The sequence below is a fragment of the Shewanella sp. QJM3NY_23 genome (assembly GCF_056173105.1).
On record NZ_CM149657.1, the window covers coordinates 3,229,602 to 3,287,272 of the forward strand.

Genomic DNA, 57,671 nt, shown 5'->3' on the forward strand with positions numbered 1-57,671 from the left:
TGGGTGAGAAACCCACCCCACGAACAAATTGTGGGGTGGGTAAAGTAACCTTATTTAAGCCAAGTTATTCTTTAGACTCAAACTCTTTTTCGGCTTCTTCCCAAGACTTCTCCAAATCTTTATAGGCATCAGAGAACCCCTGTTTCATTTCATCCCATGCATCGGCTGAGCTGGATTTCATGCTGCCATACCACTGGGCAACTTTATTCTGTTGCTTACGAAGTGCTTTGAGCTTTTCGCGGGCATCTTGGCGCGCGGTTGCACTCATTTCATCCCAATTTTTATCTGTCTTCGCCTCTAACGCATCGATGCGCTTATCTAACTTATCAAGGCTCGCTTTGACTTCTTCCACCGCTTTATCTCGCTTATCGGCACTGTATGCACCAATCGTTTTGAGCATCTCTTGGGTTTCTTTCTTAATATCTTCAATCGAAGTTTTTTCACTCGCCTTGTCATTATCGGTCTGTGCATAACTCATTGGCACATAACTCAACGGTAAAATCCCCATTACGGCGGCTAATACGGTAATCCCCCCGAAAAATAACAGCTGTTAAAAGTAGAGTTTTCTCGTAAGTTAAACGCAGGAGGTTCTATATGAAAAAGTCGCGGTACACGGATAGTCAAATTATGACGATTTTGAAGCAAGCTGAAGCTGGTACGCCCGCACCTGAGCTTTGCCGAGAGCACGGTATGAGCAGTGCAACGTTTTATAAATGGCGTGCTAAATATGGGGGAATGGATGCATCACTCATGGCTCGGATGAAAGAGCTAGAAGATGAAAATAGGCGACTTAAAAAAATGTACGCAGAAGAGCGTCTTAAAGCTGAAATCATTCAGGAAGCTATGGCAAAAAAGTGGTAAAGCCCTGTGAGCGAAGAGAACTCGCTCAGTTTGCGGTGGCTAACCACAACATCAGTATTAGTAAGGCCTGCTCGGCTTTCTTTATCAGTGAGACATGCTTTCGTTATCAAGCAAAATTATCGGCGGAAAATACACAGATTTCAAATTGGCTAATTAAGCTGACCGAAGATGAAAGTGATTGGGGCTTCGGTCTGTGCTTCGATTATTTACGTAATGTAAAAGGCAAGCCATGGAATCATAAGCGAGTGTACCGAATTTACTGTGAGCTAGCGCTGAACCTGCGTATTCGTCCAAGACGTCGACTCAAACGAAATGCACCGGAACCACTAAAAGAGCCGATAAAACCTAACCAAGTATGGTCTGTCGACTTTATGCATGACCAGTTATCAGATGGTCGAAATTACCGATTATTTAATGTCATAGATGATTATCGGCGTGAAGCTTTAGTGATTGAACCAGGATTTTCACTTCCTGCTGTAAGGGTTATTAGAGCGCTAGAGCAGGTATTTGAGTATCGAGCTAAGCCAACAGTTATTCGCTGTGACAACGGCCCTGAGTTTATCAGTACTGAGTTTACAACGTGGGCTAAATGCCAGAATATTCGAATTGAATATATTCAACCAGGTAATCCACAACAAAACGCTTATATCGAACGACATAACAAAACAATTCGGTACAGTTGGCTCAGCAAGTACCTGTTCGAATCAATTAAAGAGGTGCAGGACTATGCAACTAAGTGGTTATGGTTTTACAATCATGAAAGACCACATAAAGCTAATAACGGCAGGCCACCACTGATGGCTGGGTAGTGTTCATAATTCTGTGTCATTTCAGTAAACTGTACAAAAACAGGAATGACACATGACTCAACCTTTTAACTTTGAACAAGCCCTTAAAGATCTTCAAGCCGGTAAAAGCCTCACAGGCAAAGACAGTATTCTTGGCCCATTGATTAAACAACTTACCGAAGCTGCCTTGCAAGCCGAACTTGAGCAGCATTTGGCCCAGGATGAACAGCCTAATCGCAAGAATGGTAAGATGGCTAAAACGATTAAGCATCCCTCTGGCAGCTTTGAGTTAGACACACCTCGCGATAGAAATGGCTCTTTTGAGCCTCAGTTGATTAAAAAGAATCAAACCACGCTCACCGATGAAATCGATCGCAAAGTGCTGTCGATGTTCAGCATGGGGATGAGCTACCGTGACATCAATCAGCACGTCGAAGAAATGTACGGCATTAATGTCTCTAACGCGACCATTAACGCTATCACAGACAAACTCATTCCTGAACTTAAGGCTTGGCAACAGCGCCCACTAGACAGCCATTATCCGATTGTCTGGCTCGATGCGATACATTACAAAGTCAAAGAGGACGGGCGTTATATCAGCAAGGCGGTGTACACCCTACTAGCCCTTAATATGCAAGGTAAAAAAGAAATACTCGGCCTGCATTTATCTGAAAATGAAGGGGCTAATTACTGGTTATCTGTGCTGACCGATCTTAATAATCGCGGTGTAAAAGATATCCTTATCGCCTGTGTTGATGGTCTGACAGGGTTTCCTGAAGCCATCGCCAGTATCTTCCCCAACACAGAGACGCAGCTGTGCGTTATTCATCAAATACGCAACTCAATGAAGTATGTCGCCTCGAAAAATCAGAAAGCGTTCATGGCCGATTTAAAGTGTGTTTATCGCGCTGTGAGCAAGGAAGCGGCGGAGTTAGCGTTAGATGAGCTGGAGGTTAAATGGGGGGATGCTTACCCATTAGTTATCAAATCATGGCGCCGAAAGTGGCAAAATTTATCGCACTACTTTAAGTATCCAGAGCACATCAGAAAAGTGATTTACACCACCAATGCGGTGGAAGCAGTTCATCGTCAATTTAGGAAATTAACCAAAACTAAAGGCGCTTTTCCTAATGAAAATAGCTTGTTGAAGCTACTTTATACTGGCATATTGAACGCATCGAATAAATGGACAATGCCCATTCACAATTGGAGCCTTTGTTTATCTCAATTAGCGATTTATTTTGAAGGACGTTTAGACAGCGTGCTAGAGATTTAAACTTAGCCTGACACAGAATTTTGAACGGCCTCGATGGCTGCCTAACTTCTATTTTTAATTGCAGTTAAAAATGGGAGGATTACCAGTCGAAGTGCAGATAAAACGAACACCTGCGCTTATTTGAATCTCTGCGCCGCTGACTTCAGTGCTCCATCGAGTGAATCCCACGCACTATTGATACCCGCCTTAATATCCTCCCAAGCATCATCACTAGACTCTTCGAGTTCGATTAATTTATTAGCGACATCCCTTTGCATTGTCCGTAGCTCTTCAATTTTTTCATAATACTCAACTTGAGCCTCGGCTTCAGCCTTGTCTGCTTTGGCTTTGAGCTTATCTATCTCTGCGCTCCATTCGTTCAATTGAGCCCGTAATTTCTTTTCATATGCTTGTTTCATACTCATAGCGTTCTCCTTCACGATAAAAATAATTATAAATAACGATAAGAAGCAGAATAAATTGCTTCATATTACGTTTATAAACTCGATGATACTTTTGATTTGAAATTAACAGAGATATCAGAAATTGCTAACTTTTACAGATAAAAGGATATTCGAAAATAACCTTGCAGATGGGATAGAGAAGGGAGCATTTAAATACATTGCGTCTCCTTTAAAACTCATTGAATGAGTAATTAACACTAGCCTATAAAACTCAATAAATCAAATTACTAAACAAAAGTTAACGTAGAGTTCAATAATAATAAAATCAAAGCAATGAAAAAATAAAAACCTTTTAAAACAAACAAATTAAAATATCAACCCCAAAGATAACAAATAGAAAAAACAATAAAACCTATAAGTTATAGTGGGAGTTCAATACAAAAAACAAGCCTGCTCAATGTATTTATCAGGCTTGTTTCAACTGTCTTACTCTTGCGGTACTATATATAAAACATGGTTTTAAAATGGAGCTGGGCGCGGTGTATTAGCATTAGATGGCGGCAATATCGGCAGGACAATTTGTGGCTGCTCGCCAGTTAATGTCTTTAAAAACGCGACCATCTGGTTAATTTCATCTTCACTTAACTTTTGTCCCAACTGGATATCAGCCATGGTGTCGACCGCTTCTTCAAGCGTCCACACACTGCCATCGTGGAAGTAGGGATAGGTCAGTTCGATATTACGCAACGTTGGCACCTTAAAGACATACTTGTCGGCTTCATTACCTGTTACCGCTTTGCGACCCTGTGCTGGATTGTCGGTATGAAATGGCTTCACCAACCCCATCTTCATGTACATGGTGCCGCCAACGGCCGGGCCGTTATGACAGCTAACACAGCCTTTATCTTTAAACAGCTGATAGCCAGCTTTCGCCTCGGCATCTATGGCATCGGCATTGCCAGTCAAATACAGATCAAACGGGCTGTTGGGTGTCACCAAGGTTTTTTCAAACGCGGCTATGGCATCGGTAATGCGATCGATATTCACCTCATCTGAGGCATAAACATGATTAAAACGCGCCACATAAGCCGGCATAGAGGCGATGGTATCTATCGCCAGTTCGTGGCTGTAAGCCATCTCTTTAGGGTTAGCAATAGGGCCTGCCGCTTGAGCTTTTAGGTCGGCCGCGCGGCCATCCCAAAACTGCGCCAGCATATAGTCAGCATTAAGCACTGTCGGCGAATTAATTGGCCCCTCTTGCCAATGGTGACCTATCGAGGTCGGCAGAGCATCGACGCCACCCGTCGAGAGGTTATGGCATGAGTTGCAAGAGATAAAACCCGACATAGAGAGTCTAGGCTCAAAAAACAACATCTTGCCGAGTTCAACTTTGTCCGGGTTAGTGATCACCGCAGGTTTTATCGGCTCAATAGGTTCACTGGCCGAAGCGGCTGACATGGATAATATAGAAGCAAGTATTATGGCAACAGGGGTTAACTTAATCATGAAAATACACCTACCTTTTGTATGGCTAAATGGCCGTCATAATAGGGTAAGCATTACCGCAAGTTAAACGGTAATTTCCGATTAAGTCTATCGTGTATCTGGATGCTAAACATGAGACGCAAGTCACTGTTTATTTTGACAAAAAAGTTATGTTGACTGGCTGTTTTGGTTTTTGTAATACATAAAAAACACCAGTATTAAACAGTTTGGCAAACTCTTGTCTATTAGGCTAGCATCTTAGCTACCCTCGTATCTTATTCCTTCGTTATACCTGATAAAACATGCAGCCTAGCAAACCTGTCTTACTCTCTTTTTTGACTCACTTAATCTGTACCCTCAACGCTCAATAATGTGCATAATGGTCGAGATAATGCCGTAATCCGATTCCTCGAGCCCTAACCCTGTACTTTTAGGCCAATACTTTTAACCTAGTGTTTTATAAAGAGTGGAGTAGACTGATGATTTTAATAACCGGTGCCAGTAGTGGCTTGGGCGCTGCATTAGCAACGCAATATGCCGAAGAGGGACACACTGTCACCATTAGTGGTCGCTCGACAGAGCGCCTACACGCCGTAAGCGAACAACATACCAATATCCACCCTATCGCAGCCGACTTGGCCAATGAAGCCAGTGTCGCCATGCTATTTGATAAGCTCTCTGCCTGCACGCCAAACACTGTGATCCACTGCGCAGGCAGCGGCTATTTTGGTGCCATCGAAACTCAACAAGCTACAGAGATAAATACATTACTGGAGAACAATGTCACCTCCACCATACTGTTAGTACGTGAGCTAGTTAAACGCTATAAAGATCAGAAAATCAACGTGGTAATAGTGATGTCAACCGCTGCCCTTGCCGCTAAAGCTGGCGAATCCACTTATTGCGCTGCTAAGTGGGCAGTGCGTGGCTTTATTGAATCGATACGTTTAGAGCTTAAAAACAGTCCGATGAAACTTATCGCGGTGTATCCTGGTGGCATGGACACCGACTTTTGGCCGAGCAGCGGTAAAACACTAGATACGTCTAGTTTTATGTCGGCCAAGGAAGCGGCGGGGATGTTAAAACAGGCGCTTACCGCCAGCGAACATGGCTATATCTCAGATATCACCATTCAACGGGGGTAATCAGTCCCCCAATCGCGCTCGGCAAGGCGCCTGAGACACCCCTTTTAGGTGCCGCAATAACTGACAAAGGAACCAAAGCTTGCGGGAGCAGGCTTGGCATAATCCTCGGCGCCCTCTTGCGGGGTATAGGGCGTGGCTAATACCTTAACTAGACGCTCAAAAGGTTGATAATCGCCGTGACGCTGCGCCGCTTCTATGGCCTGTTCAACTTGATGATTGCGGGCAATATAAAGGGGATTAACACTATTCGTCAGTATCACGCTCTGCTCAATCGTTAACGGATCTTGCGTAATACGCGCCAGCCACAGCCCGCGCCAAACGTTAAACTTATCGGCATTGTTAAATAGCTTTTGGCTGTCATTGCGTTGATGAGCTAAATCGCTTGCCAGTTGGCGGAACAGATTAGTGAAATCGACGTTCTCCCCCGCCATCGCATCGAGTAGCTGCTCGCCCAGCGCCTGATCGCCAACCTCCTCGGTAGATAAACCTAGCTTGGCACGCATGCCATTAACCCAATGGTGCTTAAACACATCCCAAAACTCGGTCACCGCCTGCGTTGCCAATTCGATTGCCACAGATTGTGACTCATCGATAAGCGGTAACAAGGTTTCGGCTAGGCGTGCTAAATTCCACTGGCCTATCGCCGCTTGGTTGCTATAAGCATAACGCCCCTCTCTATCGATAGAGCTAAAGACACTGTCTGCATCGTAATAGTCGATAAATGCGCACGGACCATAATCGATTGTCTCGCCGCTAATCGTCATATTGTCGGTATTCATCACCCCATGGACAAACCCCACTAGCAACCATTTGGCAATAAGGCTGGCCTGGTTATTACGCACCGCACGTAAAAAGTTTAAATAAGGGTGCTCACTCTGAGCGAGCTCAGGATAATGGCGGGCAATCGCATAATCGGCCAGCTGCTTAACCTTGTCTTGCTCACCGCGAGCGGCAAAAAACTGAAAACTGCCGACACGCAGATGGCTCGATGCGATGCGGGTCAGCACTGCACCTGGCTGTAACATATCGCGTCTCACCGACTCGCCGGTGGCGACAACGGCTAAGGCGCGGGTGGTGGGAATATTAAGTGCATGCATAGCTTCGCTAAGGATATATTCGCGCAGCACTGCGCCCATCACAGCTTTGCCATCGCCACCGCGAGAAAACGGGGTCGGCCCTGAACCTTTTAGCTGCAGATCGAGGCGCAGTCCCTCTGTATCTAGCACTTCGCCCAGTAACAGGGCGCGGCCATCGCCCAATTGCGGAGTAAAGCCGCCAAACTGATGCCCTGCATAGACTTGCGCCAAAGGCAGTGCCCCAAACGGACTCACACTGCCAGATAACACTTGGGCTAACTGCGCAGCATCCTCATTGGTTAACCCGATGCGTTTGGCCAAGGCCGTATTCAATTTCACCAACTCAGGTGCTGGCGCAACATCGCCCTCGCAGGCGACATAAAAGCCACTAAGCTGTTTAGCGAAACTGTTATCGAAGTTTAATCCTAAGTCTATGGCGATCTTTTTCATGGTCTATATATCCATATGCTAGAACCAATCTGAATCAATATTCAATTTAAGACTGTGTTCAATTCAAGGCTGTATTTAGCTTAAGGCACTGTAATATCAGAATAACAAGCCACACCAGCATAGGTTTATGCCACCTGTTAGTCAAATATGATAATCTGTAGCCCACCGACAGCCCTGATCCATTATGCTTAACCTTTACCGAGTCACTCCCAGCCGTGATTTAAATGGGGCAAATTCGGTCTAAATTTCATCCTATTTTAGCGCGAACCGTTTGATAAAGAGAACAGCATTTCACTATTAAAGCGTAAGAACCCTAGCGCCGAACCATTTGAAAAATAATTATTTCAATAGATTGCTATCATTGACAGCCAATAAGTGCCAAATAGATGACTTATAGTGGCTCTAAATCTTCCCATCTGCTGCGGTTTACCCTATTAAAACCAAGGGGGCGAATGTTAAACCGCTTTGCTTGATGCAGAAAAAATCCCCATCAGATGATGAGGCTTATGCCACCTTAAAAAGGACTTACACTAGCGGGCTATCTTCACCACTGCGCATTCATCATCCCCAGCAGTGGATTATTTTACATCAACTTTGATTTCAACGCTGTGCCTATAGCGAGCCCGCGACAAAGCCACCAATATGCGCCCAATTGGCCACCCTACCATGCGTAAGCCATAAACTTAAAGGCAAGCAAGATACGGAACCAGATTAAGAACATGCCAAATAACCCGGTAATGGCACCGCTGGCACCGATTACCAACCCTATTCATTCGATAAATTAGAATAAAATAAGCGTTATTTAGCGATTTTTATTCGACAATCTTGTTGTTAACCTTCACTCCTGAAGATTGACACAAGCCGTGTTAACCCAGTCATGCTGATTTGATCACAATCGCCAACATCAGCAACTATCATCAATAGTGATGTTCACTGGCCGCCCCATTTGGAGAAGATGATGAAAGTAGTAAGTCAATATAACGCCTTACCGGCCATGGACGGTGACGGTGTCAACATTCGTCGCGTCGCCGACTTTACTCGCACCAAGTTTGACCCGTTCTTGATGCTAGATGAAATAAAGTCCGATGATAAACAAGATTTTATCGGCGGCTTCCCACCTCACCCCCACCGTGGGATTGAAACCTTTACCTATATTCGTAAAGGCGGCTTCGAGCACAGAGACCAACTAGGCAATGTTAAGGCGATACGTGCCAGTGACGTACAGTGGATGAGTACCGGCAGTGGAGTGGTGCATTCTGAAATGCCTCTGGCCGATGCAAACGACGGCCTGCATGGTTTTCAGATTTGGCTCAATATGCCTGCCAAAGACAAGATGCGTCCGGCAATTTATCGTGACAGTAGCGATACCCACAATCCAGAAGTCACCAATTCCCACGGCGCAACGCTGCGGGCACTGGCTGGTGATTGGCAATTTGCTGACATGGACACTCACATCAGCGCGCCGGTGCAAGGTTTGGCTGGCCAAGGGATGGTGGCCGATTTAATGCTGGCACCCAACGCGCAGGCGCAGCTCGACTTGAGTCATCGCCAATATGCTGGGCTTTACCTGTATCAAGGTAGTATCAGTAGCACGCAGCAAGATACGCAAGAGCATTTTCAGCAGGGGCAGTATTTAATAGTTGATAGCCAACGCTTATTGTCGCTACAAGCAGGCGATGAAGGGGCGGGAATCTTAGTGTTTGCCGGCGATCCTATTCGCGAAAAAATCGTCCATATGGGACCATTTGTCATGAACAGCCAAGCCGAAATTGAGCAGGCCATTGCCGATTATCAACAAGGACGCTTCGGCGAAATTGCTAGTAACTAAGCGCAATTGCCATAAATCTGCAGGTGCGGTGGACAGCCCATCGCACCGGTTTACTTAAAGGTGATACCTTTCCCTGTGGGGATCATTAATCGCTGATATCACATACAAAATAGATGACTCCATCCCCCCTCAAGTCTGCAAAATGCAAGCCCTAAAGCAGCAAGCCCTCTAATCAACGCAACTGATTATCAGCTAGCCCGGCATCGCCCTGTATATGTATATACAGATCTGTAATTTACAGCCCTGTGATTTACAACCTAAGATCAGCCCTGCGATTTACAACCTAAGATCAACCAAGCAATGAGTTTAACCGCAGCCAAGATGCATAAATTTGCACTCTATCAAGCTTTATCTGGCGACATGTGTGGTAATTTTTAATTAAATAGCCAACCACGGGCACTCTCGATGAACCCATTTCAAGCGTTAAAACTGCACCTTGCACCGATGCCAGCTAAGCTCATGCTGTTGCTTGCCATACTCTTTAGCCCTGCCACACTGGCCAGCAGCACTATGGCTTCAGCTGGCTCAACTTTAGATCTCACCGCCACCTTGGGTGGCTATGTCGCGCTAGCCATTTTTATTTTGGCCTATTTATTAGTGATGAGCGAAGAGGCGCTGCAACTGCGTAAGTCCAAGCCGGTACTGGTCGCAGCTGGGCTGATTTGGGGGATCATCGGCTTTATCTATGTGGGCCATGGCATGTCAGCACTGTCGGAAGCGGCTTTCAAACACAACCTACTCGAGTATGCCGGACTATTGCTGTTTTTACTGGTAGCCATGACCTACATCAACGCCATGGAGGAGCGTAAGCTGTTTGATGCACTGCGCGCATGGATGATCAACCGTGGTTTTAGCCTGCGCAGCGTATTTTGGTTAACCGGCTTTATGGCATTTTTTATCTCGCCTATCGCCGATAACCTCACCACGGCACTTTTAATGTGCGCGGTCGTGATGAAAGTGGGTGGCGACAACCGTGCCTTTATTACCCTCGCCTGTATCAATATCGTGATCGCCGCCAATGCTGGCGGCGCCTTTAGCCCCTTTGGCGATATCACCACCTTGATGGTATGGCAAAAAGGGGTGGTGCAGTTTGAGCAATTTATTGCGCTATTTTTACCCTCGCTGGTCAACTATCTGTTGCCCGCGGCGATAATGAGCTTTTTTATCGCTAACACAACCGAGCAAGCTGCAGTTGAGAAAGTCACCATGAAACGTGGCGCTCGGCGTATTGTCGGCCTGTTTCTGCTGACCATTGCCACAGCGGTGTGCTGTCATTCGTTTTTGGGGCTTCCCCCCGTACTGGGAATGATGACCGGCCTGGGCTTGTTACAGTTTTTTGGCTTTTATCTGCGTAAAACATTTGAGCAAGCCGTGGTAAAGGCGCGCGAACGGGCCGAGCGAGAAAACAATCTCAAACGCTTAGAGCAACTAGGTAACGTGGTGCCCTTCGATGTATTTACCCGTATTGCAAGGGCCGAATGGGACACGCTGCTGTTCTTTTATGGCGTAGTGTTGTGCGTTGGCGGCCTCGGTTTTATGGGGTATTTGGCCTTAGTGTCAGAGCTTATGTATCAGCACTGGGACATCACCTATGCCAACATTACCGTCGGCTTGTTGTCGGCCATTATCGATAATATTCCGGTGATGTTTGCAGTATTGACCATGAACCCAGAGATGAGTTTAGGCCAATGGTTGCTTGTCACCTTAACCGCTGGTGTCGGTGGCAGTTTGTTATCGATTGGCAGTGCCGCAGGAGTTGCCTTAATGGGACAGGCTCGCGGTATCTACACCTTTACCGCTCACTTAAAATGGACCCCCGTTATCGCCTTAGGTTATGCGGCCAGCATCTTAACCCACCTATGGTTAAACGCAGGCTTGTTTTAATCATCACTAATGAAGCTAAAAATTGCCCATAAAAAAGCGGTGCTGGATAGATTCCAACACCGCTTTTATGACTAAGCTGATGTAACGACTTAGCTAACCCGTTAGCTTAGGCTAACCATAAGAAGCCTATAAACGTTAGCGCAGCAGCGATAAGCGCGTAAGGTAACTGGGTGACCGCATGGCTCACCAAGTTACAGCCTGAGCCTTGAGCTGCCAGTACCGTTGAGTCGGAATAGAAACACGCTTGGCTACCAAAAGAGGAAGCCGATAACAGCGCCCCAATCACCAAGGGAATATTAGCATCTACCGCTTGTGCTAATGGCATAACGATAGGAATAGATACCGCAAAAATTCCCCAGCTTGAGCCCGTCGCAAATGCCAATATCGACATGGTTAAAAACACCACGGCAGGCAAGAGTTGTGGCGTCATAAAGGCGCTGAGATTACCAATCACATATTGTGGCAGCATCATCTTGTCACACACATCTTTAAACACAAATGCAGCGATAACAGTACCAATGGCTGGCAGCATCGACTTAAAACCGTCGATCATCTGGTCCATCATCTCAGACAATGGCATCAAACGTTGCAGGCCGTAATAGGGCAAAGTCACCGCTAAAGTGGCAATTAACCCTTTAAGCACATCAATATCGAAGTACACGGTAAAGGCAACCAGCAGTATGATAGGCACAAAAAAGTTGTGCAGCTTACCTAAGTTGTCGGCGTGTTTAAACTCCTCTTCAATGGCTTTAACCCCATAATCATCGGAGGTTTGCACCTCTTCAAAATCTGTCTGTTTTAGCGCAGGTTCACCCTGAGCCGCCGCCAGTTGCGCCTTTTTCATCGGCCCAAATGCGGGCACTATACCCAAAATCACCAATAGCACCATGGCAACCGCAAGCCAGGCATACAACATGTATGGAATAGCCGACATGTAAATCGCAATGCCTTGGCCTTCACTGGCCACACCATTGTCGACTAATAAGCCACCAAAAAAGACTGCCCAGGTCGATAGCGGCACTAACACACAAATCGGCGCAGCGGTTGAGTCAACCACATAGGCCAGCATCTCACGTGATACCTTAAACTTATCGGTAACCCGCTTCATGGTCGAGCCAACCGTTAAGGCATTGAGGTAATCATCAATAAAAATCACCACGCCTAAGATAAAGGTCATAAACAGTGATGACTTCGGTTCCTTAGCAAACTTAAGCGCATGGCGGCCAAATGCCATCGAGCCGCCGGTTTTCACCAGCAAACTGATTAAGGCACCAAATCCACCGCACACCAGAATCAACCAACCTATGGTCTCATCTGCCATCACAGAAAGGGAGATCGTCGAAATATTATTGAGTACATCGCTCGGCTGGTACATCGCCAGCCCCACTAAAGACCCGATAATTAATGAGAGAATTGGACGGCGTAACCAAATAGCTAACACCAAAACCACCACAGGTGGGATAAGACTTAAGGCTGTCGCTTCAGACATGCGTTAAGGTCCTTCTTAAATTGAGCCAATACGGCAAACTAATTTCACTAGGCGAAATTGGTTATTATTCCAACAACGCTTAATTGCTGCTTTATTATGGACATACCACTAACCATGAGATGATGGTCAATGCCATTTTTGCACCTTAGTTAAAACATCGGCGGCAAAATAATCCTCTATGGCCGGTGAGTCAATAACAAATACTTATTTGATTAAAAAAATAATCGTCCATGCTGACAGGAATAATTTAAACTACTGAAAGTAAAAGATATAACTAAAAGTTATTCGCACTTAGATTATTGGTCTTTTGCTGTTGCATATTTAGCTAAGATGCATAATTAAATATTGCCTATGGTGAATTCAACCAGAGCATGTCGCCATAATGTTGGCTTTAGGTTAATCACAATTTCTTCTCTTCGTTGGTGACAAGTTTTATTGGCATGCTACTCTCCTCTGGGTGTCAATCTAAGGAGTATGACAATGACCCATTCAAAACCAATAACAAACCCTATCGACATTGCTACCGTAACCATCACCCCTAACGCCAACGCGCGTCCGATCATTCTCGATTGCGATCCCGGCCATGATGATGCCATATCTTTAGTTTTAGCCTTCAGTAGCGAGCAGCTCAATCCCTTGGCTGTGACCACCAGTGCTGGCAATCAAACACCAGATAAAACCCTTAACAATGCACTACGCATGCTGACACTGCTTAATCGTTCAGACATCCCCGTTGCAGGCGGCGCCATTAAGCCATTAGCACGAGAGCTAATTATTGCCGACAACGTGCACGGTGAAAGTGGTCTCGATGGCCCACAACTGCCCGAGCCTAGCTTTGCCGCCCTTGAGCAAAACGCCCTTGAGTTGATGGCCGAAAAAGTCCGCCAAAGCAAAGATCCTGTGACCTTCATTCCATCGGGACCACTAACCAATATTGCCCTGTTTTTGGCTAACTACCCTGAGCTGCACAGCAAGATTGAACGTATCGTATTGATGGGCGGTGCTGCGGGTGTCGGTAACTGGACCCCAGCTGCCGAGTTTAATATTTTTGTTGACCCAGAAGCCGCCGATATGGTGTTTAAGTCAGGCATCCCCATCACCATGTGTGGGCTAGATGTAACCCATAAAGCCCAGATCATGGATGAAGATGTTGAGCGTATTCGTCAAATACCTAATCCAGTGGCGCAATGTGTTGCCGAGTTACTCGACTTCTTTATGATCTATCACAGAGATCCTAAGTGGGGCTTTATCGGTGCACCGCTACATGATCCCTGCACCATCGCTTGGTTGCTAAAACCTGAACTGTTTAGCGCCCAAGAATGTTGGGTAGGTGTGGAAACCAAAGGTGAGTACACTCAGGGCATGACGGTCGTCGACCGCTACCAGTTAACTGGTAAGCCCGCCAATGCCACCGTACTATTTGATATGGACCGACAAGGCTTTGTCGACCTTATCGTGGAATGTTTAACCGCGTACAATCAATAGGTCACTCATATTAAAGGGGCCTACGCCCCTTTTTATTAGAAAAACCACTCATTATTAGGACAATAATCATGACCAGACTCCTTATCTTAGGCAGCGCCAATGTTGACCATGTGATGAATTTCGATTTCCTGCCCGAGTCTGGACAAACCTTAATGAGCCGTGATTATCGCCTCGAATATGGTGGCAAAGGCGCTAATCAAGCCGTGGCCAGCGCCCGCCTTGCTCAGCCTGGCACTCGGGTCGATTTTATCTGCCATGTGGGAGAGGATGTGGCGGGGCAGCAACTCTGTAATGCTTGGCTCAGCGATGGTATCCATCCCGATGGGGTGCACCAAATAGCAAAAGCCTCAACAGGTAATGCAATGATTTTTATCGATAAAAATGGTGAAAACATGATTGGTGTCTCACCAGGGGCTAATGCCACACTCACCCCTGACGCCCTATTACGCCATAAGCCGCTTATCGAGGCCGCCGATTGGTTATTGGTGCAGTTAGAAACCCCAGTACTCAGCGTATTAAATGCTCTAAAGCTAGCCAAATATCAAGGCTGCTGCACCATACTAAACCCAGCCCCTGCAAGAACGATAAGCAAAGAGTTGTTTCAATTAGTGGATATTATTACCCCAAATGAAACCGAGGCAGAGGCAATAACCGGCATAGAAGTCACCGATGGTGCCAGCGCCAAACTGGCCGCGCAATTGATGCACCAATTAGGGCTGAAAACAGTGATCATCACCTTAGGTAAACAAGGAGCCTACATTAGCAGTGATGAATTTTGTGGCTTACTGCCTGGCTGTGAGGTCGATGCTATCGACACAGTGGCAGCTGGTGACACCTTTAATGGCGCCTTAATGGTGGCATTAAGTGAAGGGTATACCATAGATGCGGCGGTGAAATTTGCCCACCGAGCCGCAGCCATCGCAGTCACGCGACCCGGCGCGCAGCGATCGATCCCTTATCGCCATGAATTAGAAATCGATCCCTTAGCACCATGAACTTAGAAATAACGATGAGTTAGCCTTGTTGGCACTCCTGTAGCAACTGCTGAAAATGCGCACCTAAATCTTGGGTGGCAAATTCACCGCCCGAGCGTGCCAACTGCTCTACCGTTTGCAATGCCTGCTCTAGTCCTTGCTGGTCAACCAATGCCGATGCATAAGCGGCTAAGTCGGCCCCTTGCTGCAACAGATCAAATAGCTGCGAAAAACTCACCTCTTGCTCCATAGCAGCTTGTAACTGTGTCATTAACTCAGCTATTTTCGCCTGCTCCACCAGCGCTCCTTCGACGCTCACTAACTGACCCAGTGGATCCTTTGACAGCTGGCTCGCCACGCACTGTGCTACCGAACCAGCCGCCGCACCTTGAGCAACAGTTTCAATACCTTGAGCGCGGATCTGCTCTACTACGGTTTTTAATTGCTGATCTTGCGCTAACCATGCTTGCTCAATTTGCGCCTTATCATCGCCCACAAACCCGCAGGCCGATAGTGACAACGCCGATACAGCAAGCACTAGATTCAATACGTTATTCATAAATCACTACCCCCTCGATAAGTGCCAATTGGTGAAACTGCTACACACTATACGAGCCTTTATTTAAGCGAGAATTAATTTAGTCATAATTAAGCTAAAAGCCCTACCAATGGGCCGTAAGTCAGTTGTACTGCTGTGGCCGCTATTCATATGTCACCGCAGGCAAATTCAGCGGTAAGTGCTAGATTATTGGCAGACACATCTCGCTGATTGCTCACACGGTGGCGCACTGGCGATCTCGCAGCGACCAGTGTTACTGCCGCTCGCCTTACACCACTTTAGGCAATCAAACTGATCGGGGTGGCCAGTATCGTTACTGTGAGCATGAACCACCCCTTTACCTGGGTTTGACTCCACCAATACCACATCTGTTAGGCAGGCTTCGCCAAACATACGCCCATTGGCATTGCCACCCTCATCAATGCCGATATGACAACCCGCCACACCAGGCGCCACCCCATCGGAGTCGAGCCACCAAGTGGTTTCGCCTGCTTGCCAGTCGGCTGGGGTGAAGGCAAACACCCCCTTGGCACCCGCCATCTGCTGGGCACCACTGGACGGCGGCGCCAGTCCTTCAGCATTGGCCTGCGTTAACATTAAGCCCCCCAGCAGGGTAAACAGCAAAAAAACTAAACCTATAAATCCATTAATTTTTATCATATTCACTCCTTAAATAATGGGTCAATATCAAGCCTGCCTGACACGCTCAACAGTCTAAGTGTAGCGCCGCGGCGAACCAGCGCCACAGACGCCACTCAAGTGATAAAAATAATGACTAAAAATCGCTAGAAATGGGCTTTACTTTATCTAAAAAATAGGCGTAATATTGCGCAGCTTAGCCAAGACGCAAATATGCGCAGGCTGAGCGCCACTCTTAGGTAGCAAGAGCTGTTGCTGCTTGATGAGAGCGCGTTAAGCGATAGTGTTATTCAGTACTGACAACCGCTAATCGGATTCAGTTTTGAATCGCTCATTAGGATAAAGAGGAGACAAGATGAGTAAAAAAAATCATCGACGCACGATACCCCATGATAGTGGCCGTGGCGTCATCAAAGACAACGCCTTAAAAGCTATCGTCACCAGTGAGTTATTTAGAATGCGCACTGAGAAGCCTAAAAAAGGCAAAGGATCATACAACCGCAAACAACAAAAAGGGCAAATGCTAAGGGGCGTTGCCCTTTTTGACTTTTTAAGCCTGTTTATTCCTATGAGTTCATCAGCATCAGCAAATACCTAGGATAAAATAAGGGCTGCACTGCCACCCGCCTTATCTGCTATACCGAGCACCAACTCGCCATTACACCCCGTCTAAATGATTAAGTTGCTAGCGTAAACACCGTCAGATTTGTTATTACCATTTAATAACAAACGGTTATAACAAACTTTTACCACAAACGGGGCTAAGTCACCTTGTTATCATCATTATTTTGCCAGTGGCGATATTCCTTAATAGCAATATCGGCGCAACTCAGTCAAAATCGGCCTTTATCAGCGATTGCTTAATCATCGTCATAGGGCGTTGTTCACCATGTCATCTCAAGCCGTTTTACCTAAACTTGTACCAATATCATTTTTAGCGGTAGTGCTTATCTGGTCAACTACGCCTCTTGGTATTGTATGGAGCAGCGAGTCGGTTCATCCGACCATGGCAGTCTTACTGCGCATGCTAATCGCTTTGGTGCTTGGCTTGCTGATTATTATGATGACTAAGATCCGTCTCCCTTGGAATCGCATCGCCTTTAAGCTCTATGGTTTTTCTGCTATCGGTATCGTTGGCGGCATGTTACTCAGTTATTTTGCCGCTCGTTATCTGCCTTCGGGCACCATGTCGTTAATATTTGGCTTGTCGCCATTGATCTCTGGGCTGTTGGCACAGAAGCTGCTGAACGAACCCAAGTTTGGCCCCATGCGTATACTGGCATTACTGCTGGCATTTACGGGCTTAGGAGTGGTGTGCTCGGCTAAATTGGCACTAGGCAGTGACAGCTGGATTGGCCTAAGTCTTATCTTATGTGCCGTGTTGTTATTTAGCCTTAGCGGCGTATTAATTAAAACCGTCCACATTGCCATTCATCCCATTGCGAGTACCGTGGGAGCCTTGCTTTTTTCCACGCCATTATTTGCGCTGGCTTGGTTACTCTTTGATGCCAGCTTACCTATCGATACTTGGTCGGTGCGTTCCATCGCGGCCATAGCTTATTTGGGGGTTTTTGGTTCACTTATCGGCTTTGTGGCTTACTTTTATATTTTGCAGCACCTAAACGCCAGCACTGTGGCATTAGTAACACTTATCACCCCGGTCTTTGCCATGGCCTTGGGGGCACAACTCAATGGAGAGGCGATAACCGAAGCACTGGTGATAGGTGCGGGCTTGGTGCTCGGCGGACTGGGCTTATACCAATTTGGCGATAGACTAAGGCGTCGACTCGGTCGCATAGGCCAGTAACCCTATGAATGCAACATAGGCCAGGCTCGTATAATCATTCCTCTTCGGCGAGCGAGATGTGCATTCGGCTGATATCGCGATTCCATAGCTGAATGATCTTGCGGGTTTTATCTTTATTCCAAAAGCACTTACCAAATAAGATGATCCCAGCCCCTTCGAGATCGCGGCGATGTTCAATAGCAAAACGCTGTTGTAATTCCTCTTTAAAACCATCCATTGGGATCCCTACATCTTTACAGTCGGCAGGGTTAAGCCAGAGCATCGCCTTATCGGTATGAGAAATCGTGCCCCAATACATACGCGGCGCCCCATTGTCTGTGGGGCTAGCCTGACTAAAATTAACAAACAGATTTTTAGCGCGCCAACGATACTTGTCATCGGTATACACCCACAAATCTGAGCTGGCCAGCTCGCTGCCACGCAATAAACTGTGTAACAGTTTCTCTAACCCTTCGCGGGCGATGCGTTTATCGGGCGTGGATGCGCTAGCCTCATTGGGCGTTGGCGTACTCTTTTGAACTGGTGATGTGATGGGCGAATGAGCCGTTTGGGGCATTGGTGCTGCTGGCTCAGAAACCCGGTTCTCTGCCGTCGCTGGCGTTGCTTGCGTTGCTGCGGTTTTTGCCTTAGTGCTATGACTTGATGCGCGTTTCGAGAAGTCGATTCGCAGCGCATCGCTGTCGACAATAAGCTGGTTAACCTCGCTGGCATCTTGCTCTTCACGTTGGCGGCTGGCGCTGGGCTTAAATTCGCGGCAATCTAGTTGATGATAACGCGAGCCAAAGCAGGCCGCTTTACCATCTTTAGAGGCTTTACGAAAATACGCCTTACCAGCACAGGCAGGGCAATATAGGTGCTGACGCAAGCGTTCAACCTCCGCCTCATCGAGGCGTTGAAACTGAAATACCGAATAGACGGTTTGCGATAACTTATCCATACGACAAATAGCGTCAAGCATTCTCTGTATCCTTTATCTCGCCATGCGCCAGCATTATGCCCCAGTCAATAGGCTCAAACTATCCTATAACCTGTAAGATGACAAACGAGTTTACTGCCTGATCTTTAAGGTGATCATGACAGGTGCATGATCTGTGCTATGACTGTCGCGGGCATACTCAGGGTTAAGCAAGTGCCTATCATAGGTGTGGTAGTGCTCAACTTCTGCCAGGCATTGATCGTTATGGGGGTCAAACTCATTAGACAGTAAGATGTAATCTATCACCGCCCCTTGGGTTAAATGGTAGTGAGTGGCAGGCCGCGCAACGGCTGTCACGCTGTAATGGGATTGCTCAAATAACTGATAGGCATCGTGCAAGCGGTAATCGTCAAAGCCCTGCTCGCCATAACTGGCAATTAAGCGGGTATCCGTGCTGACCAGGCTCGATAGCACGCCGCTATGCAAGGTATCGTTAAAATCACCCATCAAGATCACCGGGTAAGCCGTGACGGCGCGCCGCTCGGCAATCGCATAACGCAGCAGGCTCGCCTCGCTCCCGCGCACGATAGCGGCGCTCCATTTGGCTGCAGCCTCGATGGCAAAACTGGCTTGCATCGCACTCGGGGCAACACCAAGCAGCTCTTGAGCTTGTTCCACACTGAACTGGCCGCGTTTAGATTTAAAATGCACCACATAACAATCGCATGGCCCCAGATCAGGCAGCACCACAGTCGCCCGCACCGGTGTGCGACTGAATGCAAATTCGGCGCTGAGCCCCAATAATGAAGCAAATTCAGGGGCGGCACTACAGGCATGAATGGCGCTTATCGGGTATTTAGAGGCCAAGGCCACCACAGGGCTGCGATAGATAAACTCATCTTCAACCTCTGGGGTATCGACCACAGCAAAATAGGGATACCCGGCAGCGTTTAACAACGCCTTTAACGCATCAGTTGAAAACACCTCTTGAAAACCAATCACATCGGGACGGTATTGATTAACATAAGCCGTTATCCAGTCACACTTTTGCTGCCATTGCTGCTCGGTATAGATGTTATTGAAATCGTAATAGGCATCTGGCGGCGCAATAAAATTGAACAGATTAAAACTGGCTATTTTTAGCTGCGATTGAGCTGCAGATTCAGTAGACAAAAATACCTCTTAACCTAAATAACGATTCATAAGCTGGCAGCATAACATGACAAAAAGTGAACCACACTTTCAGCGCTTATCGACAAGCTGCCAATCAGCCCATCGATGACACTCAGCCATGCGTTACATATGATGCCTATCATCAATATAATTTTGCCAATATTTGTGATTTTACACCATGTTCATTGAATGGTGACTGGCGTAGAATCGCCACATCGTTCATTGCTCGCACATAGGATAACCTGCATGCAGCCAATCAGTTTTTTTGCCAACAAACGCTATACCACTAAGGTGTTTGACCCCACTAAAAAGATCGCCGATGAGAAAATTGATGAGTTAAAACAGTTGCTCAGACTCAGCCCATCGTCGACCAACTCGCAACCTTGGCACTTTGTGTTAGCCGCCAGCGAGCAAGGCAAGGCGACCATTGCCCAAGCCACCAGTGATTTTGGTTTTAACACAGAGAAAATCCTCAATGCGTCTCATGTATTAGTGCTGTGCACCAAAACAAGTATGGATGAAGCGCACTTGCAAAGGCTACTGGAGCAAGAAGCGAGCGATGGCCGCTTTGCTAACGACGAGGCCAAGCAAGGGCAACATGCTGGGCGCTCCTTTTTTGCCAATATGCACAGAGTCGAACTCAAAGATGCCCAGCATTGGATGGAAAAGCAGGTGTATCTATCGCTAGGCACCCTGCTGCTTGGCGCCAGTTTACTCGATATCGACGCCTGCCCGATCGAAGGGTTTAATGTGACTAAACTTAACCAACTGCTGGACTTACCAGCCCAAGGTTATTGCGCTTCGGTAGTGGTCGCACTTGGCCATCACAGCGAAGAGGACTTTAACGCTAAGCTGCCTAAGTCACGCTTACCGTTAAGTGAACTGTTCACCGAGATTTAAGCCTGAGCCATGGCGCGCCTGCACATAATGGGCGCGCCATTAAAGGCTTGCGTTCCATCTTTGCTATTGCCATAGTAAAAATTATCATTGGTTATGGATGATCCCTATGTTGCTAGCGAAACACCCCCAAGACCCAGCCTCACTCGATGCTAATTCTGAAGCCAAGCACGCTGTGGCAACGACCGCTTCGATTAAAGGTGATAATCCGCTTATCTGGCCGTTGCTCTCACTACTGCAAAGCACGCCACACAGCTGGAAAGTGCATCATCTCGCGGCCAAATTGCAACAACAGGGCCTGATGCAAGATCTCGACAGCGACCCACAAAAAGCCCTGTTTAAACAAAACTTCCTACTCATGAATGCCCTGTTTCAACTGCAACAGATGTTACTGCCTGACAGCTGGCTGCAGGTGAAATCGATGCAAATCCAAATATTTAGGCGAGTGCCAAGCGATCTCAACCAGCAATTATGTGAAGACGACTCACTGCGTGATTACTACATGGATTGGCACAACTATGACACCAGTGCCAATGTGATCCAGCAGATACTCGAATCATTTTGGCATCGCTATGAGCAATATATTGGCGCCAACCCCAACGCAATGCACAAGCGCCAAGCCTTAAGCGTATTCGAGCTCGATGACAACGCCACCAGTAAGATGATACGCAAACAATGGCGTCGCTTAGCCCTGCAATGGCATCCGGATCGTCAAGGTGGCGATGTCGCCAAATTTCGACAAGTTTGTGAGGCTTGGCAAACTTTACGTGAAAAGTGGTAAAACGCCGCTTCAATATACAAGCTAAGTCACATTGTGGGCACTGTTTCTTAAGCGCCGTTAAGTCATACTTAAGCTTTAACTATTATGCTAAAAATATTACATTTTTTATGTTAATTACTATTAAGCAGCACGCTGTCATTTGAGGACACTATGATCAAACATATCGCATTAGCACTGACTCTAGCCATTGCTCCATTAAGCAGTTTTGCCGCACAGTTTATCGAAGGTAAGCATTTCACTGTCGTATCAGACAAGGCACCAAGCACCGAGCCAAAGTTAACCGAGTTTTACTCTTTTTACTGCCATAACTGTTTCAATATGGAAACCCAGTACCTAGGCGACATCAAGGCGAACCTTAAACCTGGCGTCAGCTTCGACAGTAAGCATGTAGACTTTATGAATAGCGATATTGGCACCGAAGTGATGCGCTCTCTGGCGGTTATCCAAGAGCTTAACGTTGAAGACAAGATGATCCACGCTATGTTTGCCGCCATTCAAGGTGAAGAAGGTGCCAACGGTCACAGCCATGACCATGATCACAGCGCTCACGACAAGCCAGAAATCAATACCCGTGATGATATCAAAAAGGTGTTTAGCGCCAACGGCATCGACGTCAGCAACTATGATAGCCTTGCCGATAGCCAAGCGGTGACCGATAAAATTAACCTGTGGCGTGCGCAGCAACGTGAGTTTCGCATTCAAAGCGTACCGACCTTTATCGTTAATGATAAATATGCGGTCAATTTAGGCCAAGTACGTACCCTAGGTGAGTTGATTGACCTTATTAACTATCTGGCGGTTGAACACAAATAAGCTTTAGCTTAATGAATTTCCTCTAAAAAAGGCTTCTTCGGAAGCCTTTTTTGCGCTCAGGCACACTCAGATAACGACTCCATATCATTGAGCCTAAACCAGTCCTCTTTTACCGCACCAAAGGATAACTAAATATTAATGTTGACTGGCTTCAGGTGGGTCAATCTCAATATAAAGCTCATCATTGGATTCACCATCACGATAAGGCCGATAGAAATGGGCACCACAATGAAAGTAGCGATAAGGCGTTGGCACCAGTACGCAGCCCAGTGGCAAGGCGCGTAAAATAATGAGCTGTTGCTGCATTCGCAGCGCCTCTCGCCATTGATGGTCTTGCAACACTTGGTCTCGCACCGCAAATGCATCGAAAGGCTCACTGGACTTACGCACCACCACCTCGCCAGCAAAGCTGTTACTGATAGACAAACCACCGATAGAGAGCAGACTGATGTAGAGGCTGCAGAGACTGACTCGCACAATGTTCATGGTCTTCCTCGCAATTAACTCGCCATTGGCCATAGACAGTATGGCGCAATAGACGCCTAGAGTGTGTCCACATCATACATAAAAGCGAGGCCACTGCACTACTGCAATGGCCCCGTAAATATCATCTTGTACGCCAACGATGACGACCACTTAAACGATGTTAGCTATCATCATGATTTACTTACACTCAGCGCTTAACATTAGCTAAGCGCCTGCATGATCGAGATTAGTTGGCACTCTTGAGCGAGACAAACTCAGGATAAGCATCGATACCACAGTCAGATGCATCCATGCCATTGTACTCTTCCTCTTCAGTGACTCGGATCCCCATAGTCACTTTGAGTACGTACCAGACCACAAATGAGCTAGTAAATACCCAAGCGAAAATCACTGCCGCCCCAAGTAACTGCCCTGTTATGGTCGCATCGGCATTCGATAGCGGCACCAAGAGTAAACCAAATAATCCAGCCACACCGTGCACCGAGATTGCGCCCACAGGATCGTCTATCTTAATGCGATCAAACATCACAATAGAGAAGACCACTATGCCACCGGCAAACAGACCGATACCACCAGCTAATAGCAATGAAGGCGATAACGGATCGGCAGTGATGGCGACGAGACCAGCCAAGGCGCCATTGAGGATCATGGTTAAATCAGCCTTACCCCACACCATCTTACACACAATGAGCGCTGCGATGGCACCGCTCGCGGCAGCCGAGTTGGTGTTAACAAAAATCTTGGCCACAGCCGAGGCGTTCTCCATGTCCGATACCAATAACTGCGAGCCGCCATTAAAACCAAACCAGCCCATCCACAACACAAACATACCTAAGGTTGCCATGGGTAAGTTAGACCCAGGGATCGGGTTTACCTGACCGTTAGGGCCATACTTGCCTTTACGTGCACCGAGCAGTAACACCCCAGAAATAGCTGCTGTCGCGCCAGCCATATGCACAATACCGCTGCCAGCAAAGTCGACAAAGCCCGCTTCAGACAGGAAGCCACCGCCCCATGTCCAGTAACCTTCGATGGGATAGATAACCGCCGTCATCACCACAGAGAAGAGTAAAAAAGACCAAAGCTTCATCCGCTCAGCGACCGCTCCCGAGACGATAGACATGGCTGTCGCCACAAACACCACTTGGAAGAAGAAATCCGATTCTAAAGCATGGTCGGCATCGCCCGCTTGTGAGCCAATCAGTGCGCCTAACGAGGGCAGCCAGCCGCCTTCGGTGTTATCGACGTACATAATGTTGTAACCCACAATTAAGTACATGATGCAGGCGATGGAGTACAAACAGACGTTTTTGGTTAATATCTCAGTGGTGTTTTTAGAGCGCACCAAACCCGCTTCTAGCATGGCAAACCCTGCCGCCATCCACATCACCAGTGCACCTGAAATTAAAAAGTAAAATGTGTCTAGTGCGAATCGCAACTCGGTCACCGTGGTACCTAATGCCTTTAGTTCTTCCATTGTCTTATCCCCTTACAGTGCTTCGTTATCGAGTTCGCCCGTACGAATACGGATAACCTGATCTAAATCTGTCACAAAAATTTTGCCATCACCTATCTTGCCCGTTCGCGCTGCCGCCACGATAGATTCAATCAAGTGTTCAACATTTTCGGACTTAGTGGCGATATCGAGTCTAACCTTAGGTAAAAAATCGACTTGATATTCAGCGCCGCGATAGAGTTCGGTATGGCCTTTTTGGCGCCCAAATCCTTTCACCTCGGTGACTGTCATGCCCTCTATCCCCATCCCTGCGATGGCTTCTCGCACATCATCCAATTTAAAGGGTTTGATAATTGCACTGATTAGTTTCATTCCAGCCTCCGGCTCGTGATTGTAATGTGGTAATGCAAGAGACAATTCAATCATCAGGCCAACAATACAAAACCTTAACAATCAGAAACTTATTTTTTACACCCAGAGATTACCCGGCCACTATTGCACCGTTTTGGTGCGTGCACCGTATCGATGCACAAAAAACAAGCACCCGCCTATTCGACTTATGACCGATTGGTTATGGCGTTATCCTAGGTATGATAGAAAACCAACCATGGGAGGAGATGACTATGTTAGAACCACAGGAGTGTGTGTTATTGATTGTCGATGTGCAGGGCAAGCTTGCCCAGATGATGCATCAAGCCGATACCTTAGAGCACAAGCTGACCACCTTGATCAAAGCGGCAGAGCTGTTTGACATCCCCATTGTCTGGCTAGAGCAGCTACCCGAGAAACTCGGCACCACGAGTCCAGCATTACAGGCCCTGCTGGCCCCGCACCACCAGCCAATCGCCAAAGCCCATTTTAGTGCTTGGTATACCGAGGCCTTTCGCCACGCAATGGAAGGCACCAAGCGCAAACAAGTGCTGATGGCGGGCATTGAAACCCATATCTGTGTCTATCAAACCTGTCGCAGTCTGCTCGATAATGGTTATCAGGTGAACGTTGTTGCCGATGCGGTATCGTCACGCAGTGCTGAAAATAAGCAGCTGGGCATTCAGATGATGACTCAGTATGGCGCGAAGGTGACCAACTGTGAGTCTTTACTGTTTGAACTGCAGCGCGAAGCCAGCGGCGAGCGCTTTAGGGCCCTACTAAAGATGATTAAATAGTTTGTACTCAAGGGACAGGCCTATCTCGGCAACGGGCAGAATATGACAAAAAGCCCTGGTTAAATACCAGGGCTTTTTAGTGTGATGACTTAAAACAAACCGTTAGAGAAGCACTACTGGCTTACTGACGCAAAGGCTCACTCACGGCTTGGCTATATCACTTGCTTAGTACGTTGCTTCACGCTGCTTAGCTTCGGCGTCCCACTTAGGCAGTACGGTTTTCTTGAACTCTTCCTTGTCGGCGTTCATCTTTTTCATGTCCATACCGAGCGCCGCTTGGGCTTTGGCTTTAGTCGATACATCAGGGATCGCAATCGGCTGCTTAACCCCTTTCACCGCTAATAACTGTGCCAGTTTAATACGGGCATCGGCGGCTTTATCAACTGCGGTACCTAATACACGTAAGGCTTCATCCGGTGCATGAGCCGCCACCCCATGAGAGGCTGTGGCATAATCCCAGCGCCACTGTGAATGACGGATATCCATTAAGATAGGCTTCATTTCAGTCTCGCTAGCACCAGCGTCCCACGCCGCTTTGGCTTCAAAGTGAGCTCTAACCAACTGAGCTTCAGCACGCGCCTTTAAATCGGCCACTTTCACTTTACGTTCTTCGGTTAGGTTAACCATGAACTCTTTGCTTTGGCTATGACAGGTGCCACAGGTTTCTTCGAAGCGATCAAATGGATTACCCACTTTATGGTCGGTAAACTTACGGCCTTCGGCATTGGTAACCTTAGGCATGTGACAATCGGTACAGGTCACATTGTTTTTGCCGTGTACACCAAGCTGCCAAGTTTCATAACCTGGGTGCTGGGCTTTAAGCATAGGAGTTTTCGATAGGGCATGGGTCCAATCGGTAAAGTCCATACTATCGTAGTAGACTTCCATCTGCTCAACTGTGGTGCCCATATCCCATGGGAACTTAACAAAGCCTTTGCGATCTTGTGTTTTTTCGAAGTAGTACTCTACGTGGCACTGACCACACACCATAGATTGCTTATCTTTTTTAGACGCTTTATCGAACGGGGTGCCTAGGGTGTTCATGGCTCGTTCGGCAAACGGACGAGACAGGCGTAACTTAGCCGAGCCTTTCTCATGACAATCGGAACAACCGATAGTATTGACTATCTCTGCACCACCTTTGTACCACTTACCGGCGAAATAGCCATCTTCGCCTTGCTCTTCAATCATACGAGGCACATCAGGGCTCTTACATGACCAACACGCCATCGGCATTGGACCATCTTCAGCAGACTTAGGGGCACCAGTACGTAAGGTATTACGCACATCGGTTACCGCATACATATGACCACGAGGTGCATTGTAATCTTTGGCAAAGCCATAACCCGCCCACAATACCACTAAACCGGGCACTTGCTCTAACATATCGACAACATCTTTGCTTTCAGCGGTCTCATGCCAGCTGTTATATTGCTTCGCAAATTTGTCTTTATACACTTCATTACGTGGCTCAGTTTTGTCACTGGCCATCACGCCACTTGTCATTAAGCTCGCTGCAACTAACGCGCTTAGCGCAAAGGTTTTTTTTGTTAAATTTTTCACCATCTCATCTCCGTATTATTCATAGTTATCTGCAATAACCACAATATCTCCATGGCCAAAGTTAGCCTTTAAGCTGATTTTTAAATATACCTCTTATGGGGTAACTGGGATGAATCTTGAGCTAGATCATAATGTAAATGTGTTGTATCTCACACTTTAGCCAATATGTTAACTTTTATGCTGATGACTCATTAATAATACTCGCCTTACTAGTCATCCTCTTCTTCGATTTTAAGCGACGGTTCCCTGATGAAAAAAGGCAGTCTCACCGCCACCATTTTTGCACTTATGCTGACCTTTATTTTACTGTCGAGCGGCTTGGCCACCTTTGCTATTGCCAATTTAGCCTACAGCTTAGGCGATGCGCGGGCGATTAACGCCTCCGGCTCGCTACGAATGCAAAGCTATCGGCTGATGTTTTATGCTAACTCTGGCAGTGAAGATGCCGATGAGAAAGTGGCCGAGTTTGAAGCCACCCTCTATTCAGATGCGTTAAAACGCTCCCTAAGTTGGATAAGTCCTGCTGCCTTGGGTGAGCAATACCAACTGGTTATCCAAAAGTGGCAGGTGATGAAACGTTTTATCGAAACCGAAAATTCACGCCAATATGCCGCCGCACTCAGTGATTTTGTCGACACCATAGATTTGCTGGTACTGGAAACCGAAAAACACGCCGCCTTTAAATTACGCCTGCTGGCCGCAAGCCAAATTATCGGCTTAAGCCTGATGTTATTAATCGCATTTTTTGCGGTGCGTTTTACTCAACGTAAAGTGGTAAAGCCACTGCATCAATTAATGGAATCGGCTAACACCATCTCTAAAGGCGACTTTAATGTTGCCGTGCCGCAGAGTGAATATGTTGAACTTAATGCCCTGAGTAATGCACTGGCCAGCACAGCCAAAGAGTTATCTTCGCTCTATGCTAACCTCGAAAATCAGGTCAAACAAAAAACCTTAGCGCTCACTCGCGCCAACAATGAGTTGAAACTCTTGTACGACAACCTGGTCATGTTGCACTCAGGCACGCTGGAGGTAAGCACCCTTAAGCAGGCCTTAGATCAGCTCAAGGCCCATGAGCCAAATACCAACTTGCGATTAGTGATCGCCCAAGAGGGCGAAGCGCCGCTGTGTATCGAAGCCGATGGCGGGTGGTCACTGGCAGCACCAGAGACCACCCGCTTTGCCCTCAAGTTTGCCGATAACGAACTGGGCCATTTAGAAGTACGCAGCGATAGCGAGATTAATTACGCACTATTTGACAATTTTGCCATCATGCTGGCGCGCTCTATTGTGATTCACAATACTGGTGAGCAACGTCAACAACTGGCCCTGATGGAGGAGCGCGCCGTTATTGCCCGGGAGTTGCATGACTCACTCGGGCAACTGTTGGCCTTTCTAAAAATTCAGGTCAATTTGTTATCAAAAAGCCTCGATACCGATTGCCGTAGCCCACAAGTTGACAGCCAATTAAGTGAGATTAATGAAGGCGTCAATACCGCCTACGTGCAACTACGAGAGCTATTATCGACCTTCCGCTTAACCATCAATGACCCTAATCTACATAACGCCATGGAGGCGATGTTAGCGCAGCTGCGCAGCCAATCAGAGGCTAAAATCAGCCTCAACTACCAGCTACCAATGCAGCTATTAGGTGTCTATCAACATATTCACGTATTACAGCTCACTCGAGAAGCTACGCTCAATGCCATTAAACATGCCCAAGCGAGCCATATCCATATCGATTGCACTGCCCAAGGCGACAAAGTAGTGATAAGCATTAGTGATGATGGTGTCGGTGTCGATAAATTAACAGAGCGGGATCAACATTTTGGTATAGGGATCATGCATGAACGCGCCAGTCGATTATCGGGTGTGCTAGAGTTCAGCGGTAACACTCAAGGCGGCACCACGGTCACGCTACAATTTCCACCTAAGACAGAGCCAGAATAACTTGGCTGCAATAACGGCATACAACGCCTGGAGACAAAACCATGGGTAAGCCCTATTCCGTATTAGTTGTCGATGATCACCCTTTATTACGTCGAGGCATCTGTCAGCTGATCGCTTCCGATGCCGATTTCACCCTATTTGGGGAAGCAGGTAGCGGCTTAGATGCACTGGCGTTAGTGGCCGACAACGAGCCTGATATCGTATTGCTCGACCTCAATATGAAAGGGATGACTGGGCTTGATACCCTCAATGCCTTGCGTCAAGAGGAGATCACTAGCCGCATCGTGATTTTAACCGTCTCTGATGCCAAACAAGATGTAGTGCGCCTGATCCGCGCCGGAGCCGACGGTTATCTATTAAAAGACACCGAGCCCGATCTGCTGCTCGAGCAACTGAAGCAGGCGATGTCGGGACAACAAGTACTTTCTGCCTCAGTAGAAACCTATTTACAGCCCCTGCAAGAGGGACAAGATGAGCAAGAATGGATAAGTAGCCTGACACCACGAGAGTTACAGATTTTACAGCAGCTAGCCGAAGGTAAAAGCAATAGAGTGATTGCAGAGCAACTGCATATCAGTGAAGGTACGGTAAAAGTGCATGTCAAAAACCTGCTACGTAAGGCCGATGCAAAATCACGCACCGAGATGGCTGTGCGCTACCTCAATCACTAAGCTTAATGAAACGTGAGTCTTGTTTAGGCTTAACCCAGTTACGCGCAATCATAATTTAGTTGAGCGTAGCCATGGTTAAGCTTAAATCATGGCTAAATTATCAATAGCAATGGGATGCGCCGTGGATGACTCGCCCCGCCTTAGATTAGCGGCTCTCGTGAATAAAGGTACGCCAGCTGGCTAAGGCTTGCTCAAAATCTTCTAAACCACAAAACGCCTCAGACTCACCATTATAAAGTGACATGGACTCATCGAGCTCATAGTCATCTTCCATCTCTAACACATTCGCAAAGACCCGCACTTGCTCGGTGTCTAAGTCGATTGATATCGCTTTACCCAGGATACGCTTTTCACTGAGCGTGCCTTGCTGCAACTGCAAAATCACTTGTTTTATTTGCTCATACAGCAAATTGTCTTCGCCCAGCTCATCGACAAACCACAGCCCCATGATCTCATGATCCATGGTGAAATTAGCCACTAAGGTACCCGTTAATGTATTGCGGCGAAATTCATATTCCATCACTAAACCCTAAAATTGTTATGCCACTCTCAATGATAAATTCTACCCCAAGCCTAAGCGCAATGCGCTGTTATCTTGCCTCGTCTGCGCCGCTTGTTGACAAAACCAACGTTTCAGTCAGTTTCAAGCCCAACCTAAATACTGCTCACTGCTACGTAAGGCAAATTATAGCCACAAAAAAGGGCGCTAAGCGCCCTTTGTACTATATCGAGTCAGCGACTACTTTTCGCTGGCTTCTGCCGCTGCAGCGGCTTTTTCGATAGAGAGTAATTCAACTTCAAAAATCAGCGTTGAATTAGCTGGAATAGTACCAGTGTCACGATTGCCATAAGCCAATTCGGCAGGAATAACAAACTTGTACTTGGCACCAACAGGCATTAATTGAACACCCTCGGTCCAACCTGGGATAACACGGTTTAGTGGAAACTTAGCGGGTTCACCGCGAGCAACAGAGCTGTCAAATTCGGTACCGTCAATCAATGTGCCCACATAGTGCACCTCAACAGTATCTTCAGCTGCTGGCATATCACCACTGCCTGCGACTAACACTTCATATTGCAGGCCTGAGTCTGTGGTCGTCACGCCTTCTTTAGCCTTGTTTTCTGCTAAGAATGCCGCACTTTCTGCCAAGGCTTTTTCAGCCATAGCGGTCGCCTGTGCCTGACGCTTCTCATTTAAGGTTTCGTCTAAACTTTGCAATACGGTTTGCATCTCTTCTTCGGTCAACTTAAGCTCATCGTTCAAACCATTGCTGAACCCTGTGATGATGAGGCTACGGTCAACAGGTAAGCCTAGCTCTTCTTGCTCTTTAATATGACCTGACATGTATTTACCAATAGAAGCACCAACACTGTATGCTTGCTTTTGCTGCACAGTGTCTAATTTAACTTCAGCGGCGGTTGTTGATTGTTGCTCTTGGTTACAAGCGGTTAAACCAACCACTGCTAGCGCGACCAGTGAAATTTTGTAAATCGACTTCATTAAAAGCTTCCTCAGCATTTTCTTGTGGTTACAATAACCTTACTTTTCTAAGACGAACCACTTTATACTAGTTAATTAACATATACCAATTACATTATTGATGTTAAGCCAGCCCCATCACTGTGATCCGTTAGCCCTAAGTGGCTGCGCCGTGACAGGCAGCGTCAATGTAATCGCCTTGAGCTAAAGACAATATATTGCGGAGCAAGTTCATGAAAAGTTTCACTGTGCTGCTAATTTGTGCATTATTTATCACCGCCTGCCAACCACAGCCTGAAACAACCGTCATTATCAGCCAACCCAGTTATAGCGCTACCCTGTCTGACGAGGCGCGCTACCTGTTGATCAGCACCGCCAATAGCGATTTACAATTGTGGGATTTAACCACGCACACCCAGAAGTATCGCTGGTTTCACGGTGAGCAAAAAAGCCAAGCCATCGACACCGCTATTTCTACCAATCAGCAATACGCCGCTTCACTGAGTCGCGACTCTGTGGCGCTGTGGAGCATCGAAGATGGTCGCTCGCTCGGATGGTGGTCCTTACCTGCTAGCGGGCAAACTGTAGCGATCGCCGATAGTGGAGCCCTGTTAATCGGCCTCACCGATGGTAGCGTGATGTCATTGGCGCCGAGCCAAAATCGATTAATCAAATTTCTGGGCCACAGTGAAAAAGTCAACAGCGTGGCCATCTCACGTAATGGAGAACTTGCCCTCTCGGGAGCCAATGATAACCAAGTGATCCTCTGGCATGCGACAACAGGCCAACCGATACATACTTGGTCGCTGCCCAGCCGGGTGATTAATGTCAGCTTAAGTCAGCAAGGTGAGCTGGCTTTTGCCTCCGACAGCACCAATCAAGCCATCATTTGGAACACCCAAGATGGCAGCCAACACAGCCAACTCAATATTCATCGACGTACTCATAATTTTTCCAGTGCACGCTTTACTCGTGACAACAGCAAGTTACTAACGGGCACTCCGGCTAGAGAAGTGAGTGTCTGGCGAGTTTTAGATGGAAAAATGCTGGTTAATTGGCGAGTCAGTCGCACAGAGCATGCCCAAATCAAAGGAGCCGTTGTATACTCAGTAGCTGAAGATAACCATCATCAGGTCAGTAGCATTAGTAGCAATGGTCTACTGGAAACTTGGCCTATGCCGCCCTTATAGAGGAAATTATTGGTGCCACTAGAACAACGAATTGAAGAACTTGAAATGAAACTTGCGTTTCAAGAGAGTACTATCGAAGCACTGGACCAACAGGTCATTAAGCTTAATGCCATTGTCGATGAACAGCAGGAAAAGCTGCGTATACTGGTCGATAAGGTGCAGCAATCTGAGCCAAGTAATATGGCTAATCCCGCGGATGAAACGCCGCCACCGCACTACTAAATCGATGCTCTGAGTGGCGATTACCCGCCACTCCGGTAAGTTATCGCGATAGACTCTAGCGCAAGGGAGCGAGACTGACATGCTGTTAACCCTATACATTCATCATCTTAAGGTAATAACCTGATGAAACGACTCGTTATGATTATGCTCGTCAGTCTAAGTGTATCGGGTTGCGCCTTTAACAGCGTATTCATTAGCTACCCGTCGCAAATCGCCCCGATAAAAGCTGCATTAAATCGACCCACCACCAGCCCTATCTACCACCAGCTGGATGATAAAATAAACGGCGCAGATAAATTGTTATACGCCCAAGAAGCTGGCAGAGTAGCGCAAATAGGTGGCGACTTCAGCGCCAGTAAAGGCTATTACGATAAGGCAATTGACGCTTATCAAGCCTTTGATGAGCAAGCTACCCTCAGCATCTCGGATACCGGCGCCAAAGCCTCTAGCCTGTTGATTAACGACAATGTGATCCCTTATCGTGGACCTGGGTTTGAGCGCATCATGCTGCATCAGTACCAAGCACTGAACTACCTGTTCAGTGGCGACAGCGAAGCCGCCTTAGTGGAAGTTCGGCGCAGTAATCAACTGCAAAGTTCAGAACAAGCCCGTTATCAAAAGTCGATGCAAGCGGTGCAGTCGATGGCCAACGGCACCATAGATGCCGAGATCAACAAACTGGGACAAGCAGCGGGCAACACCACCAGCTCGTTTTTAAACGCCTACAGTTATTACACCACAGGGTTACTGTATGAGTTATTGGGCGAGGCTAACGATGCCTTTATCGATTATCGCAAAGCGGCGCAAATTACCCCCGACAACCCTTATCTGCAACAAGATTTAGTCCGATTAGCCAAGCAACTGTCAATGCCGCAAGCGGATGATTTTGTTCGCCGCTGGGGCGATGCTAACCCCGCCAGCGCAGGGCAAGGACAAGTGGTGTTATTAGTCGAGCGCGACTTTGTCCCAGAAAAGCAAAGTTTTACCGTGCCTTTTTCTATCCATGGCAATTGGCAAACGGCATCATTAGCCACCTATTACCCCGACCGCTCTCCTGTGCGGCCCGCACAGATTAATGGCCTTGAGCGCCGCTTAACCGCCGCGCCACTCGCCAACATCGACGCCTTAGCTATCACAGCATTAAAAGAGGAGTTGCCCGCCGCGCTGTTTCGCCAAGCGGCTCGCATTTACGCTAAATCAGAAATGGCAAGACGGGTGCGAAGCGACTCAAAAAATGCTAACAATCAATTCGATGCGGCGGCGCTTGCCATACAAATTTTTAATGTCGTCACCGAACAACCCGACCGACGCAGCTGGCTAACCCTGCCAAAGCAAGCCCAAATCGCCCGTGATTATGTGGATGCTGGCCGCTATGCTATCCAACTCGACCAAGGTCAGGCGCAGACGATAGACGTACAAAGTGGTAGAACAACATTAATTTGGATAATTGATACTGGTAATTACACCCGCTTTTATTCAATAATCATTTAACCTCATTACAGGAATCGGTATGTTTATGAAAAAATTCAAGCTCATTTTTATCATTGCTGTGGCCATCGGCCTAGCGGGCTGTCAATCACGGGTTCAATACGGTGATGCTACTGAAGTAGAAACCGTAAATGAAAACTTCGGTTCCACCGATCTGCAAGCGATCACCGCCAAAATGGTCGACAGCATGTTGACTTTCCCGCCCGTAGTGGCAATGACAGCCAACGATCGTCCCATTATTTTTGTCGACAAGATCAAAAATAAAACCTCTGAGCATATTGATACCGAATCAGTTACCGATTCGATCAGCAACAAGTTACTGCGCTCAGGTAAGTTCCGCTTTATCGACATGACGAAGGTAGACAGTGTCCGTAAGCAACTGGATTACCAAAATAACTCTGGCATGGTTGATCCTTCAACTGCCATTAATTTTGGCCGCCAAATCGGCGCGCAGTTTATGCTGTATGGCAACTTGTCGAGCATAGTCAAACAAGATGGTAGCACCACAGATGTGTACTACAAGATGACCATGCGTTTGATGGATCTCGAAACGGGCCTCATTGAATGGTCTGATGAAAAAGAGATCCGTAAGACACGCTCTAAGTCGTTCCTCGGTTTGTGATCTTTGCCTGCTAAAAAAACCAGCAACGTGCTGGTTTTTTTATGGCAGGTGATACATCGACTTCCGATCACATCAGCCTCGATTGATTAATGACAACCTCATAATGGCTCAAAACAATCACACTTTGAAACACCGCCTGCCGGCTAAACAGCGACACTCAGGCCTGAGCCTGTGTATCATGGCCGCCGCGGTGCTATTGCTCAGCGCATGTCAAAGTACATCCACGACGCAGCCTGCTCGCCAAGCACAAGATAACGCCACCATCAGCGCCGAGCAGGCACGCTCGCGTGCCAATCGCATCAGTGATATTCACTATCAATTGGCGCTAGATGTCAGTGACAATCAGCACTTTCGTGGCGATGCCACCATCAGCTTTACCTTAAGTGACAACGACGCGCCCTTATTATTGGATTTACATCAGGCGCGGCTGCACCACGTCACGATTAATGACCAGCGCCTCTATCCCAATTACGATGGTCAGCATCTAAGCCTTTCGCCCTCGCTGCTTAATCGTGGTAGTAATCAAGTCAGTCTCAGTTATAGCCACCCATACAGCATAGGCGATCAGGGACTGATCCAAGCTATCGATGCCGTTGACGGTCGCCGTTACCTCTATAGCCATCTGCTGCCCGCCAGCGCCCAGCGCATGATGCCGGTGTTCGATCAGCCCAACTTAAAAGCGGTGTTTCAACTCTCGGTCACCGCTCCCAGCGACTGGCGAGTGTTCAGCGCGGCCGCTGAGCAAGAACAACGCCACGGCACAGACCTTAACCAATGGCACTTTGCGCCGAGCCCCCCGCTGAGCCCGCATACATTTTCGCTTATCGCGGGCCCATACCATCAATGGCAGTCGGATGAAGCATCTCTGACGCTGCGATTGCTGGCGCGGCAATCGATTGCCCACCAGATAGACGCCGACACTTGGCTGGCGCAAACCCAGCGAGGACTCACTTTCTACCGTCAACAATTGGGCGTCGACTATCCCTTTAATCATTACAACCAAATTCTGGTACCACACCTGCCGACACAGGCGATGGCCAATGCTGCCAATGCTGCCAATGCCACCTTTGCTGAAACCGCTATTGATTCGACGCCTTCCTTGTCACTCAATTTACGCACCTTAGCCCAGCAATGGGTGGGTAATTTAGTGACCTTAAATTGGTGGGATAGTTTTTGGCTCAGCCAGAGCCTAGGTATTTTACTGGCCAACAAGGCGATGATTGCAGACGCTTCCACCCCCGCCTGGTATCAAGACATACACAATGTTTACCAGCTCGATGACAAGTACAGTCTAACCCCGCTAGAACAAGCTGTGATAAATAGCGCGCAGGTTGAGCCAAGCGTCAATCCAGCCACGCTCAGCAAAGGGGTCGCCCTGTTAACCCAGCTCAATTACTTGGTGGGCGACACCGCTTTCAAGCAAGGCCTGCAGCATTACCTTAAGCAGCACCGTTTTGGCAATGCCAACCTTGACGATTTTATCGCGAGCCTAAGCTTGGCGGCCAAACGCCCGTTAGCAACATGGGCCCAGCAGTGGCTCTACCAGGCTGGCATTAACCGTATCGAGGCGCAGTTCCAGTGCAGCAACGGCCGCATCAGCCACTTTAATCTACATCAGAGTGCCAGCGAGCTATATCCCACCTTACGGCAACAAAAGGTTAAACTGGGGCTGTTTACCTTGGGCCGTGATGCACTGCATCGCAATTTGGTCGTTGCAACCACCTACAGTGGTAGCGACACCGAGATTAAGCGGCTGCAAGGGGTGCGCTGTCCCGATTTGGTGTTTCCCAACTACCAAGATTGGGGATATGTGCAGGTACAACTTGACCCACAATCCTTAACGACGGCGCTATTGCATCTGAGTAAAATCGACGAGCCCAAGCTGCGCATCATGCTGTGGCAAGCCCTGTGGCACAGCGTCACTCGGGGCGAGCTCACTCTCGACAGGTTTCTTGGCAGTGTATTTATCAACGCGCCGCAAGAGAATGACCCCCAGGTATTACAACCTCTGTTAAGTCAGTTGAGGCAAGCCAAGGCGCTGCTTGAGCAGATGAGTCCCAATCGGCAGCATTACAGCCAACGGGCGCTAAGGGCATTAGAGCAGATGAGTCTGCGCCTGACTATGACCACTCAAGCTACACCTGAGATCCAACACTTGTGGCTTGAGGCCTATATTGATTTTGCGCTCAGCCATCAGGCTAAGCAGCACCTAAGTGCACTGCTTAACGGCACCGAGCAGCTCACTGGGGTTGAGCTGACGCCTGCCCTGCGCTGGGCCATGGTGATCCACCTTAATCGTTACGATGCCATAGGCGCCCAGCGACTATTACAGCAAGAAAAGCTGCGCGACACTTCGCCGCAAGCGGAAATCCTAGCCCTGAGCGCCGAAGTCGCGCAGCCCATTGCAGCGCAAAAACGCCAATGGTTTGAGCGCATACAGCAGCATAACGCCGATGCCGATAGCCTGATGTTGGCTAAACTGCTGCGCATCATGCCGCACCTTTACCCTAGCGAGCAAAAAGCCCTTAGCCAAGCAACCGCCGAGCAACGCTTAAATGAGCTTGCGCAGCTAGATAAACGTAATAGCGCCCGCTTTATGCAGGCCTACAACCAGTTTTTACTGCCGCGAGAGTGCTCTTACGCTAGCGTGGCGCGCTTATCGCGCTTGCTTAATAGCGAGCCTGACTTGAGCCCGGTCACTCAGCGCGGCGTGAAGCAGGCTATCGAGGATGAACAAGCCTGCATTATGATCCAGCAACCTTTGCGCCAATAACATAAAAAATGCCACCCCAGAGGGTGGCATTTTTTGATGGTCTAACACATGGGTTAGCTACTTGAGCACACCGAATATCAAGCAATATCTACGGCGAACATATAGGGTAACGGGCTAGGCCGACACTATGTAATACAGTCGATGGATAAACCGTATGCGATAAACCTAAGGGGCTTAAATAAACAGCTCTTTAATGTTTTTCAGATCGCTCTTGCCTTCCAGCAGCTCTTGCTGTGATAACCCAGACACTTCATGAGGGAACACCAACCAATCATCAGACTCATGGATAAAGTAATCCGGCTTTAGCTCAACTGCGGTGTTTTTAGGTTTGTAATAAGGGCAAGCAATACGCACATCGGTTGGCATATTAAGGCGCATCAGCTCTTGGAGCTTGGTTTTAAGCGCGTGGATGCTGCGGCCTGAATCAAACACATCATCGACAATCAATAACCCACCATCGGCATTGGCATTTTCAACAATGTAATGCAAACCATGCACTTTAATCTTTTTGCTCTGCTGATTAATGCCATAGTAAGAGGAAGTACGAACGGCAATATGATCGGTGTCGACCTTTTTAAAATCAAAATACTCCTGTACCGCAATCCCTATTGGAGCACCACCACGCCAGATCCCAACAATAAATTGTGGTCTGAAACCACTGTCAAAAACTTGGGCTGCTAAACGAAAGGAATCTTCAAGCAACTCCTGTGCAGTAATAAAGCGTTTCTCTGACATCTGACCGTCCCCATCTTGTTATATTTAGTATTCGATTGGGTAAAGTGTAATCTAAAAAGATTAGCCTTTGCCCAAATTCAACGTAGCACAAGAATATCGGATTGAAACTCAAAACGATTAAAAAATGGCTACGGGATTTTGGAGCTGGATTTTATACTAAAAAACCTGCCCCTGCAGGACTAAATAGCTAAAACTGCAGGGCAGGTTCACTTTTATAAACAGTAAAGCTGTCAAGTGAAGGCTAAGCTGGGCTTATTAACCTACGGACTTACACCAGCGTGACTTTCACCTCACCTGCCAGAGTAATGGCGCTCGCCTGCTTATCGCTGGCCTCGCTAAAGTCTGGCGACATTAAGGTGTCGACATAATGCCAGTCACTTTTAACCTGATTGTGATCGAAGCTGAGCACCATAAAACCGCGATCGCGCAGATTGGTGTATTTCAGCCCCTCAACCAGATCAACAATGCCCGCTTCGGTAACACTTTGCTGATCGGCTTCAATGCCTAAATAGTACTCCAACCCTGGAGAGGAGACCGAACTGGTGGCAAACTCAACACCCACACTGTCGCCATGGCTGTCGGTTAACTCGTTTGCCCAGGCATTATGGGTGTCACCCGCGATCACCACCAAGTTAGCGCCTTTGGCTTTAGCTGTGGCTAAAATCACTTCTCGCTCATAGGCATAGCCATCCCAGGCATCTAAATTATAGGGAATGGCAGGCAGTTGCAGCAAGGCCATCACTTCGGGCGTCAGCTTATGCTGATTAGCGATCAAATAGCTGTACTCTTGCGCCGTTAAGGTTGGATCGCCGGCCTGCGCCCGCGCAGCAAGTTGCGCTAAGGCCCCCAGCTCGGCGTATTGATACACAGACAATTTTTGGGTGGCGATAGCCGCTGGCAACAACATACTGCCCATCAGCACTTGCTGGCCCAGTACCTGCCACTTACCAGTGCCATTAAGCAGCGATGCTTGCAACCACTGCAACTGCTCAGCCCCCAACATAGTGCGGGTGTCACTGGTGACATCGGCCATAAAGCGCGCGCTGTCGATAGTATTGCTGGCATCATCGATATAGTCGGCATAATCGAGCTGCTTATCACGCGCTAATTGGCGGGTATCGAGCATATGTAAATCGACCAAGTCGCCAAAGCTAAATGAGCGATAGATCTCTTGATGATTGCCCTCTGACCATGGACGAATAGGCAGCCACTCAAAATAGGCTTGCAGCGCGGCGGTTTTGCGCGCTGCAAAATCCCCTTCATCAGCATTGTGGTTTTCTGCGCCATCAGCCCAACTATCGTTGGCCACTTCATGGTCATCCCACACCGTAATAAAGGGGACTTTGGCATGTAGGGCATTTAACGCGGCATCACTGCGGTACTGAGCGTAGCGCGTGCGGTAATCGCTAAGGGTTAACAGCTCACCGGCGGGTAACACTTCCCGGCCAAGCTCGGCGGCATTTTCACTGGCATAACCCCCTCGGCCATATTCGTAGATATAATCGCCTAGGTGGATCACCGCATCGAGCCCCGCTATTTCACTGGCCAGTTGATACACATTAAAATAGCCTGCAGGAAAGTTAGCACACGACATTACCGCTAATTTAACTTGCTCCACTGCGCCCTCGGGTAAGGTCTTGGTCATCGCGACCTCGGAATAAACCTCGCCGCATTTAAAACGGTAATAATACGCTGTGCCCGACATTAGGCCGATGGCATCGACTTTCACCGTATAATCGCGCGCGGCAGATGTGGTGGTTTCGCCGTTGCCAATAATATTGCTAAAGCCTTCATCGGTAGCGATTTCCCAACTGACATTAAGATCCCCCTCAACCTCTGGCGTGACTCGGGTCCACAGGATCACCGCCTCGTGAGTGGGATCGCCACTGGCAACCCCATTGAGAAATTCCCCCCGGGCAGCGTTAGCTAGCTCATCATCGTCACTGCTTGAGCAGCCCATTAAGCCATAGGAGATGACCGCGGCGCCCACTCCTTTAGCCGACATGGCTAAAAAATCCCGGCGTGAATAGTGTATTTTCATTGTTATCCCTTTCATGGTTATTCTTATATTGATGCCGATTATCCTGGCGAAACACACTTCACGTCATAGGAGTACAGCTTAAGCATGGCAAAGCAATAACCTTAAGTTATGCTCGGCGCTTGGTAAGAGGTCTAATGACGATAAGTATTATTTAACGATATTGCAACATTATTACAAGCTCAGCCAACTGCCGATTAATTAACCTAAACCAAATTTAAAGGTGACAGTGCGCCTGTCATGTAGTTAAGAATCAAACATGAAATTGTAACTAATAAACAGATATTTAACGCAGTCAACATTGCTGCTATTATCATCGACATACTCACTGTCAGTTGAAGGAATCAACAATGCACGTTAGCGATATTATGAGCACCAACCTCGTCTGTATTAGCGATCAGGCGACCGCCAAAGATGCCCACCTATTGATGCAGAGTCGTGGGGTTCGCCACTTGCCAGTCGTCAGTGAGCATGACGGGCATCTAGTGGGAATATTGACTCATAAGAAGATGATCTCCACCGTGATCCACATGCTTACCGCTTATGGCCCCGATGCGCTCGATCGCAAAGAGCGTAAAACCTTAGTGACAGACATTATGGAAAAGCAGTTTCAACAGCTCAGCGCCGATGAGCCGCTAGCCGTGGTGGTCGACTATTTTATTGATAACAAATTGGGGTGTTTACCCGTTGTAAATAACAGTAACCAGATTGAAGGGATCATCACCTCATCGGACTTTGTGAAACTGTGTGCCACACTGTTGAAAGCCTAAGCCCTTATAGCAAAAGATAGGCAAACAGGGGCGCCACAACGACCATAGTGATGCCTGTAAAGATCATGGTGAGACTCGCCACAACGCCCTCCTCGGCGCCAAATTCTGCCGCCTTGGCCGCGCCCACACCATGAGCAGACGCCCCTAATGCAGCCCCTTTAGCCAGTGGGCTGCTAATTTTGGCTAAGGTAAATACAGGCCCACACAGCAGCATACCTAAGACGCCGGTGAGCAAGACTAACATGGCAGTCAAGTCAGGCTCGCCACCAAATACCGTTGTTGCTTCTATGGCAAATGGCGTTGAAACTGAACGCACCAATATACTGTGCGACAACTCTGGCGGCAGGTAGATCAATTTAACCAACAACCACGAAGAAAGTAACCCCACAAGCAAGCCTGTGATAACCCCTAAACTCAGGGTTAAGGGGTAACGGGCGATCAGATGGCGCTCTCGATAGATTGGCAACGCAAAAGCAATGGTGGCAGGTGCCAACAACGCACTTAAATAATGGCTGTAAACAAAGTAAGTGGGCAGTGGGATAGCCAACAGCACCACAAAAGTCAGCAGACACACAGGCGTCAAAATCATCGGTGACAACCACCAATAACCATAAGCACGATATAAACGTTTACTGACAAAATAACACAACAGGGTTACCACTAAGCAGACAACCGCTAAACTTTGAGACGCGATAAACGCTTGCATATTAATGGCCTATTCTTGTTGATTGCGTCGTAGCAGCCGATGTACTTTTACTGCGATTTCGACGGTGCTCAAATCGAAACACGCAGTCAATCACCACTCCTGTGATCAACAATACACAAACACTGCCTAGCACTAAGGTCAGTAGCAAGCTGACGCCATATTGTTCAAACAAGGGCGCATAATGCAGTGAAGCCACCACAGGCGGAATAAAAAACAACAAGAGCTCCCCTAATAACCAAGTTGCACCAACGGCCACAAAACGTTCGGGTAACCAATTAAGTGCCAGTAAACCAAACAAGCCCACCAACCCCACAACACTGCTAGGGATAGGCAGCGACAAGATATTCACTAACCATTGCGCCGATATGGCGAGCAAACAGAGTAAGCCAACTTGCAATAGCGTCTGCAATAGACGTTTTAGCGATAAAAAAGAGTAACTCATAGCAGAAACTTAAACGGAAATAAGATGAATAGGATTATTTTACGCTTGCATCATTAATAGAAAAAATGAATATTATTTATAAACTACATAACTAAAAGCTATTCATAAATGGATCTCAAGGCTCTGCATTACTTTGTCGAAATCGTTAATTGTGGCGGGTTTAATCGCGCGGCCACCAAGATCCATATCAGCCAACCGGCGCTATCTAAATCGATAAATCAATTAGAAGCCGAGTTGCAATTGCCGCTACTGATGCGCGGCAAACGCGGCACAGCCGTCACCCTTACGATCCATGGCCAATTAGTTTACCGCTATGCACAACAACTACTTAATACCAAGCAGGCACTATTTAACGAACTCGATGCACTCAAAGGCCTCAATCAGGGCGAGTTAAAACTGGGGCTAGCGCCGCTGGGCAGCGCCGAACTGTTTGCCCCTATCATCGCCAAATATCGCCAACGCTATCCACACATAAAGACCCAACTATTGGTGCGCGGCGGCGTAGAGCAGAGCTTAGCGCTGCAACAAGGCGAGATTGAGCTCGTCACAGGTATTATTGAACTCAATCAAGACTTTGACGCCATCGCCATTCATACTGAGCCCATGGTGGTGGTGTTACCCAGCCAGCATCCGCTAGCGGCCAACACTGACATCCCAATGAGCGCGCTACAGCACTGCCCGCAAATTCTGTTTGAACCTGAATTTTCTTTACATGAAATGGTAATTAGCGCCTGTAATGATGCTGGGGTGACACTGGATAACCCCACCCACGTTAATCAGCCTGAATTTGGCATAGCCTTAGTGGCAGCTGGAATTGGCGTCATGTTGCTGCCCAAGTTTATCGCCGAGCGTTATCAGCTCGAAGGCGTTGTCAGCCGAGCTCTGACACAGACCCAGCTTAAGTGGCGCATGAGCCTATTTTGGGAGAAAGAGAAGCCACTGTCATTTGCAGCCAGTGCCATGATAGATCTGGTGAATGAGCATCTACAGCTCCAACCATAAAACCAAACGCCGCCCTATTGGCGGCGTTGATAAACATAGCGTAGTTAAGAACGTGGAGTTACGACCCCATAGCTACGACCCCATAGCTACGAACCCATGGCGACGAACCCAAAGTTACGAACGCAGTTTACTGATCCCAGACATAAGCAATACCGCAATGGCACCTGCGACAACCCCAAACAAGGCATTAAGCACACTTGGGGTGATAAAGCTCAATACCGGCCCGACCATCGCCCACTGCTCCACCACAACTGCCCACTGGTTAAACAGTTCACTCAGGCTATGAATACCGTGAGTTAAAATGCCGCCCCCCACCATGAACATCGCGATGGTGCCAACCACGGTTAAGCCGCGCATCAAATAAGGCGCTGCATTAACCAAACTGTGGCCAAAACGGCGCCCTAAGCGTGTCAGTAGGCTTTCGCCCTGACGCTGGCTTAAGTACAGGCCAGCATCATCAAGTTTCACAATTCCCGCCACTAAACCATAAACCCCTATGGTCATCAGCACTGCAATAACGCTTAAGGTCACCACCTGGGTCATAAAGCTAGTGTGGGCTACCACGCCCAATGTGATGGCAATGATCTCGGCTGACAGCACAAAGTCGGTACGAATCGCGCCACTGATTTTCTGTTTTTCATAGGCTTGCAGATCGAGCGCGGCAATATCGACATGAGGCTCGCTGCTCGGCTCATGGAGCTGAGTTGCGCTGTGATAAACCTTCTCAAACCCTTCATAACAGAGAAACAGGCCACCAAACATCAGTAATGGGGTCACCGCCCAAGGAATAAAAGCACTGATCAACAAAGCCGCCGGCACAAGAATCGCTTTATTACGCAATGAGCCTTTAGCCACCGCCCAAACCACAGGCAGTTCACGATCAGCGTTAATGCCTGAAACCTGCTGGGCATTGAGCGCTAAATCATCGCCCAATACCCCTGCGGTTTTACGTGCAGCCATCTTACTCATGGCCGCGACGTCATCTAAAATGGTGGTAATATCATCGAGCAAGGTTAACAAACTTGCGCCTGCCATAGGTTCTCCTTTAATTAAAAAATCCCAGCGATATCCTTTATCAAAACCGATTCATTCGGCCATACGACATCGATACAGGGTTAAATTACGCTGCAGATAAGCCCGTTACCAGCAGAAAAATAGAATAATGCGCTGTTGCCACATTCTAGGCTAAGTAAGTTAAACAAACAGAAGCATTTCACATACCCCTAACAGCAAGTATGAGTATAATAGCGACAGAAGATTCGTTTATCCTTACAGGAACTCCTTATGACTCAAGATGAAATGAAAAAGGCAGCAGGTTGGGCAGCCCTAAAATACGTTGAGAAAGACACCATAGTTGGCGTCGGTACTGGCTCAACAGTCAACCATTTTATTGATGCCTTAGCCACCATCAAGGCCGATATCGAAGGCGCAGTATCGAGCTCTGAAGCCTCGACTGAAAAAATGAAAGCCTTGGGTATTCCTGTATTCGATCTTAATGCCGTTGACGATGTAGCCGTATATGTGGACGGCGCTGACGAAATCAATGGTCATATGGATATGATTAAAGGCGGTGGTGCGGCGTTAACACGTGAAAAGATTGTTGCGGCAGTGGCGAAAAAGTTTGTCTGTATCGTCGACAACACTAAGCAGGTGGATGTATTGGGTGAGTTTCCACTGCCTGTGGAAGTGATCCCTATGGCGCGCTCTTATGTGGCACGTGAATTGGTTAAGCTTGGTGGCGATCCTGTGTATCGTGAAGGTGTGGTGACCGACAACGGTAACGTGATCTTAGATGTTTATAATATGAAGATCGTTAACCCTAAAGAGCTAGAAGAGAAGATTAACCAGATAGTCGGCGTGGTCACTAACGGCTTATTCGCCCTGCGCGGCGCCGATGTGCTCTTGGTTGGTACCCCTGATGGCGTCAACACCATCAAGCACGACTAACCATTTGAATGATAGTCAGCGGTATACCGCTCACATGCAATAACTCAGCGGTGTATTGATGATTAACCAGTAAAAAGTCACCATAAAAAAGCCACCCCATGTTCATGGCGTGGCTTTTTTAATATCACTATCTTGTGCTAAAGGGGTCTTAAGTTAGCTAACATCTGTCATTAAATAGGCTTATTGGCCACTTAATCTTTTACCAAAAGAAATAGCATAAGCGGTTGAGCGCAAACGTAAAATACGGTCATCACTTGACTCAACCCCTTGAGCCAACGCATTTGGGTCGAAGTTAATCAAGTCGCAGCTGTTATCGCCGCTGCTGGTAATACTCAATGTGCCCAAGGTGATCACTTCACGATCTTCTGGCCACGCTTGTGATGGATTATTGGTGACATCATCGGCCTGACCGATAACCGCTTGCAGCTCAAAATTGGCCGGGCCTTGGCTTAGCTCCTCTTTCAATTTGTCGGCTAAAAAGGTGTTTGGCAACTGCTTCATCTGCGCTTCGGTTAATAGTTGCTGCCCCTCTGTCGGCACTAAACGCCATTTAAACTTAGTTTTCTTACCTTGGTCATCGACAAAGTAGAAGGCATGAATACCGTGATAATTGACCGATGCATAAGAGCTTGGCGGATTATTGGCTTGCAGCCAATTAAACTGCGGCAAGGTACTTGGGTGATCCTGACGGTACTGCGCCACTTGGCTAAAATCGACTTTACCTTGTTCGTTAGGCACTAAGGTTTCAAGTAAACCTAAAAAGACTTCGGGTGACTTACCCGGAAAGACTGGTGTGGTTAAGCCTGCAATGTAGTGCACGCTACCATCGGCCATGGTGAACTTAACTCCCACTCCACGCGGGCTTCGCTCGGTTTCATTGGCCGCAGGGTTGCCGCCTGCCATTGAAAAACGAATGTTAGCCGTGGATTTTTCACCATTAAATAGGGCACTACTAGAATAGCGACCACCGGCATCGGTAGGGGTAAACTCACCTACGGCGCACACCCCTTTGGCATGGCCTTTACGCACACCCGGCTGTTTACCCGCAAGCTTTTCAAATACATTAATAAAATCTACGCCAGTGGCTTCTGCGTGAACCGCGCCGCTTGCTGCCATGGTTGAAACTAAACATGCTGATAGTGATAGTGCTTTAAAATTCACGATGAACTCCGCTAAACGTTATCAATTAAATACGATGGACAGTAAGACCGCGCTTGATCACCTTTTATTTCACAAGAGGTTAAATAAGCGCATTTAATTACCAGCAGCTAGTCAGTACCACTTTGTATTAAGCCTGTCCCTGTTGAGCTTGAAGAGTGAAGAGTGAAGACTTAAGTCTTAAAAAAAGATAATCGCTGCCGCGCCATGGCGTAGAAAAAAACGCCTAAAGCATATCAATGCCTTAGGCGTTTTAGTGGAGCGCACTCACTAGAGGCGCGCGGCCACACTAGAGCGAAAAGTTCGCTATGGTCTTTTGGATCCCTACCACATCGGTGCCTTTTTTTAGCTCTTTAACCAGCGGCTCTTTTTGCCCTGAGATCCACAGCTTTAATTCGGCGTCCATATCAAAGGTTCCGGCAGTTTCCACTTGAAAGTGAGTAATGGCCTTATAAGGCACAGAGTGATAACTGACCTTTTTCCCCGTTACCCCTTGTTTATCTATCAAAATGAGGCGCTTATTGGTAAATACAAACATATCGCGCACCACGCGATAGGCCAAAGCCAGCTGCTCATTGTCGCCCATAATGGGGCCTAGCTCGGCCGCCAACTCCTGTAAATCAACCTCTGAAGCATTGCCCATTAGCGCATCTAACAGTCCCATGATCTTTTCCTTAAGTCAGTGAATGTGGCGCTTAGATACGCCTATACTTGCCGATTGGCACCGACCACCATCATTTCACACTTAGGGCAGTCAAATACCAGTTTTAGCACATCCTTGCCGATCTCCAAAATCATAGGGTCGGCCTTAATGCCAGGCACCTCTTTGGGGCAAAGGTTAAAGTTAAAGCGTAAGCAGTGTTTAGTCACCATCAAGGGCGCATCATCGCTGATACCATTTTTCTCGTAGGTGTCTTCAATCTCAATCACCCCGTGACGGGTATAAAACGCCTTGGCTTGCTCATTAGCCACATTGCCCATAAAGCTTAAGTGTTTTACTGGGTAAACCGCATCTTGGTTATATTTCCACGCTTTAGGACGCTGATAACCGTCAATACGAGTCTGCTCAAGGGCGGCCACCGTGTCACGGCGCAGACCATTTAATACCGAGGCTGGCATAAACCAAGGGCTGGCGGTGTCGATAGTGATTTGACGCGCATTAAAGTCGGTGCTGCCGAGCTTAGATAGCTGTTTACGCACGTTTTGCAGCGCTTTATCGGGATCGCTAGCCGGCGTCTTATCCATGGGCAGTGTTACACTGGCGCTAATGCCATATTGATCCGTCATGGTTAAAGCTATGCCATCATGGGTGTCGGCTAACGTCATATCGACGTTAATAATGCGCTTAGACGACTCTTTAGCCAGCAGCGTTTCGAACGCCTGATCATGGTTTCGATATAAGGTTGCGCCCATTTTAAGGTCACCCGGTACGGCAATCACATACAGTTTATCGCCGTCGGCGCGATTGACTCGCAGCCCTTGTAGTTTATCGTCTGACTGTTTGGCTTTTTCATAATTGGGCGGGAAATAACACAGGCCGTCGCCATTATTAAAACCATGGGTCGAGCGCACTTGGATATAGTCTTTACCCAGCGCCACCACGCTACCGACCTCTTCACCAATATATTTAGGCGAACGGAAATCACTCACCCCTTGGCTGCGGTCATTAACAAAGTAGTCGGTTCTGCCGCGGTTAAAGGTTTTTTCGGTATTAGGGGTAAAGCTATGTTCACAGCGGCCATGGCTTGAGGCAACAAACTCGGGGCGACGCGCGATAATTTTATCGAGTTCTTGGCGATAATGGGCGGTAACGTTTTTAACGTAACTTAAGTCTTTTAAGCGCCCTTCGATTTTAAATGAGCGAATACCGGCATCGATAAGCGCTTCTAAATTATCGGTTTGGTTATTATCTTTTAAAGACAATAGGTGTTCATTTTGTGCCAGCACCTCACCTTGACGGGTCTTAAGATCGCCAGGCAAACGACACATCTGAGAACATTCGCCTCGGTTAGCGCTGCGATTACTAAAGGCATGACTTAAATTGCACAGGCCGCTATAGGCCACGCATAAAGCGCCGTGAATAAAAAATTCCAGCTGCATATTGGTATTGGCGGCCACCTCGCGGATTTGGCTTAATCCAAGTTCTCGCGCTAACACCACCTGCGAAAACCCCACCTGCTCGAGAAACGCCACTTTCTCTGGATTACGGTTATCCATTTGCGTGCTGGCATGCAGGGCGATAGGCGGAATGTCGAGCTGCAATATACCCATATCTTGCACGATAAGCGCATCGGCGCCGGCTTCATACACCTGCCATATCAGCTTTTCGGCCGCTTTTAGCTCATCATCCATCAAGATGGTATTGATGGCGACAAACACCTGCGCATGATATTGGTGAGCAAACTGGCACAAACGGGCAATATCTTCGACGCTATTACCCGCGGTTGCACGCGCCCCAAAGGCTGGGCCACCGATATACACCGCATCGGCACCATGGCGAATGGCTTCAATACCAAAGTCAGCATTTTTGGCGGGGGCCAATAACTCTAGGCGGTTTGAGCGGGTCACAACTGGCGCAGGTGACGGGCTATCGGGGGTAAAAATCTCAGGCTTATCCATGGGGCGTTACTCAATCAGGTAGCAGCTTCATAAAAATTAGGCCGCGATTATAACAGACACGGCTAACATAGCACGGTCAAGCGTAGTCGATTTTAGGCGTTTTTTGCACTGTACGCTCAAGCCGCAGATGCCCAGTACCCTAGTAGCAAGCCGTTAGAGCTTATCTGTCAAAGGAAAAAGGGCTTCAATGTGAGAGGCCTTGTGGCCGCCAGCCTTAACCACTGATGGGCAATAAAACGCTGATGGCCAATAAAAAAGGTGCGCAGGCAATAGACCCGGGCACCTTAAGGATGGTGAATATCATTTAGTTAAAGGAGTGTAGGAGGCTTAAATCAGCCCAAGGAAACCTTAACCCTGCAGCCGCGAGTCTGTTAGCCCTTGGCTAATCTGGCCTGTAATTTTTGGTTTTCCGCTTCAATATGTTTATAGAAATCACAATCGTCCAATTGAGACGCCGCCGCTTCATCGAGCACTAACATGGCATTACGGTGCAGTTGCAGTGCCGAAGCCGGACACGATGCACTCAGCGCGCCCTCTACCGTCGCCTTTATCGCCGCAGCTTTATTGGCGCCCGTCGCGAGCAACAATACTTTTTTCGCGTCTAATATGGTGCCTATCCCCATGGTGATCGACAGATGGGGCTGATATTCATCGGCTGAGAAAAATCGGGCATTATCTTCAATCGTCGCCTTGGTGAGGGTTTTAACTCGCGTGCGCGACATTAAGCCCGATGACGGCTCATTAAAGCCGATATGACCATTACGCCCTATGCCCAGCAGCTGGAAATCGATGCCACCCGCTTGGGCTATTTGGCGTTCATAGCGCTCGCAGGCCTCAATCGGATCGCTAGCATCACCCGGCGGCACAAAGGTGCGCTGCTTATCGATATCGATATGGTCAAACAACTGCTGATCCATAAAGTAGCGATAGCTTTGTTTATGCTGGCCATCGAGGCCTAAATACTCATCTAAGTTAAAGCTTGTCGCCTGGGCAAACGAGACATCGCCAGCTTGATTAGCACCAATCAATAAACGGTATAAGGCCAGCGGCGTCGAGCCCGTAGCCAAACCCAACACAGAGCTTGGCTTGCGTCGCAGTTGCTGAATAAAAATATTGGCGCCATATGACGCGACATCGTCACTGCTGTTTAAAATCACAATTTGCATAATCTCGACTCGCCTAAACCAAACTTGACCTGTAAAAATGACTGACTCCGACACACCTACTACTAACCCAAAAAACCAGTTAGCCAGCCTTCGCGCGCAACATCAATCACCACCTTTTGATAACATGACTATAACCAACAATGACAGCGTTGTCATTAGTAATCCTCTTCTGGAACGAGTATCATCAGCCCTGTTTATCAAACAGCGTATCTAGTAGCGCTGGTGCCTTAATAACGTCGTCATCATGAGTGCGATATTAACCCTCTAATATGTTGTAAATGTTAACTATATAGTCTTAAATGGGGTTATATAGGCTCAACTTACCTATACAGGTTATCTATGCCCAAACCTCACGATCCCACAAGCTCTGCAAGTGATACCGCTCATTTGTCATCAGCGCAAGACTTTAAAATTTTCAAACCTTATGGCTACCTGAGCCAATTTGTACCCGAGCGGCGCAAAAGCAAAAAACTTCTCGGTGAGTTAGCCGATTTTCCCGCAGGGATCATGGCGATTGGTCGGTTAGATCACGACTCGGAAGGCTTACTGCTGCTCACCACCGACGGTATGACTAGCCACTTGGTTCGCAGTAAACAGATTGAAAAAGAGTATTACGTACAGGTAGATGGCGAGATAGACGCCAAGGCCGTTGCTGAGCTATGTCAGGGGGTTAGCATAGGTATTAAGGGTGAACAATATCAGACTCTGCCTTGTAAGGTGAAGCTGCTTGATGAGCCACCTGCGCTCCCGGAGCGAGGCAAAAAAATTCGCGATCCGCGCCATGGGCCAACCCGCTGGTTGTCCATCACCTTGACCGAAGGCAAGAATCGCCAAATCCGAAAAATGACCGCCGCAGTGGGATTTCCCACCTTGCGCCTAGTGCGAGTGCGCATTGGTTCAATTTATCTGGGCGACATGCAAGTCGGTGAAGTGCAATCCCTTGGCCCATTAGCCTCACAACTGGACACCTATACCGAGAGTCCGCGCTAATTATCGCTATGCCACTGACTAACTGAGCCGATTGTGACCTGTGGGGTGATAAACTGAAACACTAATCATGCTGGCTTCACTTGCAGCGATAAGACGAATTTTGGCCGTAAAAAAACCAGCCCGAAGGCTGGTTTTTTTATTCCTAGCAGTGCATTAGCCTTGTGGGCGCATCGCTGGGAATAAGATCACGTCACGAATCGTGTGCGTGTTGGTAAACAGCATCACCAAACGGTCGATACCAATACCTTGACCTGCCGTTGGTGGCAAACCGTGCTCTAGCGCGGTGATGTAATCAGCGTCATAGAACATGGCTTCATCATCGCCAGCATCTTTAGCATCAACCTGAGCCTTAAAGCGACGGTCTTGATCTTCGGCATCATTAAGCTCTGAGAAGCCATTAGCCACTTCGCGGCCACCGATGAAGAATTCAAAACGGTCGGTGATGAAATGATTGTCATCGTTACGACGCGCCAGAGGTGAGATATCCGCTGGGTAACCAGTAATAAAGGTCGGTTGCATCAGCTTAGGCTCTGCGGTTTCACCGAAAATTTCTTCCAGTAGTTGACCACAAGTCCAGAACTTCTCAATCGTCATGCCTAGGCTCTTAGCTAGGTTACGCATAAACTCAAGATCTTTGACCTCTTCATAGGTCATCGACTGAATAGTGGCGTTGTCTGGATTGTACTTTTTAATCGCATCTAGCATGCTAAGGCGCTCGTAAGGGCCACCAAAGTCAACTGTGTGCTCACCGTAAGGCAGTTTAGCTGAACCACAAAGTTCAACCGCAATCGAGCTCAACATCTCTTCGGTCAGATCCATCAGATCGTTATAATCGGCATACGCCATATAGAATTCCATCATGGTGAATTCTGGGTTATGACGTGGCGACAGACCTTCGTTACGGAAGTTACGGTTGATTTCGAACACTCGCTCAAAGCCACCGACCACTAAACGCTTAAGGTAAAGTTCTGGTGCGATACGCAAATACATTTCGATATCGAGCGCATTATGATGAGTCACAAATGGACGCGCCGACGCACCACCAGGGATGCTGTGCATCATTGGGGTTTCAACTTCCATAAACTCTTTTTTCACCATGAAGTTACGAATAGCGGTAACCACTTTCGAGCGCATGATAAAGGCATTACGAGAATCTTCGTTAACGATAAGGTCAACATAACGTTGACGGTAACGCGTTTCTTGGTCTGTCAGACCGTGGAACTTCTCAGGGAGTGGACGCAGTGCCTTAGTCAGCAGTTGGTACTGCTCCATATTGACATACAGATCGCCTTTACCCGACAGGTGCAACTGGCCCGTGACACCGATAATGTCGCCGATATCTAGCCCTTGATACTTAGCTTTCAGCTCTTTTTGAACATCTTTACCGGCGTAAGCCTGAATGCGACCGCTGACATCTTGGATCACCAAGAATGGACCACGCTTGGCCATGATACGCCCAGCAATCGAGCGCTGCACATTCATGCCCTCAAGCTCTTCTTTGCTATAGTGACCATATTCGGCCTGAATATCTGCCGCTTTATGTTTACGATCGAAGTTATTTGGGTGACCGTTAGCAGGGCAAGTTGCGCGGATGTGCTCTAACTTGGCACGGCGCTCTGCAATTAACTTGTTTTCGTCTTGGGTTTGTTCAGTCATCTTCTTCTCTCGTTAAAGGCCAGATTTAAGGCTAGCTTCAATAAACTTATCCAGATCGCCATCAAGGACGCTCTGAGTATTTCGATTTTCTACACCGGTACGCAGATCTTTAATACGTGCATCATCGAGCACGTAAGAGCGGATCTGGCTACCCCAGCCGATATCCGATTTAGCATCTTCGGCGGCTTGTTTATCGGCATTCTGCTTAAGCATCTCTAGCTCATACAGTTTTGCTTTTAACTGTTTCATCGCCGCATCACGGTTTTTATGTTGCGAGCGATCATTTTGACATTGCACCACGGTATTGGTGGGCAAGTGGGTAATACGAATCGCCGACTCGGTCTTGTTAACGTGCTGACCACCCGCACCGGAGGCGCGGTAGGTGTCGATACGCAAGTCCGACGGATTGATGTCAATTTCAATGGAATCATCAATTTCTGGGTACACAAACACAGAACAGAATGAGGTGTGACGCTTACCCGACGAATCGAATGGCGACTTACGCACTAAACGATGTACGCCCGTTTCGGTTCGCAGTGAACCAAAGGCGTATTCACCGGTAAATTTAATGGTGGCGCCCTTAATGCCGGCCACATCGCCGTCGGTCACTTCTATCAGCTCAGGCTTATAGCCCTTAGCTTCGCCCCAACGCAAATACATGCGCAGCACCATATTGGCCCAATCTTGTGCCTCGGTGCCGCCCGAACCCGATTGAATATCCAAGTAACAATTTGACGCATCGTTTGGACCAGAGAACATGCGACGGAACTCAAGCTCTTCTAACCGTTTCTCAAGTTGTTGTAATTCCGTGGTTGCATCGTTGAAGGTCTCTTCATCGTTCTCTTCAACGGCCAGCTCAACCAAACCTTCGATATCTTCTAAGCCACTGTCCATATCGTCGATCGTTTTGACGACCGCTTCTAGGGAGGCGCGCTCTTTACCTAAGGCCTGAGCATTCTCAGGATCGTTCCATACTTCAGAGCTCTCAAGCTCTCGACTGACTTCTTCTAGACGCTCACGCTTAGCATCGTAGTCAAAGATACCTCCGAAGAAGGTCGGTACGGTCAGCGAGTTCCTTGATTTTGAATTTTACTGGATTTACTTCAAACATGATTTAATCAACTTTTAGTCGGATTTATACACGGATAGAAAACCCGCTATTTTAACTGAATCACCCGCATTAGCCTAGGGGCGAATCCGATAGATTTGCGCTTATTTAATCCCTAAATGGCATTAGCCCGCAAATGACTCGTCTAACGCGATGCATTACAGGTTAGCGGCGCACGCCTTGACACTTTTACTTAACGAGCCTCTTGCCCATGGCACACAGAGCAAGCAGATGCCCGCTCGCACTTGGCCTGCACACAAACAACTATCGACAACCAGCAGCCACGACTTAAGCCACACTGAAGGCGCTGCGACAACCCATTCACCATACTCTCAAAAAACGTTCAAAAAAATACTCACAACAACTGTCAAAAACATCATAGGCAAAACAGTGATATCACCAAGAAAAACCGCTCACATTGCCAACTATGTCACGCCAAGTTTTAATACAAACGGCATCAGAGCACACTCTTAAAAGCAATTGCGATCTCACTGGCAGAACTAGCATAAATAGTCACTTCTAAGACCTGTCGACAAAATCCCTCTGGGTATACTCAAGCAAAACCTTATTCTCAAAAACGCGCTGACACATGGCATTCATCTCGCGACGCATTGCCGAGCATAGTCAACGATTCTAAAAAAGGTCCCTATATGATAACGCTCAGTTTCGACGGTAAAACCGCTCACGCCTCTGCAGATGAAACCTTACTGAGCTGTGCCCTCAATGCGGGCATAGCCATTCCCCATTTATGTTATCAAGGTGCCAGCCTCAGTGATGAGCAAGCGATGAACCAGCAAAGTTGTGGCCTGTGTTTTGTACAGACCCTCGACGCGCACGGCAATAGTGCAACCGTCAAAGCCTGTGAGACAAAAGTGAGCCACAACCTCAAGGTCATCACTCACTCCGCCGCCCTGAGTAAAATACGCCAAGCCTCACTTAAACAGCTACTGAGCGATCATTATGCCGACTGCCAAGCGCCCTGCCAGCAAGCTTGCCCTGCGGGCGTGGATGTACAGTCTTACTTACTGCATATCGCTCAGGGCAATCATCGCCAAGCGGTAAAAATCATTAAAGATACCTTGCCGCTACCCTTGTCCATTGGCCGTGTCTGCCCCGCATTTTGTGAATCCGCTTGCCGCCGAGGTGAGTTAGACGAGCCGCTGGCCATTCGACAACTTAAACGCCACGCCGCCGATATTGACCTGCAAGGCGACAGCTATGTGCCCAGCAGGTTAGCGCCGACGGGCAAAAAGGTCGCCATCGTCGGCAGTGGTTCAGCAGGAATAAGTGCCGGCTTTTATCTGTCCAATGCCGGCCATGATGTCACCCTATTTGAAGCCATGCCGCAAGCGGGCGGCTGGCTAAGGTACGGTATTCCCGAATACCGCTTGCCCAAAGCCATACTGGATCAAGAGATAGCCTTGCTGTGTCAAAATGGTATGAAAATTCAAACCAATACCCGCTTAGGCCATGAGATCCACCTCAATGATTTACTCGCCACATTCGATGGCGTTTGCCTAGCCATTGGCGCGCAAAAAGCGGTGCCGATGAACTACCAAGGTAGCGAGCTTGATGGCTGTTATCTTGGGGTCGATTACCTTAAAGATCATTGCACCGATAAGCGCTACACCACAGGACAAAAAGTGGCAGTCATTGGGGGTGGCAACACCGCTATCGACTGCGCCCGCACCGCACTGCGTGAAGGCGCCGATGTCACTTTAGTGTATCGCCGTACTCGCGATGAGATGCCCGCAGAAGCCTATGAGATAGCCGAGGCCGAACATGAAGGTGTGCGCTTCTATTTTCTCACTAACCCCATTGAAAACCATGGCGATAGCCAAGGGCGCGTCAATGCCGTGACCTTTGAGAAAATGGCTCTAGGCGACGCCGATGCCTCTGGGCGACGCTCACCTAAAGCCACGGGTGAAACCTTTACTGAAGCATTCGATACCGTGATCCCCGCCGTTTCGCAAACCCCAGACATGGCTTTTTTACAACACCCACAGAGTCAACTGAGCGTGGGCGAAGTGGCATTAACCCGCTGGAATACCTTCTCTGGCTGCGAGCACACCATGTCGGCAGGTATCGATAAATTATTTGTGCTCGGTGACTCCCGCACCGGCCCTGCAACGGCCGTGGCCGCGGTCGCCGATGGAAAAAAGGCCGCGATGGCCATTCAAAAACTGCTGGATGGTGAACTCGCCTGCGAGCTAAACCCCAAGACGTTTAACTCACAAAAACGCAGCAAAGCGGCATTAGACTGGCGCCACTTTCCTCAGCAATTACAGCAAAATAAAGCCCAGATGCCCGAGCTCGCCTTAAGCGACAGAACTGATAACTTTGCAGAGATTGAATTGGGCTTTAGCAATGACGCCGCCATGGCCGAAGCGGCTCGCTGCCTCGAATGTGGCTGCCAAGCCAATACCGATTGCCGCCTAAGAGACTATGCCAGCGAGTATCGCGTCAGCAACCAAGACCTTGGCAATCAGCCCCGCGCTTTTGTCGCCGATAACAGCAGCCCATTTATCCATTTCGATCCCAACCGCTGCATCAGTTGCGGCGCCTGCGTGGCCATGTGTCACCAGCAAGCGGGGCATCACGCCATCAGCTTTGAGCCTGACAGTTATCTGGCTATACCCCAAGGCAGCCAAACCCCATTGCGCCAAGCCCCCAGAGCCGGCTTTAGCGTCAGCATGGCCGACAGCGATTGCGTGCAGTGCGGCAATTGTGTTTCAGTATGCCCCACCGGCGCACTCACAGATGCACGCGACAAACGCCAAGGGCGCAACCTTAGCCACTCACAAACCTCGACGGTTTGTACCTATTGCGGCATAGGGTGCCGCATCACGCTGCATACCGACCCGGAAAGCCATACCATCACCGGGGTCAGCGGTGACGCTAGCTCTCCTGTTAATGAGGGAATGCTTTGCGTTAAAGGACGATTTGGCTTCGATTTTGTTAACAGCCCAGAGCGCCTAACCATGCCGTTACTGCGTAAAGCGGGCGTTTTGGTCGAGGTCAGCTGGGAGGAGGCCATCAGCTTTATTGCCGATAAGCTTCAGCAGATAAAAACCCAACACGGCAGCGATGCCATAGCAGGGCTTGCGTCCGCTAAAGCCACTAACGAAGACAACTACCTGTTTCAAAAGTTGTTTAGAAGCGTGATTGGCACCAATAATATCGATCACTGCGCCCGTCTGTGCCATGCCTCAACGGTAACTGCCTTGCAAGACTCGCTGGGTAGCGGCGCCATGACCAATGATATCGCCTCTATCAAAGAGTCCGATCTGATTGTGATTTTGGGCTCAGACACCGAGTCGGCTCACCCCATTATCGCCTCAAAAATTAAACAGGCCATACAGCAACACGGTACACGTCTTGTGGTTATCGATCCCAAACGGGTCAGCATAGCCGATCACGCTCAGCTCTATCTTTGCCATCGCCCCGGCACCGATGTCATGCTATTAAATGCCCTGATGCAGCAGATAATCAGCCACAATTGGCACGACAGCGACTACATCAACCAAAGGGTCGATGGCTTTGACGCTCTGCAAGCCG

51 protein-coding genes (1 of these 51 only partly in view) are annotated in these 57,671 nt (G+C 48.1%); 25 read left to right on the top strand and 26 right to left on the bottom strand.

The features are described from left to right. Positions 1–64: 64 nt before the first annotated feature. Positions 65–478, bottom strand: a complete 414-nt coding sequence (locus tag AC0VXX_RS14335) for a sll1863 family stress response protein (RefSeq protein ID WP_475514791.1) — start codon at positions 476–478, stop codon at positions 65–67. Positions 479–594: 116 nt separating this feature from the next. Between AC0VXX_RS14335 and AC0VXX_RS14340 the strand changes: the two genes are divergently transcribed. Both AC0VXX_RS14340 and AC0VXX_RS14345 read left to right on the top strand, forming a co-directional pair. Then, positions 595–1,670 (top strand): IS3 family transposase gene (locus tag AC0VXX_RS14340; RefSeq protein WP_475514792.1). Its coding sequence is split into 2 segments (ribosomal slippage): positions 595–847 and positions 847–1,670, totalling 1,077 coding nucleotides; the frame shifts between segments, so codons are not numbered across the junction. Positions 1,671–1,722: 52 nt separating this feature from the next. After that, complete coding sequence (locus AC0VXX_RS14345; RefSeq protein WP_475514612.1) at positions 1,723–2,925, top strand: IS256 family transposase; 1,203 nt, start codon at positions 1,723–1,725, stop codon at positions 2,923–2,925. 116 nt (positions 2,926–3,041) lie between these two features. Here AC0VXX_RS14345 and AC0VXX_RS14350 read toward each other — a convergent pair whose 3' ends face one another. Next, entirely contained in the window at positions 3,042–3,329 is a 288-nt protein-coding gene (locus tag AC0VXX_RS14350) for a sll1863 family stress response protein (RefSeq protein ID WP_475514793.1), read from the bottom strand. 498 nt (positions 3,330–3,827) lie between these two features. Then, on the bottom strand, positions 3,828–4,814 hold the full coding sequence (locus tag AC0VXX_RS14355) for a cytochrome-c peroxidase (protein WP_475514794.1): 987 nt from the start codon (positions 4,812–4,814) through the stop codon (positions 3,828–3,830). 458 nt (positions 4,815–5,272) lie between these two features. Here AC0VXX_RS14355 and AC0VXX_RS14360 point away from each other — a divergent pair, with 458 nt between their 5' ends. Then, on the top strand, positions 5,273–5,938 hold the full coding sequence (locus AC0VXX_RS14360) for an SDR family NAD(P)-dependent oxidoreductase (protein ID WP_475514795.1): 666 nt from the start codon (positions 5,273–5,275) through the stop codon (positions 5,936–5,938). A gap of 44 nt (positions 5,939–5,982) precedes the next feature. Here the strand turns inward: AC0VXX_RS14360 and AC0VXX_RS14365 are convergent, their stop codons facing one another. Continuing rightward, positions 5,983–7,464, bottom strand: a complete 1,482-nt coding sequence (locus AC0VXX_RS14365; protein WP_475514796.1) for a protein adenylyltransferase SelO — start codon at positions 7,462–7,464, stop codon at positions 5,983–5,985. A 958-nt stretch (positions 7,465–8,422) separates the two neighbouring features. Between AC0VXX_RS14365 and AC0VXX_RS14370 the strand changes: the two genes are divergently transcribed. Both AC0VXX_RS14370 and nhaD read left to right on the top strand, forming a co-directional pair. Continuing rightward, a complete protein-coding gene (locus AC0VXX_RS14370; protein WP_475517044.1) occupies positions 8,423–9,292 on the top strand; it encodes a pirin family protein in 870 nt (289 codons plus the stop codon). A 444-nt stretch (positions 9,293–9,736) separates the two neighbouring features. Beyond that, the gene (gene nhaD / locus AC0VXX_RS14375; RefSeq protein ID WP_475517045.1) at positions 9,737–11,176 is read left to right on the top strand and encodes a sodium:proton antiporter NhaD; all 1,440 of its coding nucleotides are present in this window, start codon (positions 9,737–9,739) and stop codon (positions 11,174–11,176) included. Between the two features lie 106 nt (positions 11,177–11,282). Here nhaD and AC0VXX_RS14380 read toward each other — a convergent pair whose 3' ends face one another. Further along, complete coding sequence (locus AC0VXX_RS14380) at positions 11,283–12,665, bottom strand: Na+/H+ antiporter NhaC family protein (RefSeq protein ID WP_475514797.1); 1,383 nt, start codon at positions 12,663–12,665, stop codon at positions 11,283–11,285. Between the two features lie 480 nt (positions 12,666–13,145). On the opposite strand from AC0VXX_RS14380, the gene rihA reads away from it, so the two are divergent. Continuing rightward, entirely contained in the window at positions 13,146–14,150 is a 1,005-nt protein-coding gene (gene rihA, locus AC0VXX_RS14385; protein ID WP_475514798.1) for a pyrimidine-specific ribonucleoside hydrolase RihA, read from the top strand. A 68-nt stretch (positions 14,151–14,218) separates the two neighbouring features. Then, the gene (rbsK, locus tag AC0VXX_RS14390) at positions 14,219–15,145 is read left to right on the top strand and encodes a ribokinase (RefSeq protein WP_475514799.1); all 927 of its coding nucleotides are present in this window, start codon (positions 14,219–14,221) and stop codon (positions 15,143–15,145) included. Positions 15,146–15,164: 19 nt separating this feature from the next. On the opposite strand, the gene AC0VXX_RS14395 is transcribed toward rbsK, so the two are convergent. Together AC0VXX_RS14395 and AC0VXX_RS14400 are read right to left on the bottom strand one after the other, a co-directional pair. After that, complete coding sequence (locus AC0VXX_RS14395) at positions 15,165–15,683, bottom strand: hypothetical protein (RefSeq protein WP_475514800.1); 519 nt, start codon at positions 15,681–15,683, stop codon at positions 15,165–15,167. Between the two features lie 186 nt (positions 15,684–15,869). Further along, on the bottom strand, positions 15,870–16,343 hold the full coding sequence (locus AC0VXX_RS14400) for a hypothetical protein (RefSeq protein ID WP_475514801.1): 474 nt from the start codon (positions 16,341–16,343) through the stop codon (positions 15,870–15,872). A gap of 334 nt (positions 16,344–16,677) precedes the next feature. Here AC0VXX_RS14400 and AC0VXX_RS14405 point away from each other — a divergent pair, with 334 nt between their 5' ends. Both AC0VXX_RS14405 and AC0VXX_RS14410 read left to right on the top strand, forming a co-directional pair. Beyond that, positions 16,678–16,920, top strand: coding sequence for a ribosome alternative rescue factor ArfA (locus tag AC0VXX_RS14405; protein ID WP_475514802.1), 243 nt, complete (start codon positions 16,678–16,680; stop codon positions 16,918–16,920). 291 nt (positions 16,921–17,211) lie between these two features. Beyond that, the gene (locus AC0VXX_RS14410; protein ID WP_475514803.1) at positions 17,212–18,129 is read left to right on the top strand and encodes a DMT family transporter; all 918 of its coding nucleotides are present in this window, start codon (positions 17,212–17,214) and stop codon (positions 18,127–18,129) included. Positions 18,130–18,163: 34 nt separating this feature from the next. On the opposite strand, the gene AC0VXX_RS14415 is transcribed toward AC0VXX_RS14410, so the two are convergent. Both AC0VXX_RS14415 and AC0VXX_RS14420 read right to left on the bottom strand, forming a co-directional pair. Beyond that, complete coding sequence (locus AC0VXX_RS14415) at positions 18,164–19,087, bottom strand: hypothetical protein (RefSeq protein WP_475514804.1); 924 nt, start codon at positions 19,085–19,087, stop codon at positions 18,164–18,166. Between the two features lie 90 nt (positions 19,088–19,177). Continuing rightward, on the bottom strand, positions 19,178–20,218 hold the full coding sequence (locus AC0VXX_RS14420) for an endonuclease/exonuclease/phosphatase family protein (protein WP_475514805.1): 1,041 nt from the start codon (positions 20,216–20,218) through the stop codon (positions 19,178–19,180). Positions 20,219–20,464: 246 nt separating this feature from the next. Here AC0VXX_RS14420 and nfsB point away from each other — a divergent pair, with 246 nt between their 5' ends. The 3 genes from nfsB to AC0VXX_RS14435 all read left to right on the top strand — a co-directional run bounded on the left by nfsB (position 20,465) and on the right by AC0VXX_RS14435 (position 22,709). Beyond that, entirely contained in the window at positions 20,465–21,118 is a 654-nt protein-coding gene (gene nfsB / locus AC0VXX_RS14425; protein ID WP_475514806.1) for an oxygen-insensitive NAD(P)H nitroreductase, read from the top strand. A 106-nt stretch (positions 21,119–21,224) separates the two neighbouring features. Beyond that, a complete protein-coding gene (locus AC0VXX_RS14430) occupies positions 21,225–21,896 on the top strand; it encodes a DNA-J related domain-containing protein (protein WP_475514807.1) in 672 nt (223 codons plus the stop codon). 150 nt (positions 21,897–22,046) lie between these two features. Then, entirely contained in the window at positions 22,047–22,709 is a 663-nt protein-coding gene (locus AC0VXX_RS14435; protein WP_475514808.1) for a thiol:disulfide interchange protein DsbA/DsbL, read from the top strand. Positions 22,710–22,844: 135 nt separating this feature from the next. On the opposite strand, the gene AC0VXX_RS14440 is transcribed toward AC0VXX_RS14435, so the two are convergent. From AC0VXX_RS14440 to AC0VXX_RS14450, 3 genes are all read right to left on the bottom strand, one after another. Further along, complete coding sequence (locus tag AC0VXX_RS14440; protein WP_475514809.1) at positions 22,845–23,195, bottom strand: hypothetical protein; 351 nt, start codon at positions 23,193–23,195, stop codon at positions 22,845–22,847. A gap of 226 nt (positions 23,196–23,421) precedes the next feature. Continuing rightward, a complete protein-coding gene (locus AC0VXX_RS14445) occupies positions 23,422–24,672 on the bottom strand; it encodes an ammonium transporter (RefSeq protein ID WP_475514810.1) in 1,251 nt (416 codons plus the stop codon). A 12-nt stretch (positions 24,673–24,684) separates the two neighbouring features. Beyond that, complete coding sequence (locus tag AC0VXX_RS14450; protein WP_475514811.1) at positions 24,685–25,023, bottom strand: P-II family nitrogen regulator; 339 nt, start codon at positions 25,021–25,023, stop codon at positions 24,685–24,687. Between the two features lie 251 nt (positions 25,024–25,274). Between AC0VXX_RS14450 and AC0VXX_RS14455 the strand changes: the two genes are divergently transcribed. Beyond that, on the top strand, positions 25,275–25,817 hold the full coding sequence (locus AC0VXX_RS14455) for a hydrolase (protein ID WP_475514812.1): 543 nt from the start codon (positions 25,275–25,277) through the stop codon (positions 25,815–25,817). A gap of 165 nt (positions 25,818–25,982) precedes the next feature. Here AC0VXX_RS14455 and nrfA read toward each other — a convergent pair whose 3' ends face one another. Further along, a complete protein-coding gene (gene nrfA, locus AC0VXX_RS14460; protein ID WP_475514813.1) occupies positions 25,983–27,383 on the bottom strand; it encodes an ammonia-forming nitrite reductase cytochrome c552 subunit in 1,401 nt (466 codons plus the stop codon). Between the two features lie 246 nt (positions 27,384–27,629). Between nrfA and narQ the strand changes: the two genes are divergently transcribed. Together narQ and AC0VXX_RS14470 are read left to right on the top strand one after the other, a co-directional pair. Further along, entirely contained in the window at positions 27,630–29,330 is a 1,701-nt protein-coding gene (gene narQ, locus AC0VXX_RS14465; protein ID WP_475514814.1) for a nitrate/nitrite two-component system sensor histidine kinase NarQ, read from the top strand. 41 nt (positions 29,331–29,371) lie between these two features. Continuing rightward, positions 29,372–30,001, top strand: coding sequence for a response regulator (locus tag AC0VXX_RS14470; protein ID WP_475514815.1), 630 nt, complete (start codon positions 29,372–29,374; stop codon positions 29,999–30,001). Positions 30,002–30,146: 145 nt separating this feature from the next. Here AC0VXX_RS14470 and AC0VXX_RS14475 read toward each other — a convergent pair whose 3' ends face one another. Further along, positions 30,147–30,521, bottom strand: a complete 375-nt coding sequence (locus AC0VXX_RS14475; RefSeq protein WP_475514816.1) for a YacL family protein — start codon at positions 30,519–30,521, stop codon at positions 30,147–30,149. A 219-nt stretch (positions 30,522–30,740) separates the two neighbouring features. After that, positions 30,741–31,502 carry an FKBP-type peptidyl-prolyl cis-trans isomerase gene (fkpA, locus tag AC0VXX_RS14480; protein WP_475514817.1) on the bottom strand — a complete coding sequence of 254 codons (762 nt, stop codon included), beginning with the start codon at positions 31,500–31,502 and terminating at the stop codon, positions 30,741–30,743. Positions 31,503–31,714: 212 nt separating this feature from the next. Here fkpA and AC0VXX_RS14485 point away from each other — a divergent pair, with 212 nt between their 5' ends. The 5 genes from AC0VXX_RS14485 to pepN all read left to right on the top strand — a co-directional run bounded on the left by AC0VXX_RS14485 (position 31,715) and on the right by pepN (position 37,776). Further along, positions 31,715–32,671, top strand: coding sequence for a WD40 repeat domain-containing protein (locus tag AC0VXX_RS14485; RefSeq protein WP_475514818.1), 957 nt, complete (start codon positions 31,715–31,717; stop codon positions 32,669–32,671). 9 nt (positions 32,672–32,680) lie between these two features. Further along, the gene (locus AC0VXX_RS14490) at positions 32,681–32,893 is read left to right on the top strand and encodes a SlyX family protein (protein WP_110457257.1); all 213 of its coding nucleotides are present in this window, start codon (positions 32,681–32,683) and stop codon (positions 32,891–32,893) included. A 123-nt stretch (positions 32,894–33,016) separates the two neighbouring features. Further along, positions 33,017–34,384 (top strand): COG3014 family protein, encoded by a 1,368-nt coding sequence (locus AC0VXX_RS14495; RefSeq protein ID WP_475514819.1) that lies wholly within the window; start codon positions 33,017–33,019, stop codon positions 34,382–34,384. 25 nt (positions 34,385–34,409) lie between these two features. Beyond that, a complete protein-coding gene (lpoB, locus tag AC0VXX_RS14500) occupies positions 34,410–35,003 on the top strand; it encodes a penicillin-binding protein activator LpoB (RefSeq protein ID WP_119977742.1) in 594 nt (197 codons plus the stop codon). Positions 35,004–35,106: 103 nt separating this feature from the next. Continuing rightward, positions 35,107–37,776, top strand: coding sequence for an aminopeptidase N (pepN, locus tag AC0VXX_RS14505; protein WP_475514820.1), 2,670 nt, complete (start codon positions 35,107–35,109; stop codon positions 37,774–37,776). Positions 37,777–37,950: 174 nt separating this feature from the next. Here the strand turns inward: pepN and AC0VXX_RS14510 are convergent, their stop codons facing one another. Then, entirely contained in the window at positions 37,951–38,511 is a 561-nt protein-coding gene (locus AC0VXX_RS14510) for a phosphoribosyltransferase (protein WP_110457254.1), read from the bottom strand. Positions 38,512–38,779: 268 nt separating this feature from the next. Further along, on the bottom strand, positions 38,780–40,552 hold the full coding sequence (locus tag AC0VXX_RS14515) for an alkaline phosphatase D family protein (RefSeq protein WP_475514821.1): 1,773 nt from the start codon (positions 40,550–40,552) through the stop codon (positions 38,780–38,782). Positions 40,553–40,899: 347 nt separating this feature from the next. Here AC0VXX_RS14515 and AC0VXX_RS14520 point away from each other — a divergent pair, with 347 nt between their 5' ends. Further along, on the top strand, positions 40,900–41,319 hold the full coding sequence (locus tag AC0VXX_RS14520; protein ID WP_475514822.1) for a CBS domain-containing protein: 420 nt from the start codon (positions 40,900–40,902) through the stop codon (positions 41,317–41,319). Between the two features lie 4 nt (positions 41,320–41,323). On the opposite strand, the gene AC0VXX_RS14525 is transcribed toward AC0VXX_RS14520, so the two are convergent. Both AC0VXX_RS14525 and AC0VXX_RS14530 read right to left on the bottom strand, forming a co-directional pair. After that, positions 41,324–42,025, bottom strand: coding sequence for an LrgB family protein (locus tag AC0VXX_RS14525; protein WP_475514823.1), 702 nt, complete (start codon positions 42,023–42,025; stop codon positions 41,324–41,326). Between the two features lies 1 nt (position 42,026). After that, entirely contained in the window at positions 42,027–42,467 is a 441-nt protein-coding gene (locus AC0VXX_RS14530) for a CidA/LrgA family protein (protein ID WP_475514824.1), read from the bottom strand. A gap of 108 nt (positions 42,468–42,575) precedes the next feature. Between AC0VXX_RS14530 and AC0VXX_RS14535 the strand changes: the two genes are divergently transcribed. After that, the gene (locus AC0VXX_RS14535) at positions 42,576–43,469 is read left to right on the top strand and encodes a LysR substrate-binding domain-containing protein (protein ID WP_475514825.1); all 894 of its coding nucleotides are present in this window, start codon (positions 42,576–42,578) and stop codon (positions 43,467–43,469) included. Between the two features lie 114 nt (positions 43,470–43,583). On the opposite strand, the gene AC0VXX_RS14540 is transcribed toward AC0VXX_RS14535, so the two are convergent. After that, a complete protein-coding gene (locus AC0VXX_RS14540; protein WP_475514826.1) occupies positions 43,584–44,504 on the bottom strand; it encodes a DUF808 domain-containing protein in 921 nt (306 codons plus the stop codon). A 249-nt stretch (positions 44,505–44,753) separates the two neighbouring features. Here AC0VXX_RS14540 and rpiA point away from each other — a divergent pair, with 249 nt between their 5' ends. After that, positions 44,754–45,416, top strand: coding sequence for a ribose-5-phosphate isomerase RpiA (rpiA, locus tag AC0VXX_RS14545; protein WP_475514827.1), 663 nt, complete (start codon positions 44,754–44,756; stop codon positions 45,414–45,416). A 180-nt stretch (positions 45,417–45,596) separates the two neighbouring features. On the opposite strand, the gene AC0VXX_RS14550 is transcribed toward rpiA, so the two are convergent. From AC0VXX_RS14550 to nagB, 4 genes are all read right to left on the bottom strand, one after another. Beyond that, positions 45,597–46,577, bottom strand: coding sequence for a catalase family peroxidase (locus tag AC0VXX_RS14550; RefSeq protein ID WP_475514828.1), 981 nt, complete (start codon positions 46,575–46,577; stop codon positions 45,597–45,599). Between the two features lie 286 nt (positions 46,578–46,863). Next, positions 46,864–47,238 (bottom strand): PH domain-containing protein, encoded by a 375-nt coding sequence (locus tag AC0VXX_RS14555; protein WP_475514829.1) that lies wholly within the window; start codon positions 47,236–47,238, stop codon positions 46,864–46,866. 41 nt (positions 47,239–47,279) lie between these two features. Then, on the bottom strand, positions 47,280–49,193 hold the full coding sequence (locus AC0VXX_RS14560) for a peptidase U32 family protein (RefSeq protein WP_475514830.1): 1,914 nt from the start codon (positions 49,191–49,193) through the stop codon (positions 47,280–47,282). Positions 49,194–49,564: 371 nt separating this feature from the next. Next, positions 49,565–50,359 (bottom strand): glucosamine-6-phosphate deaminase, encoded by a 795-nt coding sequence (nagB, locus tag AC0VXX_RS14565; RefSeq protein WP_475514831.1) that lies wholly within the window; start codon positions 50,357–50,359, stop codon positions 49,565–49,567. A 339-nt stretch (positions 50,360–50,698) separates the two neighbouring features. Here nagB and AC0VXX_RS14570 point away from each other — a divergent pair, with 339 nt between their 5' ends. Next, positions 50,699–51,349, top strand: coding sequence for a pseudouridine synthase (locus tag AC0VXX_RS14570; RefSeq protein ID WP_475514832.1), 651 nt, complete (start codon positions 50,699–50,701; stop codon positions 51,347–51,349). Between the two features lie 153 nt (positions 51,350–51,502). Here AC0VXX_RS14570 and lysS read toward each other — a convergent pair whose 3' ends face one another. Further along, a complete protein-coding gene (gene lysS / locus AC0VXX_RS14575; RefSeq protein ID WP_475514833.1) occupies positions 51,503–53,005 on the bottom strand; it encodes a lysine--tRNA ligase in 1,503 nt (500 codons plus the stop codon). A 12-nt stretch (positions 53,006–53,017) separates the two neighbouring features. Continuing rightward, a protein-coding gene (gene prfB / locus AC0VXX_RS14580) for a peptide chain release factor 2 (protein WP_475514834.1) occupies positions 53,018–54,116 on the bottom strand; the annotation gives its coding sequence in 2 pieces (ribosomal slippage) (positions 53,018–54,040 and positions 54,042–54,116; 1,098 coding nt in all). A 647-nt stretch (positions 54,117–54,763) separates the two neighbouring features. On the opposite strand from prfB, the gene fdhF reads away from it, so the two are divergent. Next, positions 54,764–57,671, top strand: the 5' portion of a protein-coding gene (gene fdhF / locus AC0VXX_RS14585) for a formate dehydrogenase subunit alpha (RefSeq protein WP_475514835.1). The gene runs 1,310 nt beyond the window's last position; only the first 2,908 of its 4,218 coding nucleotides appear in the window; it begins with the start codon at positions 54,764–54,766; the stop codon falls past the right edge of the window.

Bases quoted from the DNA above. Each gene is read 5' to 3' on its own strand.
- AC0VXX_RS14335 (WP_475514791.1), bottom strand. From the start codon at position 478: ATGAGTTATGCACAGACCGATAATGACAAGGCGAGTGAAAAAACTTCG.
- AC0VXX_RS14345 (WP_475514612.1), top strand. From the start codon at position 1,723: ATGACTCAACCTTTTAACTTTGAACAAGCCCTTAAAGATCTTCAAGCC.
- AC0VXX_RS14350 (WP_475514793.1), bottom strand. From the start codon at position 3,329: ATGAGTATGAAACAAGCATATGAAAAGAAATTACGGGCTCAATTGAAC.
- AC0VXX_RS14355 (WP_475514794.1), bottom strand. From the start codon at position 4,814: ATGATTAAGTTAACCCCTGTTGCCATAATACTTGCTTCTATATTATCC.
- AC0VXX_RS14360 (WP_475514795.1), top strand. From the start codon at position 5,273: ATGATTTTAATAACCGGTGCCAGTAGTGGCTTGGGCGCTGCATTAGCA.
- AC0VXX_RS14365 (WP_475514796.1), bottom strand. From the start codon at position 7,464: ATGAAAAAGATCGCCATAGACTTAGGATTAAACTTCGATAACAGTTTC.
- AC0VXX_RS14370 (WP_475517044.1), top strand. From the start codon at position 8,423: ATGAAAGTAGTAAGTCAATATAACGCCTTACCGGCCATGGACGGTGAC.
- nhaD (WP_475517045.1), top strand. From the start codon at position 9,737: ATGCCAGCTAAGCTCATGCTGTTGCTTGCCATACTCTTTAGCCCTGCC.
- AC0VXX_RS14380 (WP_475514797.1), bottom strand. From the start codon at position 12,665: ATGTCTGAAGCGACAGCCTTAAGTCTTATCCCACCTGTGGTGGTTTTG.
- rihA (WP_475514798.1), top strand. From the start codon at position 13,146: ATGACCCATTCAAAACCAATAACAAACCCTATCGACATTGCTACCGTA.
- rbsK (WP_475514799.1), top strand. From the start codon at position 14,219: ATGACCAGACTCCTTATCTTAGGCAGCGCCAATGTTGACCATGTGATG.
- AC0VXX_RS14395 (WP_475514800.1), bottom strand. From the start codon at position 15,683: ATGAATAACGTATTGAATCTAGTGCTTGCTGTATCGGCGTTGTCACTA.
- AC0VXX_RS14400 (WP_475514801.1), bottom strand. From the start codon at position 16,343: ATGATAAAAATTAATGGATTTATAGGTTTAGTTTTTTTGCTGTTTACC.
- AC0VXX_RS14405 (WP_475514802.1), top strand. From the start codon at position 16,678: ATGAGTAAAAAAAATCATCGACGCACGATACCCCATGATAGTGGCCGT.
- AC0VXX_RS14410 (WP_475514803.1), top strand. From the start codon at position 17,212: ATGTCATCTCAAGCCGTTTTACCTAAACTTGTACCAATATCATTTTTA.
- AC0VXX_RS14415 (WP_475514804.1), bottom strand. From the start codon at position 19,087: ATGCTTGACGCTATTTGTCGTATGGATAAGTTATCGCAAACCGTCTAT.
- nfsB (WP_475514806.1), top strand. From the start codon at position 20,465: ATGCAGCCAATCAGTTTTTTTGCCAACAAACGCTATACCACTAAGGTG.
- AC0VXX_RS14430 (WP_475514807.1), top strand. From the start codon at position 21,225: ATGTTGCTAGCGAAACACCCCCAAGACCCAGCCTCACTCGATGCTAAT.
- AC0VXX_RS14435 (WP_475514808.1), top strand. From the start codon at position 22,047: ATGATCAAACATATCGCATTAGCACTGACTCTAGCCATTGCTCCATTA.
- AC0VXX_RS14440 (WP_475514809.1), bottom strand. From the start codon at position 23,195: ATGAACATTGTGCGAGTCAGTCTCTGCAGCCTCTACATCAGTCTGCTC.
- AC0VXX_RS14445 (WP_475514810.1), bottom strand. From the start codon at position 24,672: ATGGAAGAACTAAAGGCATTAGGTACCACGGTGACCGAGTTGCGATTC.
- AC0VXX_RS14450 (WP_475514811.1), bottom strand. From the start codon at position 25,023: ATGAAACTAATCAGTGCAATTATCAAACCCTTTAAATTGGATGATGTG.
- AC0VXX_RS14455 (WP_475514812.1), top strand. From the start codon at position 25,275: ATGTTAGAACCACAGGAGTGTGTGTTATTGATTGTCGATGTGCAGGGC.
- nrfA (WP_475514813.1), bottom strand. From the start codon at position 27,383: ATGGTGAAAAATTTAACAAAAAAAACCTTTGCGCTAAGCGCGTTAGTT.
- narQ (WP_475514814.1), top strand. From the start codon at position 27,630: ATGAAAAAAGGCAGTCTCACCGCCACCATTTTTGCACTTATGCTGACC.
- AC0VXX_RS14470 (WP_475514815.1), top strand. From the start codon at position 29,372: ATGGGTAAGCCCTATTCCGTATTAGTTGTCGATGATCACCCTTTATTA.
- AC0VXX_RS14475 (WP_475514816.1), bottom strand. From the start codon at position 30,521: ATGGAATATGAATTTCGCCGCAATACATTAACGGGTACCTTAGTGGCT.
- fkpA (WP_475514817.1), bottom strand. From the start codon at position 31,502: ATGAAGTCGATTTACAAAATTTCACTGGTCGCGCTAGCAGTGGTTGGT.
- AC0VXX_RS14485 (WP_475514818.1), top strand. From the start codon at position 31,715: ATGAAAAGTTTCACTGTGCTGCTAATTTGTGCATTATTTATCACCGCC.
- AC0VXX_RS14495 (WP_475514819.1), top strand. From the start codon at position 33,017: ATGAAACGACTCGTTATGATTATGCTCGTCAGTCTAAGTGTATCGGGT.
- lpoB (WP_119977742.1), top strand. From the start codon at position 34,410: ATGAAAAAATTCAAGCTCATTTTTATCATTGCTGTGGCCATCGGCCTA.
- pepN (WP_475514820.1), top strand. From the start codon at position 35,107: ATGGCTCAAAACAATCACACTTTGAAACACCGCCTGCCGGCTAAACAG.
- AC0VXX_RS14510 (WP_110457254.1), bottom strand. From the start codon at position 38,511: ATGTCAGAGAAACGCTTTATTACTGCACAGGAGTTGCTTGAAGATTCC.
- AC0VXX_RS14515 (WP_475514821.1), bottom strand. From the start codon at position 40,552: ATGAAAATACACTATTCACGCCGGGATTTTTTAGCCATGTCGGCTAAA.
- AC0VXX_RS14520 (WP_475514822.1), top strand. From the start codon at position 40,900: ATGCACGTTAGCGATATTATGAGCACCAACCTCGTCTGTATTAGCGAT.
- AC0VXX_RS14525 (WP_475514823.1), bottom strand. From the start codon at position 42,025: ATGCAAGCGTTTATCGCGTCTCAAAGTTTAGCGGTTGTCTGCTTAGTG.
- AC0VXX_RS14530 (WP_475514824.1), bottom strand. From the start codon at position 42,467: ATGAGTTACTCTTTTTTATCGCTAAAACGTCTATTGCAGACGCTATTG.
- AC0VXX_RS14535 (WP_475514825.1), top strand. From the start codon at position 42,576: ATGGATCTCAAGGCTCTGCATTACTTTGTCGAAATCGTTAATTGTGGC.
- AC0VXX_RS14540 (WP_475514826.1), bottom strand. From the start codon at position 44,504: ATGGCAGGCGCAAGTTTGTTAACCTTGCTCGATGATATTACCACCATT.
- rpiA (WP_475514827.1), top strand. From the start codon at position 44,754: ATGACTCAAGATGAAATGAAAAAGGCAGCAGGTTGGGCAGCCCTAAAA.
- AC0VXX_RS14555 (WP_475514829.1), bottom strand. From the start codon at position 47,238: ATGGGACTGTTAGATGCGCTAATGGGCAATGCTTCAGAGGTTGATTTA.
- AC0VXX_RS14560 (WP_475514830.1), bottom strand. From the start codon at position 49,193: ATGGATAAGCCTGAGATTTTTACCCCCGATAGCCCGTCACCTGCGCCA.
- nagB (WP_475514831.1), bottom strand. From the start codon at position 50,359: ATGCAAATTGTGATTTTAAACAGCAGTGACGATGTCGCGTCATATGGC.
- AC0VXX_RS14570 (WP_475514832.1), top strand. From the start codon at position 50,699: ATGCCCAAACCTCACGATCCCACAAGCTCTGCAAGTGATACCGCTCAT.
- lysS (WP_475514833.1), bottom strand. From the start codon at position 53,005: ATGACTGAACAAACCCAAGACGAAAACAAGTTAATTGCAGAGCGCCGT.